We start from the raw sequence: 56,790 nt of genomic DNA, 5'->3' as shown, positions 1-56,790 counted from the left end.
GCTGGTCGTTGACGAGGTCGTGGTTCGCGGCGCGGAGCTCTGTTCGTCCGCAGAGGCCAAGGACAGACCGCGGGAGCCGCCTGCCTGGGCGGAGGCAGAAGCCGCGAGCATGGCGGCAACCAGAATGATCTTGCGCATGTGAAGTCTCCCCGTGTTCGCGACGGGGGATGTAAGGGCGTCTTGCCTGAGATTATGTGATCGCGATCACCCAGCCGAACGAGGCTAATGCGCTGACCAAGGGCCGCGCTTCAGGAACCAGATGAATGCCGTCTCGGAAAGTCGAGGTGGTGGTGCCGCAAGAGGGATTCGAACCCCCGACCCCGTCATTACGAATGACGTGCTCTACCGACTGAGCTATTGCGGCGACCCTGCCGGGACCTGGGCGATGCCGGCCCCGATACGCGCGCTCCTGATATCGGGCATGGCCCGAATTGGCAAGGACAAGCCGGGTCTGAAATGCGCTTCACGCGCCCCAGCGGGACCAGAATCCGCGCCAGCCGCCGGCCTGGGCCTTTGCGTGGGCCTTGGGCGTGCCGATTTGTTCCGTAAATTCATCGCTTGGGCCGTCGTCATCGATTCCCGGATCATCCGGCGCACGGACGATCGGGATGACGGCCTGGACCGGCGCCGATGCCGGCTTGCCGAGATCGGCCCGGGTCCGGAACACCGGCGTTGCAGCCGGCGGCGATGATTCGGCGGGCGCCGGAGCCGGATTCGCCGGCTCGGCGGGTGTCACGGCCGGCTCGTCGGCCTTCGGAGGTTGCTCCCCAGTGTCCTTGGCCACTTCCTTGGCAGCTTCCTTCGCGGCGTCCTTGGCCTGAGGGGGTAGATTGTCCTGGGCAGCCGGCGCTGACACCGGGGCCGTTACCGGCGGTTCCACCGGAGCCTCGCTGGGAGCGGCGGCCACCCGCTTCGGCGGCGGAGCGGCCAGCATGGCCTCCTCGAAGGCCGAGGATTCGAGCGTGGGGCCCCTGTCCGAGGGCAGGCTCGCGACCGGTGTCTGCCACTGGAACGCATCGAGGCGGCCGGTGACCGGGGAGACCGGACGCCAGCTGTCGCTGACATAGCCGTCCGCGGTCCAGGCGGGATCGAGGCGGGCGCGCACCGCGCGCAGGGTCCAGGCGCGGGCGCGGCCGCCGTCGCCATGCTCGGTGCGCTCGATCTCGGCCATCAGCAGCGCGACGCGCTGGGTCGGATCCTTGAGATAAGGCGCGAGCACCTCGCGCGCGCGGGCAAATTCCGAGGCGTCGATCGCAGCGCGTGCGATCGCGAGCTGCCCTTCGACATGACCGGTCCTGTCGACGGGCGTCTTGGCGGCGAGAGTCTCCACCCGCTGCAAGCGGTGCCATGCGGTATCGCCGAGCTTCACATGCGCATAGGCGTCCGCGAGATCGGGATGCGGATTGGCGAGCCAGGCGGCCTCCACCAGCTTCATGGCGCGGCGCACCTGATGCGCCTCGCTCTCGAATTTTGCCGCGAGCACCGCCGCCGGCACCAGGGTCGGTGCGAGCTTGACCGCCTCCATCGCGCTCTCGCGCGCGACGTCGCGGTCCATCGTTTGCAATTCCAGTGCGCGCGCGGTGAGCAGGACGCCGCGCTGCCGGCGATAGGTCTGCCTGTCGATCTGCCCCGCGCGCAGATTCGAGTCGAGGATCGCGAGTGCGCCGCTCCAGTCGCCGCGCGCGCAACGGAAGCCGAGCACCGCATGCGAAGCCCAGGTCGAGGACGGCGACAGTTTGATCGCTTCCTCCGCGATCATCACCGCGCCGACCGCATCGTCGGCGCGCTGCGCCTCGATGAACAGGCCGCGCAGGCCGAGCAGCCGCGTGTCCTCGCGCTCGGCCATGACGCGGAAGACGCGCTGCGCCTCGTCGCGATTGCCTTCGAGCTGGGCCGACTGCGCGTGCAGCAGCAGCGCGAGCGGATCGTTCGGCGCGTGCCGCCGCGCCGCGTCGGCGTGACGGCGGGCCAGCGCGGAATCGCCATGACCGATCGCGAGCAGGCCGTGGGTGATGGCGTGGCGGCCACGGGCCTGGCGCTTTTCGTGGCGACGGCGGCGCAGACGCCCCGGTGTGCGCCAGATCGTGGTCAGGATGCTCCAGACCAGGACGACGGCCACGGCAAACAGGCCTAGCAAGAGAACGAACCTGGGAAGCGTCGTCGAGATGCGGAAACCAGCCGCGGTCAGCACGAGATCGCCGGGCTGATCGGCAACCCAGGCCGCGCCGGCCGCCGCCAGTGCGATCAGGACAAGAAAGAGGACGATGCGAAGCATGGCGATCCCTATACGCGCCGATTGTTGCGCGAACTTTTACTGAAGAGGCTTGTCAGGACCAGACTTGGCAGGATCCGATTTGGCGAGATCCGCCATGGCATCGTCGGCGAATTTGCGGGACGCGGCGAGCGCGGCGTCGCGGGCATCGGCTTTGTCGAGCCAGGCCTGCGCCGGAGCACGATCGGCCTCAGGCAGAGCCTTGAGCTCGCGCCGCGCTTCCGCGAAATCGTTGCGAAGCGCAGCCGACGTCATCCGCGCAACGATGGCGCCACGATCGTTGCCGACCCCGTCGGTACGCTCGATGCGGACGAGTTTTGACGCGCCGGCCTGGAGACGCTCGATAATGCCGGCGTCGCTCGCCGGAGCTTCCGCCGGCGGCGACAGCTTCGGCACGATGTTGAGGAGCTCGCGGCTCAATGCGACCGACGTCGGGATGCCGGACGAGGCAAACGCGTCGAGCGGCTTCAGCATGTCGGGCTTGGCGGCCAGCGACCGGGCCGCGGCCAATTGCGATTGATAGGGATCGCCGTGGCGAACGGCGACGTCGAGCAGGGCCGCCGCCACCACGTTGCGCAGCGGCTTGTCGTCCGACGTCATGGCGGCGGCGATCTTCTCGCTTTGCTGCGCGAGTTCGGCGCGCTCCGTCTTGCCGGCGCGCTCGAGCTGGGCGATGCGGTCGATGACGGCGGCAAGATCAGGCGCTGCAGAAGGGGAGGCAACCTTCACGTCGTTCAGCGCGTTCGCAGTCTTGTCGGACTGCGCACGCAGATTGGCCATGTCGCTGCGCAGGCTGCTCGCGGATTTCTCCAGTGCGTCGATCCGCGCCGCCGCTGCCGGATCGGCTGCGGGCTTGCCGGCCTTGGCTTCGACCGCAGCAACGCGTGCGCTCAGCGCATCGATCGTCGCACGGGTGACCTCAGGCGCGGCAGGCGGCGCCTGCACCGCGGGCCAGCCCAGCATCCAGCCGACCGCGATCACGACCGCAGCCGCGACAGCGCCGGAAAACGGTGCGATGACCCAGGGGGAAATCGGCGCCGACACGGGTGCGGCCGCGACGGAAACCTGCTCCTTTGCAGGCTCGGACTGAGGCTCGGCCTTGACCTCCTCGGATCCGGGCTCTTCGAACCTGGCCTGCTCCTGCGCGACATGCTCGGACGCCTCGGGCTCGCCCGCGACCTGCTGCGGCTGGGTCGAGACTTCCGTCGCATCAAGATCGATGGTGGGCGGGGTGCGCTTGGTACGACCCGTCTCGGGCGCCAATCCAGCGTCTTCAGGCTTGTCGTCGGCCATCGTGACGGTTCCTCACACTTCCAATACCCGGGTGAACTAGATTGCGTCGGATTCGGCCTGACCTCTTACGCCAAACGGGTGCGCAACGCACGCTCCAAGGTGTCGAACAGGGCACTTTCGTCCGGCGTTGCGGCCACCAGAACCCGGGACGCGCCGGCGTCGCGCAGCACGCTCGCAACCGTGTCGGACAGGCAGCAATGCGGTATGGCCAGCGCCGAGATTTCGACGCCTTCGTCCCGCGCCGCATCCAGAAACGCGCGTGCGCTGCGCCGGGAGTAGTGCAGCACCGCCTCGACCCCGTGCGCGGCAAAGCCCTCGCAAACCCCGCGCGGCAGGTGCTTGACCGGCGCCATGCGATACGTGGCCCGCGTGACGACGCGGAAGCCCTCCGCGCCGAGTTCGCCGCCGAGGTCGCGCGACAGATCGGCGCCGGCGAGATAGAGCAGCACGCTCTTCTTCTTCAGCACCTTGTCGCGCGCGCTTTGCATCACCTTGTCGCGCAAGGAAGCAGCGTCGCCGCCGGCGACGATCACCTCGGCGAAACCGGCCTCGCGCGCCGCAGCAGCCGTATGCTCGCCGACCGCGAACAAAGGCAGCTTCAGGAGCCCGAGCTCCGGCAATTGCGGCGCGACGGCGCGGATCGCGTTGGCCGACGTGACGAGAATGGCGCCATAGGGACCTTCACTCTCGTCATGGACGGCGACCGGCTCGAACTTGAGCACCGGCGCGAGCAGCACCGCATGTCCGCGCGCGCGCAAGCCCGCCGCCGTCGCCTCATTGTCGGGATGCGGCCGTGTGACAAGAATGGACATCGCTGGCGTTCCCGAACCACGTGGCGGTGGCGCATTGACCAGGACGGTTGCGCGCGACGATTGCGCAAGCCGACCCTGGAATGCTACCGGACGTACCAGAACGCTGCTTTGCGGATGAGCGCAAGGGCGCAAATTGGATAACAATTCGCCAATGCTGGTGCTGGGCATAGAAACCACCTGCGACGAGACCGCCGCGGCCGTGATCGAGCGCGCGGCCGACGGCAGCGGCAGGATCCTGTCCAACATCGTGCGGTCGCAGATCGAGGAACATGCCCGCTTCGGCGGCGTGGTGCCGGAGATCGCCGCGCGCGCGCATGTCGATCTGCTCGACGGCATCATCGACCGCGCCATGCGCGAGGCCGGCATCGGCTTTGCCCAGCTCAGCGGCGTCGCAGCCGCCGCGGGTCCGGGCCTGATCGGCGGCGTCATCGTCGGGCTGACCACCGCGAAGGCGATCGCGATGGTGCACGACACGCCGCTGGTCGCGGTGAACCATCTCGAAGCGCATGCGCTGACGCCGCGCCTCACCGACGGAATCGAATTTCCCTATTGCCTGTTCCTCGCCTCCGGCGGCCACACCCAGATCGTCGCGGTCACCGGCGTCGGCCAATATGTGCGGCTCGGCACCACGGTCGACGACGCGATCGGCGAGGCCTTCGACAAAGTCGCGAAGATGCTGGGACTGCCCTATCCGGGCGGACCGCAGGTCGAGCGCGCAGCGGCAGGCGGCGATGCCACCCGCTTTGCGTTTCCGCGGCCGATGCAGGGACGCCCCGATGCCAATTTCTCGCTGTCGGGATTGAAGACGGCGGTGCGCACCGAAGCGAGCCGGCTGGCTGAGCTCACGCCGCAGGACGTCAGCGATCTCTGCGCGAGCTTTCAGGCCGCCGTGCTCGACTCGACCGCCGACCGGCTGAGCGTCGGCTTGAAACTTTTCCGCGAGCAGTTCGGCGCGCCGCGCGCGCTCGTGGCCGCCGGCGGTGTCGCCGCCAATCAAGCGATCCGCGGCGCTCTGCATGACGTTGCAAGGCGGGCCGGGACGCAACTGATCATGCCGCCGCCTGCGCTCTGCACCGACAACGGCGCGATGATCGCATGGGCCGGCGCCGAGCGCCTTGCGCTCGGCCTGACCGACACGATGGAGGCGCAGCCGCGCGCACGGTGGCTGCTCGACGCCAACGCGACGGCGCCCGCAGGCTACGGCAACACGCGGGCGGGATACTGAATGAGCAGACGTTGCCACGCGCTCCCCTTCACCTCGCCCCGCTTGCGGGGAGAGGTCGAATTCGATCGCAGATCGAATTCGGGTGAGGGGGACTCTCCGCGAGTCTCTCTGTCACCGTCCCCGCTGGGGCTCCCCCTCACCCCGACCCTCTCCCCGCAAGCGGGGCGAGGGGGTGGAGGGATCGAGCGATGACCGCGCTGCAATCCGTCGCGGTGATCGGCGCGGGCGCCTGGGGTACGGCGCTGGCGACGGTGGCAGCGCGAGCCGGGCGGAGCGTCACGCTCTGGGCTCGCAATGCGGAGCATGCCGCGCGGATTGCGTCGAGCCGCGACAATCCGCGGCTGCCCGGCGTGCAGCTTGCTCCGGAGATTGTCGTCACGGGCGAGCTGGCGCTGGCCGCGCGCGCCGACATGCTGCTGATAGCAACGCCTGCGCAGCATCTGCGTGGCGCCGTCAACATGCTGGCGTCACATCTGGCAAGGCCGGTACCGATCGTCGCTTGCGCCAAGGGCATCGAGCACGGCACCCATAAGTTCATGACCGACGTGATCGCGGAGGCGGCGCCGCACGCGCAGCCGGCGATCCTGTCGGGCCCGAGCTTTGCCGACGACGTCGCGCGCGGCCTGCCGACGGCGGTGACCCTGGCGGCAAGCGATGAGGCGCTGTCGCGCGCGCTCGTGCAGGCGCTGGGCTCGCCGACGTTCAGGCCCTATCACTCCACCGACATCCGCGGCGTCGAGATCGGCGGCGCCGCCAAGAACGTGCTGGCGATTGCGGTCGGCATTGCGGTCGGGCGCAAGCTCGGCGCCTCGGCCCAGGCTGCACTCACGACCCGCGGCTTTGCCGAGCTGACGCGCCTTGGCCGCGCGCTCGGCGCGCGCAGCGAGACGCTCACCGGCCTGTCCGGCCTCGGCGACTTGATCCTGACCTGCGCGAGCCCGCAATCGCGCAACTTCGCGCACGGACTTGCGCTCGGGCGCGGTGAGCAGCCTCCCGCCGGCAAGCTCGCCGAGGGCGAGTTCACGGCACCTGTGCTGATCGAACTCGCAGCTTCGCAAAACATCGAGTTGCCGGTATCGGAAGCGGTCGCGGCGATCCTGAGCGGCCGAAGCACGATCGATGCCGCGATCTCGGGGCTGATGACGCGCCCCTTCAAGGCAGAGGAATGACGTCTTCTCGTCATGCCCGCGCTTGTCGCGGGCATCCACGTCTTGATATTGAACTGGCGACAAAGACGTGGATGGCCGGGACAAGCCCGGCCATGACGAATGGATAGGGCGCGTTGTCATGAACTACTGGCTCGTGAAATCCGAACCGTCGGTGTGGTCCTGGGACCAGCAGGTCGCGAAGGGCGCCAAGGGCGAGGCCTGGACCGGTGTGCGCAATTTCACCGCGCGCCAGAACCTCGTGAACATGAAGAAGGGCGACAAGGCGTTCTTCTATCATTCCAACGAGGGCAAGGAGATCGTCGGGATCGCGGAGATCATCAAGGAAGCCTATCCCGACCCGACCGACAAGACCGGCAAGTTCGTCTGCGTCGACATCAAGGCCGACAAGCCGTTGAAGACGCCGGTGACGATGGCCGCGGTCAAGGCCGAGAAGAAGCTCGAAGGCATGGCGCTGGTGAAGTATTCGCGCCTGTCGGTGCAGCCGGTGACGGCGGAAGAGTGGAAGCTCGTCTGCAAGATGGGCGGGATTTAGTTGGTGCCGTAGTCCGGATGCGCGCAGCGACATCCGGGATCACTTGACCCGCATGTCGCTGCGCTCATGCGGGCTACGAGGGTTGGGTGTTCCTCACACCGCGACGGTCGCCACCACCTGCGCCAGCAGCTGCTCGCGCCTCGCCTGCGAACGCTGGCCCTTCATGGTCGCGGCGAAGCGCTCGAGGATGCCCTCCTCGAACGCGGTGACGATGGTATCGTGGACATAGCTCTTGCGGCAGATCGCCGGCGTGTTGGAGAGCTTGTCCGCAGCGGCGCGGATTGCGTCCAGCACCTGCTTCTTGCGGCCGCGCTGGCTCGTCGCCGGCGTGATCCGCGACAGCGATTCCACGACGACGGCGGACGCCATCAGCGTGCGAAAATCCTTCAGCGAGATCTTGATTCCGGCGATCTCGCGCAGAAACGCATTGACCTGGGTGGTGTTGACCGCGCGCACGATGCCGTAGGCATCGCGATACTGGAACATGCGCTTGCCGGGGACGCCCTGCAGGATGCCGATGGCGCGCACCAGCTTGGCCGCGTCGCACTCCTTCCGCACCGCCTTGCCGCCCTTCGCCTTGAAGGTCAGCACGAAGCAGTCGTCTTCGAGCATGACGTTGGACTTCAGCAGCGTGGTGGCGCCGCGGGTGCCGTTGAGGCGGGCATAGGACTCGTTGCCGGGGCGGATCGCGGTGCGCGCGATCAGCTCGATCACGGCCGAGAGCGCGAACTCGCGCGTCGGCTCGTCGCCCGACAGGAACGCCGAGACCTTGCGCCGGATTTTTGGCAGTGCGCCGACGAGCTTCTCAAGGCGGTGCGCCTTGCGGTGCTCGCGGACCTTCTCCCAATCGGCGTGATAGCGATATTGCAGCCGGCCCGCGGCATCGCGGCCCACGGCCTGGAGGTGCGAGTTGGGATCGGCGGAGTAGCGCACCTCGCGATAGGCCGGCGGCACCGCCATGGCGTGCAGCCGGCGGATGGTGCGGGCGTCGCGGATATGCGCACCGTTGGGACGGACGAAGGAGTAGCTCTTGCCGCGCTTGACGCGCCGGATGGTCAGCTCGTTCTGGTCGCCGAGCCGCAAGCCGTGCTCCCTGGCGAGCGCCTCGACCGTCGCCGGCACAGTATCGAAGGTCTTTTTCGGGCTGGCGCGCCTGAAAGTGGCCGGTTTGGGCCATTGTCCGAGGGCTTTGGCCAGGGCAACGGCCGCAGGATCGGCTGAAGCGGGCCGCATCGTCCCGGGATTCTGCTGATCCATCATAGTGTTACGCCTTAGCCCTGCCTGTTATCGGTCAATGCCGCTGTTCTGATTTTTGTTCCGAGGGGTCTCTTTGGACCCGGGTTGGCCATTTAGGGTGTTCCGAACCGTATTGCGAGTCCCGAATCAGTGAGGAAAGGTCTTTAAATACCTCTACCGGGTGCATGGGCCTCTGCGCGGGCCGGTTCCGGGGGGATTTGGGTAAAGGCCCGAAGGCCGCCCCGGGCCTGTTTCAGATCTGCGACAGTCGCGGCGGGTCGCCTTGATCCTTCGCATGGCCGGTGGCCCGCCGAAGGTCCAGCTTGTGCTCCTTGTCGGGTCCGGTTAGCCCGACGCATAATCAGTCAATGATCAAGTCGGCTCGCCGTCGCTGGCGTTCGGCCTGCCGCATGTGGAGGGAAGCATGTCCGAGAAGATCTACGACGTCCCCGCGGAGTGGGCGAAGCGCGCCTGGGTCGACCAGGCCAAGTACAAGGAGATGTACGCCCGCTCGATCTCGGACCCGAACGGCTTCTGGGCAGAGCAGGCCAAGCGCATCGACTGGATGAAGGCGCCGACGAAAATCGAGAACGTCTCGTTCGCGCCCGGCAACATCTCGATCAAATGGTTCGAGGACGGCGTCCTCAACGTCACCCACAATTGCATCGACCGGCATCTTCACACGCGCGCCAGCCAGACCGCGATCATCTGGGAAGGCGACGATCCCTCGCAGTCAAAGCACATCACCTATCAGGAGCTGCACGACGAGGTCTGCCGGATGGCCAACATCCTGCGCACCCGCAACGTCGGGAAGGGCGACCGCGTCACCATCTACCTGCCGATGATTCCCGAAGCCGCCTATGCGATGCTCGCCTGCGCACGCATCGGCGCGATCCACTCGGTCGTGTTCGCGGGCTTCTCGCCCGACAGCCTCGCCCAGCGCATCAACGATTGCCAGTCCAAGGTCATCATCACCGCGGACGAAGGCCTGCGCGGCGGCAAGAAGGTGCCGCTGAAGGCCAATGTCGACGCGGCGCTCGCCAAAGCGGACGGCGTCGACTGGGTCGTCGTGGTCAAGCGCACCGGCGGCAAGGTCGACATGAACCCGACCCGAGACCTCTGGTACCACGAGGCGGCGGCGATGGTGACCACGGAATGCCCGGTCGAGCACATGCATGCCGAGGATCCGCTGTTCATCCTCTACACCTCAGGTTCGACCGGCCAGCCCAAGGGCGTGCTGCACACCTCCGCCGGCTATCTCGTGTACGCCGCGATGACGCATCAATACGTCTTCGACTATCACGATGGCGACATCTACTGGTGCACCGCCGACGTCGGCTGGGTTACCGGCCACAGCTACATCCTCTACGGGCCGCTGGCGAACGGGGCGACCACGCTGATGTTCGAAGGTGTGCCCAATTACCCCGATAATTCCAGGTTCTGGAACGTCATCGACAAGCACAAGGTCAACATCTTCTACACCGCGCCGACCGCGATCCGCGCGCTTATGCAATCGGGCGACGAGCCCGTGAAGAAGACCTCGCGCGCGAGCCTGCGCCTGCTCGGCTCGGTCGGCGAGCCGATCAATCCGGAAGCGTGGGAGTGGTATCACCGCGTCGTCGGCGACGACCGCTGTCCGATCGTCGACACCTGGTGGCAGACCGAGACCGGCGGCATCCTGATCACGCCGCTGCCGGGCGCGACCAAGCTCAAGCCGGGCTCGGCGACGCAGCCGTTCTTCGGCGTGGTGCCCGAGATCGTCGACGCCGATGGTAAGGTGCTGGAAGGCGAGACCACCGGCAATCTCTGCCTGACGCGGTCCTGGCCCGGCCAGATGCGCACGGTCTACGGCGATCACGCCCGCTTCGAGCAGACCTATTTCTCGACCTACAAAGGCAAGTACTTCACCGGCGACGGCTGCCGCCGCGACGCCGACGGCTATTACTGGATTACCGGCCGCGTCGACGACGTCATCAACGTCTCCGGCCATCGCATGGGCACCGCGGAGGTCGAGAGCGCGCTGGTCGCGCACGAGAAGGTTTCGGAGGCGGCGGTGGTCGGCTTCCCGCACGACATCAAGGGCCAGGGCATCTACGCCTATGTCACCCTGATGGCCGGCGTCCAGCCGACCGAGGATCTGCGCAAGGAGCTCGTCACCTGGGTGCGCAAGGAGATCGGCCCGATCGCTTCGCCCGACCAGATCCAGTTCGCGCCGGGCCTGCCCAAGACCCGCTCCGGCAAGATCATGCGCCGCATCCTGCGCAAGATCGCCGAGGACGAGCCCGGCAGCCTGGGCGACACCTCGACCCTGGCCGATCCCGCTGTCGTCGACGACCTCGTCAAGAACCGGCAGAATCGGAAGTCGGCGTAAGGACGCTCTCGTGCCCCGGACGCAGCGCAGCGCTTCTTCGGCGATGTGCAGCAGAGCCGGGGCCCATCGTTCCGCGCGAATAAAGAGCTGGGTCCCGGCTCTGCGTCGCGGCGCTACGCGCCGCGCCTTGTCCGGGACACGAGTGCGCGTGTCGCGCTCCTTGCAACCAATGGCCGTTCACATCCTCACGCTCTTGTCAGCGCGCGCACCCGGACGACCAGCGTCTTTCCCGGAAGGTGTTGTTTTCAGATCATTTACTTTGTTTCGAACATTTCCTTTGTTCGCGCTGCCGGCAGGCCCTCGGCGGCCGCGCGCGGAAACCATCCGGTTAACAGGCGCGGTTAAGAATGAGCGCTAACGAGGGCTTGGCGCGGCGACGATTGCCGGGTTCTGCGTAATTTTTGGACAATCCATTTGGGGCAAGGGGAAGCATCGATGTCGATGAGGATTGCGGCGGCGCTGGCTGCCACCATCGGGGTTGGGCTCTTGATATCGACCGCGGCACAAGCGCGGCCGGAGCTGGTCGGCACGCACCTCGCCGACTATTCGCCGGGCACCATCGTGGTCAGGACCAGCGAGCGGCGGCTCTATCTCATCCTCGATAACGGCCACGCCGTGCGCTATCCGGTCGGCGTCGGCAAGGCCGGCAAGCAATGGGCCGGCACGACGAAGATCGAGGGCAAGTATCTCAACCCGGCATGGGCGCCGCCCGCCGAGGTGAAGCGCGACAAGCCTAATATCCCCGACGTCATTCCCGGCGGCTCGCCACGCAACCCGATGGGCGTCGCGGCGATGACGCTGGCTGGCGGCGAATACGCCATCCACGGCACCAACGTGCCGGGCTCGATCGGCGGCTTCGTCTCCTATGGCTGCATCCGCATGCTCAACGACGACATCACCGATCTCTACGGCCGCGTCTCCGTCGGCACGACGGTGGTGGTGACGCGCTGATCGCCTGAATCAATCGAGATCAAAGCTGCGTGTTGCGACGCGGCTTTCTTGTTACCACAAGCGCCAGCCCCGCGCGCACCAGCCGTCGCGATGGCCGCCATTGTAGCTGCGCACAAAGCCTCCGGCGAGCATTGCCGCCGCAACGCTCGCAGTCTTCCGGGTGGCGACGTCGGCGAGAACGCGGCCGTATTTGTCGGGGCCGAGATTGGTGATCGTCACGCCCCCCTGACCGAGCAGGTCGCGCAACGCGCGGGCAGCAGCTTCGGCCTTGTTCAGCTCCTCCTGGCAGGACGCCTTCAGTTCGGGCGCATCGATGCCGCGCAGCCGGACACGTGCGACGAGATCGCCGCCGTTGTGCTGGTGCACGCGCGCCAGAAACGTGTCGCCGTCGACGGTGCGAATGACCTCGACCGGTTGACGAGCGCCCGCCGCGCCGGACTGCTGCAGGATGATTTCGGCATCGCGCGATTGTTCGTCATCCACACGCGGGATGGGCCAGATCGTTCCCTGGCGGAAGCCGAGCACGACGGCCGTCACAACGCCGACCACGAACATCCACGGCAACAGTCCGGAGAAGCGACGGCCGAACGGCGAGCCGCTGTATGAAGGCCGGTATGGACGGCTGGGATCGAAACGCGACATCCATGCACGCTAGGGCTGAGTCGGCTGAACCGGCAAGGTGGCTTAGAAGGAGCGCGCGTAAAGCGGCGCCTCAAAAGTCCGAGGCGATGCCGTTGCGCTCCCAATCGCCGTAGCGGGTCGGCTCCGGCCCCTTTGGCCCCTGCAACTCCTTCGGCGCAGCTTCATCACGCGCGGCCGCCGCAGCCTGCCGGCGCGCCTCGGCTTCGGCCAACGCCCGCTGGGCGGCCGGCGACAGCGGCTTGCGATCGGGAAGGGAGGGTTGGTCACTCATCTCGGCGGGTTCCTAACGCAGGATCACGGGAAGTGCGAGGTCCAATAACGCATTGCTGAAATGGTCATTGCGGGCTGCAATCGCGAGGGTCCATTCTTACATTTGGCATATTCGCGTGCCAGAGACCCGTCTCTCGAGGCATGCGCCATTGCGGCGGAACTGCCGCTCGCTCAGAACCTTGCTTCCGCATGCCATCTCAACGTTTCGTCCCTCCATCCGAAGTGCCCGGTCTTGCGGCACGGCGGATTGCCGCCGACATCGTCGACGGCGTGCTGCACAAGCACCGCACGCTCGACGACCAGCTCGACGGCAGCGGCGCCCATCCCGGACTGAAGACGCTGGCCGACCGCGACCGCGCGCTGATGCGCCGCCTCGTCGCCACGGTGCTGCGCCGGCTCGGCACGCTGGGCCATGTACTGTCCCGCCTGCTCGACAAGGGCATTCCCTCCGACGCGCCCCGCGCGCAGAGCGCGCTCCTGATCGGCGCGGCGCAGATCCTCTGGATGGACGTGCCGGATCACGCCGCGGTCGATCTCTCCGTTCGCCTCGTGCAATCCGACCGCCGCGCCGCGCGCTATGCTGGCCTCGTCAATGCCGTGCTGCGCCGCTGCGCGCGCGAGGGCAAGGGGCTGATCGAGGAGGTCGCGACACAATCGCTGGATCTGCCGCCATGGCTGTTTGCACGCTGGAGCGCGCATTATGGCGAGGCGACCGCACGCGACATGGCGCTGGCGCTCGGCCACGAGCCCTCGCTCGATCTGACGGTGAAGTCCGATCCCGCGCAATGGGCGAGCCGCCTGCATGGCGAGACACTACCGACGGGAACGGTGCGGATGCTGCTGCACGGTTCGGTGACCATGCTGCCCGGCTTCGCCGAAGGACAATGGTGGGTGCAGGACGCCGCTGCCGCGCTGCCCGCCCGGCTGTTCGGCGACGTCAAGGGCAAGTCCATTGCCGATCTCTGCGCCGCCCCCGGTGGCAAGACCGCGCAGCTGGCGCTATCAGGCGCGCGTGTCACGGCCATCGACCGCTCGCCCGCGCGAGTGGCGCGGTTGCGCGAAAACCTGGCGCGACTGTCGCTCCAGGCGGAGACTGTCGTTGCTGACGCCGTGGAATGGGCCGGCCCGGCCGAGGCCTTCGACGGTATTCTGATCGACGCGCCCTGTACCTCGACCGGCACGATCCGCCGCCATCCCGACGTGGCATGGCTGCGGCAGGAATCCGACATCGCCGCGCTGGCGGCGCTGCAGCAGCGGCTGTTGCGAAAATCGGTGTCGCTGCTCAAGCCCGGCGGGACGCTGGTCTATTGCACCTGTTCGCTGGAACCCGAGGAAGGCGAACAGGCCGTGGCGGCGCTGCTCGCCGCCGAGCCTGCCCTTCGCCGTGTTCCGATCGACGCGTCGGAGGTCGCAGGCCTCGACGAAATCCTCAGCCGGGACGGCGACCTTCGCACCTTGCCCTGCCATCTGCCGAACGCCGATCCCAAGCTCGGCGGCCTCGACGGATTTTTCGCGGCCCGGCTCGTTAAATCCTGATTTTGCACTGGATTTTGCCATCACGACGCTGATTCGCGCCGTTCAAGGTGGTGTCAGCCGTCTGATTTTGGGATTAATAAGGATTCGTCGTTAATCCTCTCCCCCTTCAAGGCAAGGCGTGTCGGTCGCTCAACGCAGACATATCTCGACGCTGGTCATGAACCGCTTCGCGCGGAACATGCTCGCGCGCGCGAGCGGCGGTTCCGTTGCGCTGTCGCGGGTCTGGCCCGGCCGCACCGACCGGCTGATCATCGCACCGCACGACCTGCGCACCGCCGATGCGACCCGCGCCGCGGAAATCTATGCCGGCCGCTTCGTCTTCGCCGGCAAGATCGTCAATTGCCACGGCCGCTCGATCTTCGATCTCGAGCCGCCGTCGGAGGATTGGGAAGTTGCGCTGCTCGGCTTCGGCTGGTTGCGTCATTTGCGTGCCGCCGACACCGCGCTGACGCGGGCGAATGCGCGCGCGCTCATCGAGGACTGGATCGCCAACCCCGCCAACAAGCGCCGCCCGGTCGCCCGCCGTGCCGACGTTCTGGCGCGGCGCGTGATCTCGCTGCTGTCGCAGGCGCCGCTGGTGCTGGGCGAGACGGACAACAAGTTCTATCGCCGTTATCTGCGCGCCCTGGCCCGCGAGATCCGTTTCCTGCGCTACGCCATGGTCGACATTCCGGACGGGGTGCCGAAGCTCCAGGTGCTGATCGCGCTGTGCTACGCGGCCCTGTGTCTCGCCAACCAGGCGCGTCACATCCGCAGCGCCTCGAAGAAACTGTCGGACGAACTGCAGCGGCAGATCCTGCCCGACGGTGGACACATCTCCCGCAACCCGGGCGCGCTGATCGAACTCCTGATCGATCTGCTGCCATTGCGGCAGACCTTTGCGGCGCGCAACATCGCGCCGCCGCCGGCGCTGCTCAACGCGATCGATCGCATGATGCCGATGCTGCGCTTCTTCCGGCACGGCGACGGCAATTTCGCCCTGTTCAACGGCATGAGCGCGACCTCTTCGGACCTGCTCGCCACGCTGCTCGCCTATGACGACACCCACGGCGTGCCGATGGCGAACATGCCGCATACCGGCTACCAGCGCCTCGATGCCGGCCAGACCACTGTGATCATCGACACCGGCCCGCCGCCGCCGGCCGGCGTCAGCCACGACGCCCATGCCGGCTGCCTGTCGTTCGAACTGTCGTCCGGCATCAGCCGCATCGTCACCAATTGCGGCATGCCGACCACGGGCCGCGACAATTGGCGGCCGTTCGCACGCAGCACGGCCGCGCATTCGACGCTGACCTATCACGAGACCTCGTCATGCCAGTTCGTCGAGATGTCGGCGATGAAGCGGCTCCTGCACGGCGCGCCCATCACCAGCGGTCCCGTCGAGGTCGAGAGCTATCGCGAGATCGTGCAGAACGGCACGCTGCTCACGACATCGCATGACGGCTACCTCGCCAAGTTCGGGGCAATCCACCGTCGCGTGCTGATGATCGCCAATGACGGCGCACGCATCGACGGCGAGGACACGCTCTCGCCGCCGCAGGGCCGACGCTTCAAGGGCGCGGACGCCGATTTCGCGCTGCGCTTCCATCTGCATCCGGCGGTGAAGGCGAGCCGGCTCTCGGATGCCCGCGGCGTGATGCTGGTGCTGCCGAACCGCGACGTCTGGACCTTCGAGGCGCTCGACGACAAGGTCGACCTCGAGGACAGCGTGTTCCTGGCCGGCAATGACGGCCCGCGCCGCACCGCGCAGATCGTGATCCGTCAGGACGCGCGGCAGGCGCCCTCGATCCGCTGGAGCTTTGTCCGCTCCACCGCCTCGCCGGCCGTCACCAATGCCCGCCGCAACGCTCGCCGCGAGCCGGAACTTCCGCTGTAGTCGCGCGAATTCAACGCATCTCGTCGTTGTGAAAACGGGCAAAAGCTGCTAACGAACACGCGCTCGCGCGACTGGCGACCTTGGATGGAGCACCATCGGGAAGCGCGGGACACATCCGCCGCGCGCCTGGGCATAGACACTCCCTGAACAGAGGATCTTGCTCATGACTGACCATCCCCGCCGCGTCACCCGCGCTCTGCTTTCCGTTTCCGACAAGACCGGCCTGATCGAATTCGCAAAGGCGCTTGCCGCGCACGATGTCGAGCTGGTCTCGACCGGCGGCACCGCCAAGGCCATTGCCGCCGCCGGCCTCGAGGTGAAGGACGTCTCCGAGCTGACCGGCTTCCCCGAGATGATGGACGGCCGCGTCAAGACGCTGCATCCGAAGGTGCATGGCGGCCTGCTCGCGATCCGCGACAACAAAGAGCATGCGGAGGCGATGAAGGCGCATGGCATCGCGCCGATCGATCTTCTCGTCGTCAATCTCTATCCGTTCGAAGCGACCGTCGACAAAGGCGCGGGCTTCGAAGACTGCATCGAGAACATCGACATCGGCGGCCCCGCGATGATCCGCGCCGCCGCCAAGAACCATGACGACGTCGCCGTCGTGGTCGAGGCGCAGGACTATCAGGCCGTGCTCGACGAGCTCGCCGCCAACAACGGCGCGACCACGCTGAAGCTGCGCCGGCGGCTTGCCGCGAAGGCCTATGCCCGCACTGCGGCGTATGATGCCGCGATCTCGAACTGGTTCAACCGTCAGCTCGAGATCGACGCGCCCGACTTCCGCGCTTTCGGCGGCCGGCTGATCCAGTCGCTGCGCTACGGCGAGAACCCGCATCAGACCGCGGCGTTCTACGCGACGCCGGACAAGCGTCCGGGCGTCTCCACGGCACGGCAGCTCCAGGGCAAGGAACTCTCCTACAACAACATCAACGACACCGATGCGGCCTATGAATGCATCGGCGAGTTCGACGCCGGGCGCACCGCGGCCTGCGTTATCGTCAAGCACGCCAATCCCTGCGGCGTCGCGGAAGGCTCCAGCCTCGTCGACGCTTATCGCAAGGCGCTGGCCTGCGATTCCACCTCGGCGTTCGGCGGCATCATTGCGATGAACCGTCCGCTCGATGCCGACACCGCCCGCGAGATCACCAAGATCTTCACCGAGGTCATCATCGCGCCCGACGCCAGCGAGGAGGCGATCGCCATCATCGGCGGCAAGAAGAACCTCCGCCTGTTGCTCGCCGGCAGCCTGCCCGATCCGCGCGCGCCGGGCCTGACCGCCAAGACGGTGGCCGGCGGCCTCCTCGTGCAGAGCCGCGACAATGCCGTGGTCGACGACATGACCTTCAAGGTCGTGACCAGAAGGGCGCCAACCGATGCCGAGATGCGCGATCTCAAGTTCGCGTTCCGCGTGGCCAAGCACGTCAAGTCCAACACCATCATCTACGCCAGGGATCTCGCCACCGTCGGCATCGGCGCGGGCCAGATGAGCCGGGTGGATTCAGCCCGCATTGCCGCGCGCAAGGCGCAGGATGCCGCAGCTGAGCTGAAGCTCGCCGAGCCGCTCACCAAGGGCTCGGTGGTGGCATCGGATGCGTTCTTCCCGTTCGCCGACGGCATGCTCGCCTGCATCGAGGCCGGCGCCACCGCCGTGGTGCAGCCCGGCGGCTCGATGCGCGACGACGAGGTGATCAAGGCCGCCGACGAGCACGGCATCGCCATGGTGTTCACGGGAACACGGCACTTCAGGCACTAGTCTATCCATACGTCATCCCGGACAAGCGTAGCTCTGAACAGCGCGTAGCGCTGTCCAGAGCAGAGCGCGGATCCGGGATCCATAACCACAGGATGTCATTTGGCGAAGACTCGGAGTTGCCGGCTCGCGCGGCGGCTCCTCCCTGGGGTTATGGGTCCCTGCTTTCGCAGGGACGACAGCTGAACTAGTTCTCCCGCACCCGCACCAACAGCCCCAGTCCCGCAACGAAGAACACCACCAGCACGGCCATGCCGGCCTTCTGGCTTGCGGTCACCGCGGTGATCATGCCGATCAAGAGCGGGCCGATGAAGGATGTCACCTTCCCGGTCAATGCGAACAGGCCGAAATACTGCGCGATGCGATCCTTCGGTGCGAGGCGGATCAGCAATGTCCGGGAGGCGGCCTGGAGCGGGCCGCCGGCTGCACCGATCAGGCAGCCCAGCACGAGATAGGCGCGCTCCGCCGCGCTCCAGAACAGGGGAGCGCCTGCTTGCGGCGGAGCGACCTTGACGAACAGGACACTGTCCTTGTCGACCAGAAGGATCGCGGCCACCGACAGCAGCAGGACCAGCAGACTGCCGGCGATGACGCGCTTCGGCCCGAGACGATCGTCGAGCTTGCCGCCGAGCCATGCGCCGAACGCGCCGGCGATCGCGAGCATGATGCCGAAGGTGCCGATCTGAATCGTGTGCCAGCCGAACGTACCGGCGGCATAGATGCCGCCAAACGCGAACAGCGACACCAGACCATCGGTGTAGATCATGTTGGCGAGCAGGAATGCCGCGAGCGACTTCTGTTTGGGCAGGCCGTTGATCGATCGCTTCAGCTCGGACAGTCCTTCGCGCAGCGCCTCGCGCAACGGGCGCTTCGCCGGATAATCCGGCGTGAACAGGAACATCGGCATCACGAAGATGATGAACCATAGCCCGGTCAACGGCCCGGCAGCGCGGTCGCCCTGATGGGTCGCGGGATCGAGCCCGAACAATGGCGTGAAGCCGAGTAACGTGCGACCGGTCTCGGGATTGGCGGCGAGGAAACCGAGCACGATGATCAGGCTGACGATACCGCCGACGTAGCCGGTAGCCCAGCCGGTGCCGGAGAGCCGGCCAATGCGCTCCGGCGGCACCAGGGTCGGCATCATCGCATTGTTGAACAGGGTGGCGAACTCCGCACCGACGCTGGCGAGCGCAACCGCGGTGAGCAGCAACGGAATGATGGCATAATCGCCGGGCTTGCCGATCCACAGCGTGCAGGATGCCACCACCAGCACCGCGCCGAATCCTGCAATCCATGGTTTCCTGCGGCCAGCCGCGTCGGCGATGGCCCCCAGCACCGGTGACAGCAGCGCGATTGCAAGGCCCGCGGCGGCCATCGCAAAACCCCACAGCGACTGGCCGGTGGCAGGATTTGGCGCAACGCTGGTGGCGAAATAGGGGGCGAACACGAAGGTCGTGATCAGCGTGAAATAAGGCTGCGCGGCCCAATCGAAGAAAATCCAGCCGACGACGGCGGCGCGCGGCGGATAGGTCCGCTGCGCGGCGGCCATCCGCACATCGGGGGCAATCGTCGTCATCCCGCGGTCCTCATCACGAACAGTTTTGTCCCTCTTGGAGCAAACCGTATAGCATTGCGGCGAGGTGTGTGAACTGGCCCGAGGCCGCGGCGGAAGTTTTGATGATGTCATCATATTCGACACGGCGGGCATTCTTCGCCTTCGTAGCCACCCTGGCGTTCAGTCTCGCGCCTGCGACCGCGCAGGATGCGCGGCGGGGCTATATGCCGCCCGCGCGCGACACGGTGCGCGCCGTCGTCGCCGAGCACGGCATGGTGGTGGCGCAGGAGAGGTTGTCTGCGCAGGTCGGCGCCGACATCCTGCGACGCGGCGGCAATGCGGTCGACGCTGCGGTCGCGACCGGCTTTGCGATGGCCGTCACCTATCCACGCGCCGGCAATGTCGGCGGCGGCGGCTTCATGGCGATCCATTCCGCCGATCGCAACGAAGACATCACGATCGACTATCGTGAGACCGCGCCGGCTGCGACGACGCCACAGATATTCCTCGGCGCTGACGGCAAGCCCGACACGACGAAGTCACGGGATTCCGCGCTCGGCGTCGGCGTTCCCGGCACGGTCGCGGGCCTCGCGCTGGCATTGGACAAATACGGCTCCGGCCGGTTCACGCTGGCGCAACTGCTCGGGCCCGCCATCGCGCTCGCACGCGATGGCTTCATCGTCGGCGACGACATCGCCGATACGCTGCCGAGCTGGCACCCGCGGCTGGCACGCTGGCCTTCCTCGGCCAGAATCTTCTCGCGGCTTGACGGCACGCCGCTTGGCGAAGGCGACCGGCTGGTGCAGGGCGATCTCGCCGAAACGCTGTCGGCCGTCGCCGCACGGGGGCCGCGCGGCTTCTACGAGGGGGAGGTCGCCGAGAAACTCGCCAGGGCCGTGACCGATGCCGGCGGGATCATGACGCCGGCCGACCTCAAGGCCTATCAGCCGGTCATCCGCGCGCCGGTGCGCGGCACCTATCGCGGCTACGACATCGTGTCGATGCCGCTGCCTTCGTCCGGCGGGGTGGTACTGCTGGAAACGCTCAATATCCTCGAAGGCTTTCAGCTTGCCGATTTGAAGCAGGGATCACCGGCATCGCTGCATCTGCTGATCGAGGCCATGAAGCGCGCCTATGCCGATCGCGCGCGCTATCTCGGCGATCCCGCCTTCGTCAACGCACCGATCGAGACGCTGATCGCGAAGGACTACGCCGCCAGGCTGCGCGCGGGCATTTCTGCCGAACGCGCCACGCCGTCGAAGGAGCTCGTGTCCGCTTCTGCCGCACCGCGTGAGGGCAGCAATACGACGCATTTTTCCGTCGTCGACAGTCGCGGCAACGCCGTCAGCAACACTTATACGCTGAACTTCAGCTATGGCGTCGGCCTCGTCGCCGACGGCACCGGCGTGCTGCTCAACAACGAGCTCGACGATTTCACCGCGGCGGTCGGCGCTTCCAATGCCTATGGCCTCGTCGGCTTCGAGGCAAACCTGCCAGGCCCCGGCAAACGGCCGCTCTCGTCGATGTCACCGACCATCGTGCTGAAGGACGGCAAGCCGGTGCTGGTGACGGGCTCGCCCGGCGGCAGCCGCATCATCTCGACCGTGCTCCAGGTGATCGTGAACGTGCTCGACTACAAGATGGATGTTGCGGCCGCGGTCGCAACGCCGCGGCTGCATCACCAATGGCTACCGGATGAGGTGCGCGTCGAGCGCGGCTTTCCCGACGACGTGCTGCTCGCACTGAAGGCCAAGGGCCACCTCGTCGTCGAGCCGATGGGGCAGACATCGGCAAATTCGATTCTCGTGACGCCGAACGGATTGCTTGGCGCGGCCGATCTGCGAACGCGCGGTGCGGAAGCGGCGGGGCAGTAGCCCGCTCTCTGCATGGCACGGCAGCGCGCATCGGCTTGCGCAGGCCGGCGTGCGTGTTACCACCGCCCGGCCAAAGCTAATTGCCAGGGAAACGCACATGACCACTGCCGATCCGAGCCAGCGCATCGAACGCGCCGCGATCGAGGACACCAGCCTGCTCGCCTTCTATCGCGACATGAACACGCCCGAGCGGCGGACGTTCTGGGCTTGCGCTGCGGGCTGGGCGCTCGACGGCATGGACTTCATGATCTACCCGCTGGTGATCGGCACCATCATCACCCTGTGGAAGGTCGATGCGGCCTCGGCCGGCCTTGCCGGCACGGTGACGCTGCTCGCCTCCGCCATCGGCGGCTGGCTCGGCGGCTATCTCTCCGATCATATCGGGCGTGTCAGGACGCTCCAGATCACCATCATCTGGTTCTCGTTCTTCTCTCTGGTCTGCGCCGTCGTGCAGAATTTCGATCAGCTCCTGATCGCACGTGCCGTGCTCGGTCTCGGCTTCGGCGGCGAATGGGCGGCGGGCGCCGTGCTGATGGGCGAGGCGATCCGGCCTCAATATCGAGGGCGCGCGGTGGGCTCGGTCCAGTCGGGCTGGGCGGTCGGCTGGGGCCTCGCGGTGCTGTCGCAGGCGATCCTGTTCTCGGCCCTGCCCCCGGAGACGGCCTGGCGCTGGATGTTCGTGATCGGTGCGTTGCCGGCACTTCTGGTGTTCTACATCCGCCGCTCCGTCACCGAGCCGCAGATCGCAGCCGAGGCCCGCGCCAGGCGGGCGGAAACGGGCAGTCATCCGAAACTCTGGGAGATCTTCACCTTTCCGATCGTGAAGACCACGGTGCTTGCGTCGCTGATGGCGACGGGCTGCCAGGGCGGCTACTACGCCGTCACCTTCTGGGTGCCGCAATTCCTGACCAAGGAGCGGCACCTGTCGATCGTCGGATCGACCGGCTATCTCGCGACGCTGATCATCGGCTCCTTCATCGGCTATCTCGTGGGCGCGTGGCTCGCCGACCGGATCGGGCGGCGCAATCTGTTCCTGATCTTCTCGCTCGGAGCCATGGCGGTGGTGCTTCTCTACACACAGCTGCCGCTGACCAACGAGATCCTCTGGATACTCGGTTTCCCGCTCGGCTTCTTCGCCTCGGGCTATTTTTCCGGGATCGGTGCGTTCCTGACCGAACTCTATCCGACGCGGCTGCGCGGCTCGGGCCAGGGCTTCTGCTACAATTTCGGCCGCGGCATCGGTGCACTGTTTCCATTCCTGGTCGGCGCGCTGTCGGCGACGACGTCGCTCGGCAATGCGATCGCGATCTTCGCGGTGGCGGCTTACGCGGTGTTCTTCATCGCCGCCTTCGCGCTGCCGGAGACACGCGGGCGCGTGCTGTACGCGGATTAGTAGCCACTGTCATCCCGGGGCGATGCGCAAGCATCGAGCCCGGGATCTCGCGCCACAATCTCGAGATTCCGCGTTCGCCCTTCGGGCGCCCCGGAATGACGGTGAAGAAACTACCGCCCGACCTGATACGGCCCGCCCTTTTCCAGCGCGCGCGCATAGGCCGGCCGGGCGTGGATGCGCTCCAGGAACGCCATCGCCCTGGGATGGCCCTGCTCGAGCCCGCCGCGCGCCTGGGCCGCTTCCAGCGGAAAGCTCATCTGGATGTCGGCCGCGGTGAACTCGCTGCCGGCGAACCATTCGCTCTTGCCAAGCTCGCCTTCCCAATAGTCCATGTGCTGCTTGAGCTGCGGATTGACCAGCGCGGTCAGCGCCTGGTTGCAGACCTTGCGCACCAGCGGGCGCAGCAGTGCCGGCGCACGCTTGGGCATCAGCGTGAACAGCAGCTTGAGCAGCAGCGGCTGCATTGCGGAGCCTTCCGCATAATGCAGCCAATAGGTGTAGCGCAGCCGCTCCGGCGTGCTCGGCGGCGGGATCAGCCGGCCGTCGCCATAGGTCGCGATGAGGTATTCGATGATGGCACCCGACTCGGCGATGGTGTTGCCGTTGTCGGTGATCACGGGCGACTTGCCGAGGGGATGGATGGCGCGCAGCTCCTTTGGCGCGCGCATGTCCGGCTGACGCTGATAGCGTACGATCTCGTAAGGAACACCCAACTCCTCGAGCAGCCACAGCACGCGCTGCGAGCGGGAATTGTTGAGGTGGTGAACGGTCAGCATCGCGGAGTCCTCAGAGCTGGGCGTGGTCGGTCGGCCGAGCGTTCGTGCCAGCCCGGGAACACGTTGTCGAGGCGCCGGTGCGGATATTTTCACCCGGGTATATTGACGCGATTAATTTACCCGGGTATTAAGCTGCCAACACGATCAATATGGCAATGATTCCAATGCAAGGGACTTACACAGCGTTCGTCGGCCAGCGCCGGCTGGCCTCCGGCACGGCCGGCGAGGTCGCGCTCGCCGTCAAGCGGGCCACCCAGCCGCTGGACCAGCCGATCATCATCTTCGACGACGGGACGGGCCGGTCGATCGACTTCGACCTGCGCGGCGAGGATCGCGAGGTGCTGGCGCGGCTGGACAAGCTGGCACCGCCGCCGGCCGAGGCGGCCGAGACACCCGCAGAGCCGCGCGGCCGCGGCCGGCCGAAACTCGGCGTGGTCGCGCGCGAAGTGACGTTGCTGCCGCGGCACTGGGAGTGGCTCGGCGCGCAGCCGGGCGGCGCCTCGGTCGCGCTGCGCAAGCTCGTCGATGACGCCAGGCGCGCCAGCGGCGCCAAGGACCGCGAGCGCCAGGCGCGCGATGCGGCCTACCACTTCATGTCGACCATGGCCGGCGATCTGCCGCAGTTCGAGGAGGCCTCGCGCGCGCTGTTCGCGGACGACCGGCGGCGCTTCACCGGACTGATCGCCGACTGGCCGACTGATATCCGCGACCACATCGTCAAGCTCGCCTACAGCGACCGCGCTTAAACCGCGCGGCGCTCTTCTCACAACCCCATCGACGGCCGGGCCGCGCATTGCGCGGCAACGGCTTCGCACGCCCTGATGAAAGGCCGATCCATGTCCGATCCAAAACCGCTCTGGACCACATTCCTCCGCTTCCTCGCACCCTTGATGCTGAGCAACGCGCTGCAATCGCTGTTCGGCACCGTCAGCAACGTCTATCTCGGCCAGATGATCGGCGTCGATGCGCTCGCCGCGGTCTCGGTGTTCTTCCCGGTGATGTTCTTCCTGTTCGCCTTCGTCATGGGGCTGAGCACCGGCGCCACCGTGTTGATCGGCCAGGCCTTCGGCGCGGGCGAGCACGGCCGGATCAAGATCATCGCGGGCACGACACTCGCAGTCGGCCTGCTGCTGTCGATTTCGGTTGCATTGGTTGGCGGGCTCTTCAGCCGTCAATTGATGATGGCGCTCGCCACGCCCGCGGACATTCTCGATGAGGCCAGCGCCTATGCGAGAATCATGCTGCTGACGATGCCGCTCGGCTTCGTCTTCCTGCTGATGACCGCAATGATCCGCGGCGTCGGCGACGCGCTGACGCCGCTGCTGGCGCTGGCGCTGTCGACTGCGACCGGCCTGATCCTGACACCATTGCTGATCCGCGGCGCGCCCGGATTGCCGGCGGCGGGCATCACCAGCCCGGCGTGGGCATCTGCGATCGCCAATGCGACGACGCTGATCGTGCTGGCGGCCTATCTGCTGCGGAAGAAGCACGCCCTCGCGCCGGACGCTGCGCTGCTGGGTCACCTGCGGCTGAACGGCGCCGTGCTCGGAAAGGTGCTCGGCATCGGACTGCCGAGCGCGATCGGCATGGTGGTGATGGCGATCGCCGAGCTGGTGCTGCTCGGCCTCGTCAACGGCTACGGGTCCGACGCCACGGCCGCGTACGGCGCGGTCAACCAGGTGATGGGCTACACGCAGTTCACGGCGATGTCGATTTCGATCGCGGTCTCGATCCTCGGCGCCCAGGCCGTCGGCGGCGGCGACAGGACGCGGCTCGACGGCATCGTCCGTACCGGCCTCATGTTCAACCTCGTCCTGACCGGCGGGCTGGTGGCGCTGATCTATCTCGCGCCGCGCGCGGTGCTCGGCATCTTCATCACCGATGGCGCCGTGCTCGATCTGGCGAAAGGGCTGCTGTACATCGCCTTGTGGAGCTCGGTGCCGTTCGGGCTCGCCACGGTGTTTTCAGGCGCGATGCGTGCGGCCGGTGTCGCGTTCACACCGATGCTGCTGTCGATCTTCGCGATTGTCGCGATCGAGCTGCCGGCCGCGGTGATCCTGAGCCGCGCGATCGGCCTTGCGGGTGTCTGGGCGGTCTATCCGATCGTGTTCTGCGCCATGTTCATTTTGCAGATGGGCTATTACCTCCTGGTGTGGCGCAAGCAGGCGATCCAGCGGCTGATCTGACGGCCTTAAGTATTATGACCGTCATTAAACGGTGGACCTGTGGCGCGGCCTGCGCCACAATGACGAAAAGCGACGTCAGGGAGAATGATTTTGACCCGCACCGCCCCGCAATTCCTGTTCGACTTCGGCAGCCCCAACGCCTATCTCAGCCATCTGGCGATTCCGGCGATCGAGCAGCGGATCGGCGTCAAGTTCGAATATGTGCCGATCCTGCTCGGCGGCATCTTCAAGTCGACCAACAACAAGTCGCCGGCGGAGACCCTGGCCGGCATCAAGAACAAGCGCGAATTCCAAGCGATCGAGACCGAGCGCTTCATCAAGCGCTTCCATGTCCAGCCCTATGTCTGGAATCCGCATTTCCCCGTCAACACGCTGAACCTGATGCGCGCGGCAATCGCGGCGCAGCTCGAGGGCGTGTTCGAGAAATATGTCGAGGCCGCCTTCCACCACATGTGGCGCGAGCCGAAGAAGATGGACGATCCTGAAATCGCGGCGAAGGCGCTGGCGTCCTCCGGCCTCGATGCGCAACGGCTGTTCGCCCGCGCTGGGGAACCCGAGGTCAAGGGCAAGCTGATCAAGAACACCGAGGAGGCGGTCGCCCGCGGCGCCTTCGGTTCGCCGACCTTCTTCGTCGGCAACGAGATGTTCTTCGGCAAGGAACAGCTGCGCGAAGTCGAGGAGATGGTGCTGGGGAAGGGCGAGTAGTGAATGGCGAATGGTGAGTAGTGGAAACGTGACTCGCATTCCAGCGCTTGCTATCCTATTCGCTACTCCCTATTCGCCACTCGCGCCTTTCCTTAAGAACAACAATAGCGGAGCATCTCTATGCGTATCCTCGTGGTCGGCGCCGGCGCCATTGGCGGCTATTTCGGTGGCAGGCTGTTGCAGGCCGGCCGCGACGTCACCTTCCTGGTCCGGCCACGACGCGCCGGCGAGCTCGCAAGCGCCGGCCTCGTCATCAAGAGCCCGAATGGCGACGTGACCTTGAAAAATCCACCGACCGTGCAGGCGGACGCGCTCAAGGACAAGTTCGACGTCGTGCTCCTGAGCTGCAAGGCGTTCGACCTCGACGACGCCATCAAGTCGTTTGCCGCGGCGGTCGGACCGAACACTGCGATCATTCCGATGCTCAACGGCATGAAGCATCTCGACACGCTGGATGCCAGGTTCGGCAAGGAGCGGGTGCTCGGCGGCCTCTGCGCCATCGCCGCGACCTTGAACGAGAAGCGCGAGGTGGTGCAGCTCCAGCCGATGCAGTCGATCAATTACGGCGAGCGCGACGGCAAGATGTCGGACCGGGTGAAGGCGATCGACGAAGCCTTCAAGAGCGGCATCACTGGCGCCACTGCCAGCCAGAACATCATGCAGGACATGTGGGAGAAGTGGGTGTTCCTCTCCTCGCTCGCGGCATCCACCAGCCTGATGCGCGCCTCGGTCGGTGACATCCTGGCGGCTCCGGGCGGCCGGGATTTCCTGCTCGGCATGCTGGACGAGACCAGTGCGATCGCCGCCGCATCAGGCTATCCGCCGGGCGGACCGTTCTTCGAGCGGGTGAAGGGCAACCTCACCGCCGAAGGCTCGCCGATGACGGCCTCGATGTTCCGCGACATCAAGGCGGGCCTGCCGGTCGAGGCCGACCACGTGATCGGCGATCTCATCGCGCGCGCCGATGCCGGCAAGGTGCCGGTACCGAAGCTGCGCATCGCTTACACGCATCTGAAGGCGTATGAGAAGCAGCGGGTGGGGTAGGGCGTAACCACACATTCCGCTGTCGTCCCGGGGCGCGCGGAGCGCGAACCCGGGATCCATAACCACAGGCGGCAGTGCGAGGCGATGCTCCCACTCCGAGTCATCGCAAAACAACGTCCTGTGGGTATGGGTCCCTGATCTGCGCTTCGCTTGTCCGGGACGACAGTGGAGTTAGCCGAAACAGCTCCGCGCTATTTCAAATTCGCCAGATAATGCGAGACGGCGGTGATTTCCTCGTCGCTCATGTGATAGGCGACGTCCGCCATCGCGGCGACGCCGCCGCCGACGCGCTGGCCGGCCTTGTAGTCGTGCAGCGCCTTGACGAGATATTCCTCGCGTTGCCCCGCGAGCCGCGCGACCGCCTTGGTGCCGGCATAGCTGTCCGTGTGGCATGAAGCGCAGCGGCGGCCGGCGGCAACCTGCGCGCCCTTCTTCGACAGGTCCGGATCTCCGTCCTCGGCTCCCTTCGGTGGCGCGAGCTGTGAAAAATAGGCGCCGAGATTGCGGATGTCCTCGTTGGTGATCTCCTCGACGATCGGCTGCATCTGCTCGTTCTTGCGCGAGCCGGCACGGAAGAACACCAGCTGCCATTGCAGGAATTGATCGGGTTGGCCGGCGAGCGAGGGGATGTTCTCGGTCTGCGAGATGCCGTTCTCACCGTGACAGCCGGCACAGACCTGCGCCTTGGCCTTGCCGGCGGCGACGTCGGCGGCACGCGTGGCCGGCGCAACCAGAAGCGTTGCTGCCAGAACTCCAAACCAAACTGCTCGCATGGATGATTTCTCCGACTGTCATTGCCGGGCCTTCCCGACAATCCATCCTATTCTTGAAAGGCTTCTCGCTTGATGGATGGCCGGATCAAGTCCGGCATGACGAACGCGTTCCGCTGTGTGCTTGCTGTGTCAAACAAAAGGCTGCGGCGCCTTTCGGCCGCCGCAGCCTCGCGTCGTGCGCGCGCTACTTCTTGCTGTAGCTGATGCGGTAGATCGCGCCGGCCCAATCGTCGGCGACGAGGATCGACCCGTCCTTGGCGAGGATGATGTCGTTGGGACGGCCGAGATAGCCCTGATCGCCCTCAAGCCAGCCGGAGGCGAAGATCTCACGCTTCGGGTTCTTGCCGTCGGGCCCGACGATCACGCGCACGATGCGTGCGCCCTGGTACTTGTGCCTGTTCCAGGAGCCGTGCTCGGCGATCAGGATGTTGTTCTTGTACTCGGCGGGGAACTGGTCGCCGGTATAGAACTTCATGCCGAGCGGCGCGACATGGGCGCCGAGATTCAGCACGGGCGGCGTGAACTCCGAGCATTTGTGGCCCATCGCGAACTTGTCGTCGGGCAGATTGCCCTGGTGGCAATAGGGATAGCCGAAATGCTCGCCGATCCGGTTGATCATGTTCAGCTTGTCCGAGGGCAGATCGTCGCTGATCCAATCGCGGGCGTTCTCGGTGAACCAGAGCTTGCCGGTGCGCGGGTCGACGTCGCCGCCGACCGAATTGCGAACGCCGAGCGCCCAGATTTCCGCGTTGCCGGTCTTCGGATCGACGCGCCGGATCTGCGACACGCTGGTCGGCGGAATGCCGATGTTGAAGGGCGGTCCGAACGGCAGGAAGAACCAGCCTTCCTTGTCGACCGCGATGTACTTCCAGCCATGGGCGGCATAGGACGGCATGTCGTCATAGACGACCTTGCCCTGGCCGAGATTGTCGAGATTGGCTTCGGCGTTGTCGTAGCGGATCAGCTTGTCGACGGCGATGACGTAGAGCGCGCCGTCCCGGAAGGCGAGGCCGGTGGGCATGTTCAGGCCCTTGAGGACGGTCTTGACCTCCTTCTTGCCGTTGTTGTCCTTGATGGCGTAGACGTTGCCGAGGCCGAACGAGCCGACGAACAGCGTGCCCTTGTCACCCCAGGCCATCTGCCGCGCCGCCAGCACGCCCGAGGCGTAGACCTCGATCTTGAAGCCCTGCGGCAGCTTGATCTTCTTGACGATGTTGGCGAGCTCGGCATCGGAGGCGCCGGTCGGCGGGCCCGAGGGCGGCGCGAGGCCCTTCTGCGCCTCGGTCTCGTCGCCGAGGAACCAGTCGTCCGGCGGATGGGTCCAGAACTCCTTGGTGCCGGATTCGTATTTCTTCAGCGGCTTGCTCTTGTCCTGCTGTTGCGCATGGCCAGCGCCGGTCCCCGCGAGAAGGGCAACCGCTGCAAGCGCCAGAACGGACTGAAAGACGGATCGATGGAATTTCATCGCGTCACTCCCCTAAGGCAGCCGTCAGGGCTGCGCATTATTTTGGTTTTGCCAGTCGAGAGACGAAGTCTTGGGTCCGTCAGAACGACAGACGCAAAAAGGTTAGCACATCTGCGAACGGTGAGAAGCGCGCCGCCTGCACCGCCTTCGCGCTTCGAAAAAATTGAGACGGAATGTCAATGAAGCGGCGAACGCTGCACGACGGCGCTCTCGCTGCAGCGCGGAATCGTAGGGGCGCGCGGATCGTTTTGCCGACGGCACGAGGGGTGCTCGTGCAAAATCGCGAAAACAACCCCATGCACAGTAGAACGGCTCAGACTGGCACTCTCCCGGCAACACCGGCCAGACATCTGAATCGTCGAGCAAAATAGCGCTTACGAGGCGACGGGGTAAGGGCCGTCGTCGAACACCGTGTCATGATAGCCCTTCGACCCGATCTCGCGTGCCAGCGTGCTGCGAAAATCGCGGTCGCCTTGCAGGCTGCGCAGCACATGCGCGAAGTCGAATTCGGGCCGCCAGCCCAGCTCGCGCCGCGCGCGGTCGTTGACATAGACGCGGTCGATCGCGGGGAAGAGCCGCCAGCCGCGCGCCGCATAGAGCTGCGCGCATTCCGGATAGAGCTCGCGCACGACACCGGCCGCATCGCACGCGAGCGCGGCGAGATGACGCTGCTCGAACGGGCTGGTGGCCGAGACGATGTAGCGGGCGAAGCCGATTCTGGCCGCGCGTTCGACGGCGAGCAGATGCGCGCTCACGGCGTCGGCGATATCCAACCGGCGATAGAGCAACTCGTTGGCCTGCGCGTTGTCGAGCGCGTAGGCCGACCGCACCGAGGGATCGTCGTCGTCCTCGGGGAAGAAGCGCGAGGTCCGCAAGACCACGACGGGCAAACCGCGCTCGCGAAAGAACAGCTCGCAGAGGCTCTCGGCCATCCGCTTGGTGGTGCCGTAGATGTTCTTCGGCACCGACGGCAGCTCCTCGGTGACCCACACCGCGGCCCGCCCCGCCTCGGGGCGCAGCTGCGAGCCGAATGCGCTGGTGGTGCTGGTGAAGACGAAACTCCTCACGCCCCCCGCCGCGGCCGCCTCGAGCAGATTGAGCGTGCCGGTGACGTTGGTGTCGACGAAATCCTGCTTGGAGTGGGTCGCCACATGCGGCTTGTGCAGCGTCGCGGTATGGATGACGGCGGTGACGCCGTCCATCTGGCGCCGCACGAACGCGGAATCGACGATCGAGCCGACGGCGTCGGTGAAGGGCGATGGCTTCAGATCGAGCCCGCGCACGGGCGACCCGCGCCCATGGAGTGTCCGAAGAATAGCCTCGCCCAGGTGGCCCGCGCTGCCAGTGATCAGAATTGTCATGTTAGTCCCAAAAATACAGCCGTCAGCGGCGCGGAAACCACGGCCCGACCCGGTTCGGCTGGATGCTCTGGGAAAAATTGGAGCGGGCGAAGGGGCTCGAACCCTCGACCCCGACCTTGGCAAGGTCGTGCTCTACCACTGAGCTACACCCGCATCCTGTGTCGGTCGCGTGACGCGCCGGCAACGGGGTGTCGTATGCCAAAAGCGGGAGGGGAATGCAACAGCTACCGGCGGCCTCAATTCGCAATTGAGGGCCCCATATGGAGCCCGAAGCTGCCAAATCGACCGGAAAGGCCCCGGAACCGGCGAATCGCAGGGCCTGGATTGAAATTCGGCCCATTCGGCCCAATTTAGGTGCCGACAACGAGCATATGATGTGGCGGCGTGCTAAAGAGCCGTCATTCCAGACATGACGAGGGAATCCCGTGACGATCATCGACCAGGGTAATGGAGCGGCGGGCCCGGCTGCGGCCGACCTGATCAAGGACACCACCACCCAGACCTTCGTGAAGGACGTGATCGAGGAATCGAAGCGCCAGCCGGTGCTGATCGATTTCTGGGCGGAGTGGTGCGGCCCCTGCAAGCAGCTCACCCCCGTGCTGGAAAAGGCTGTGAAGGCGGCCAAGGGCAAGGTCAAGCTGGTCAAGATGAACATCGACCAGCATCCGGCGATCCCGGGCCAGATGGGCATCCAGTCGATCCCGGCCGTGATCGCCTTCGTCAACGGCCAGCCGGCGGACGGCTTCATGGGCGCGGTACCGGAGAGCCAGGTCAATGCCTTCATCGAGCGGCTGACGAAGGGCGTCACCGCGCCGGGCGAGGTCAACGTCGCCGAGATCGTGCAGGAAGCCGACGCGGTGCTCGCCGAGGGCGACACGGCGGCGGCGGCGCAGATCTATGCCGAGGCGCTCCAGCATGATTCGACCAATATCGCGGCGCTAGCCGGCCTTGCGAAGTGCTACGCCGTCTCCGGCGCGATGGAGCAGGCCAAGCAGACGCTGGCCATGGTGCCGGAATCCAAGCGCAACGACCCGGCCGTGAAGGCCGTGCAGACCGCGATCGATCTCGCCGAGCAGGCGAAATCGCTTGGACCGGTTGCCGAGCTGGAACAGAAGGTCGCCGCAAACCCGCTCGATCATCAGGCCCGATTCGACCTCGCCACCGCGCTCAACGCGCAAGGCAACCGCGCCGCGGCGACCGAGCAGCTGCTCGAGATCATCAAGCGCGACCGCAAGTGGAACGACGACGGCGCCCGCAAGCAGCTGGTGCAGTTCTTCGAGGCCTGGGGCGGCACGGATGATGCAACCGTCGAGGGACGCAAGCGTTTGTCGACGATCCTGTTTTCATAAGGGCGCGCTGGCGACGCCAGGGAGACCGGGCAGATGCCGATCAACATCGAATATCGCGGGCCCGCCGACCTCCCGGAGATCATTCCGGTGTTTCCGCTGCCGGGCGCGCTGCTGCTGCCCCGCGGCCAGATGCCGCTCAACATCTTCGAGCCGCGCTACCTCGCGATGGTCGACGATTCCTTCCGCGACGGGCATCGCCTGATCGGCATGATCCAGCCCGACGTGGCGCATTCGCCGAAGAATTCCGACAAGCCGGCGCTGTTCCGCGTCGGCTGCGTCGGCCGTATCACCCAGCTCGCCGAATCCGGCGACGGCCGCTACATCCTCGAGCTCACCGGCGTGGCGCGCTTCAAGATTGTCGAGGAGCTCGAAGTGCTGACCGCCTACCGGCAGTGCAAGGTGGACTTCTTCGCCTTCGTCGACGACTTCACCGCGCGCATGGGCGAGGAGGAGGTCGATCGCGAGGCGCTGCTGGCCGTGCTGGCCGACTTCCTGAAGGCCAACAATCTCAAGGTCGACTGGGAAGGCGTCGAGAGCGCGCCCAACGAGGCGCTCGTCAACGCGCTGGCGATGATGTCGCCCTACGGCCCGGCGGAGAAGCAGGCAATGCTGGAGGCGCCGGACCTGAAGACCCGCGCCGAGATCCTGATCGCCGTCACCGAGATGGACCTCGCCAAGAAGCGCACCAGCGGCGATCCGCCGCTGCAGTGAGACTGTAGGCACTACAAGCTCCGTCATGCCCGGGCTTGACCCGGGCATCCACGTCTTTGCCACACAGAAGAACGTGGATGGCCGGGACAAGCCCGGCCATGACGAGGAGGGAATGTGGCCTTCAAAATTCTTATGAATGATGCCGGATGCGCTTGCGCCCGGTGAACATCGCGCGGACCAAGTTCTCGCGCTGGAGAATCCCCATCGCCAGCACGCCCACTACGTGCAGCACGACCAGAACGATGACCGCGTCCGATGAATAATGGTGGGTGTCTTCGACCCACCACACGCCGAAGAAGGTGACGGTGACCGACATCGCGCCGGTGATCGTCGAGACGGCGAGCGAGGCCAGCAGCGCGACCAGCATCAAGCTGCCGGCGGGATTGAGCCCGATATAGCGGCCGGTCATGCCGCGCCGCAGATTCCACAGATAGTTCGGCGCGGCACGCAGCCTGACACCGAGCATCCGGAAGCGCGAATAGCGGCTTCCCATGAAGCCCCAGAGCAGGCGGAAGGCGAGCAGGCCGATGACGGCATAGCCGACGATGCGGTGAACGCCGTCATACGCGGTCGGCGTGAACCACGCGATCACAACCGAGATCGCGAGAACCCAGTGCCAGAGGCGCAGCGGGAGGTCCCAGACCGCGACCGTCCGCGCGACGGGTCGATTCGCGGGTGTCCTGTCGGACACCCCGCGCTCTTCCGGCACTTGTTTCATCAAGCCCAATTCGCTTCGGGGCTCACGCGCAATCTACTTGGCGATCGTGTGCTTCAGGCTGAGATCTTCGGGGCTGTAGAACAGCTCGTACAGCTTGCCTTCCTTGACGCCGTAGACCTCGTAGCACGAGCCCTCGACCTTGGAGCGGCGCACCTCGTAGCCCGCCGCCTTGGCCTTGGCTTCGGCTTCGCTGGCCGGCTTCCACGACGCCTTGGCGAGCTTGGTGCAATCCTTGAAGCCGTCGGCCATGGCCGCCGATCCCATGCCAATCCCGATCGTCAGTGCAATGGCTACAACACGAATGACCTTCACGAACGTCTCCTCCTCTCGTGTGCGCACCGCAGAGACGCGGGGCGCACCGAAGGAAGCAGAGGAGGCAATGAAGTCAATCGGGTACGGGCCTGGTTCGCTTTAGATAAGTTCTAACGTGGCCCATCGCTGCGGCCTTACGCCTAACAGGCCGGATGCGCAGCGCAAAAGCATGATCCGGAAAAGTGCGCAGCGGTTTTCCGAAAAGATCATGCTTAGGACAACAACCTGAAGCGCGATGACGATTCATCCTCATCGTATCGCGCTTTAGTAGCCGGCGACCGCGAGCGCGACCACTGCACCCATGCCGACCCAGCCGAAATGGCGGCCGCGCATCGCGAAGGCGTTGGCGAGGGCCGCAAAGCCGAACACGATGGCGAGCGTGGCGACGATCCAGTGCCGCGCGAGGCTCGACTCCAGCCGGGGCGCAACCAGCAGCAGCACGCCGCCGCCGACCCATGCCACCGTGCCGGCCTGCCAGACCAGTCGGATCAGCGTGCGCAGGCGCGCCGGCTCGATGCTGGCGCGGGCGAAGACCTTGGTCTCGCCGAGCACGCCGTGGATGAGCGCCAGCACGATCGCGGCGAGGCCGGAACATTGCAGGAGGAGGTCGCGCATGGGGCATGCTCCATCCGTACAGTACTGTATGGATATATGCACCTGCTTGCCGGAAGCTGTCAATACATTAGTGTATGGCCGCCATCTGGAGCCCGGCATGACCGAACAACTTTCCGCCGACGCCTGGATCAAAGAGGGCCTGAAGGTGCTCGCCAAAAGCGGCTTCACGGCGCTGAAAGCCGATCCGCTGGCCAAGGCCATGGGCGTCTCGCGCGGCAGCTTCTATTGGCATTTCACCGACCTGGCCGCGTTCCACGCCGCCGTGCTGAAGCGCTGGCGCGAGATCGCGGCCGAGCAGATCATCGCCGACGTCGAAGCCGCCAGCGACGAACCGCTCAAGATGCTGCTGCGGAGATCGTTTGGCGCGCGGCTCGACCTCGAGCGCGCGGTGCGCAACTGGGCGGCGTTCGATGCGGCGGCGCAAGGGGCGGTGCGCGCAATCGACCGCCGCAGGCTCGACTACATCGAAGAGCTGCTGGGCAAGCGTGGGCTCACCCCGGCGACGGCGGAGGCGCGCGCGCAGATCCTGTACTGGACGTTTCTCGGCTTCGCCCTGTCAGGCCCGCCGGTGCCGGCCGCGCGGCTTCAGGCCCTGCTCGACGAGCTCCTGGCGATGGTCTCGGCTTAGGCCCGTGATGGGCGGGCGCGGATCTCTGTGCTAAAGTCTACCGACTGCCGGAGAATCCCATGAACGCACCCACCGAACGTGCCGAAGCCAGCGTCGATCCCAAATTGCTGGAGATTCTGGTCTGCCCGCTGACCAAGGGCCCCCTCGAGTTCGATGCCGCAAAGCAGGAACTGATCTCGCGCAGCGCCAAGCTCGCCTATCCCATTCGCGACGGCATTCCGATCATGCTGCCGGAAGAGGCGCGCAAGATCGATTGAGCTTGTAGTCCGGGCGGTTCTTCATCGTTTGGAACGGTGAGCGCGCCACACTCCCGGTGTCATCCCCGCGAACGCGGGGATCCATAACCACAGGAAGTGGTTGTAGGTCGAAGTGGCAACTCCGAATCTTCGCTAAATTCTTGCTGCGGCGTATGGGTCCCGGATCTGCGCGCGCTTAGGGCGCGCTTGTCCGGGACGACAGCCGAGTATGCGGTAAGATCACGCTTCTACAACGCCTCGCCCTTCAACAGCCGCGGCACTTCGCCGGTAAGCCCCGCGGCCTGGCGGATGAAGAGGTTCTTGAGCGGCGGGGCGCGGTCGACGAGGCCGAGGCCGATGTCGCGCACCGTGCGCAGCAGCGTCGACTGGTTGGAGAACAGGAAGTTCAGCGAGTTGGTGGCAACTCCCATCGCCATGGTGTCGAAGCGGCGCCAGCGCTGATAGCGCTCGAGCACGTCGGCGCCGCCGATATCCATGCCGAGCCGTGCGGCATCGACGACCACTTCCGCCAGCGCGGCGACATCCTTCAGGCCCATGTTGAGACCCTGGCCCGCGATCGGGTGGATGACGTGGGCGGCATCGCCCACCAGCGCGAGACGCTCGGCGATGAAGGACCGCGCAACGAAATAAGACAACGGAAACGCGCGCGGCTTGTCGAGTGCCTTCACCTCGCCGAGATGCAGGCCGAAGCGCTGCTCGAGCTCGCTGTGAAATTCCTCGTCACCGAGCGCGATGATGCGCGCGGCCTCAGCGCGGCGCTCGGTCCACACCAGCGACGAGCGCTTGCCCGACAGCGGCAGGATCGCGAAGGGTCCTGCGGGCAGGAAATGCTCTTCGGCGCGACCCTCGTGATCGCGCTCATGGCCGACGGTGACGACGATGCCGGACTGGTCGTACTCCCAGCCATGGGTGGCGATGCCGGCGCGCTCGCGCAGCTTCGACCTCGCGCCATCGGCGGCGACCAGCAGGCTCGCCGCGATGACGCTGCCATCGCCGAGCGTCACGTCGATGCCGTCGGAACGCGCGTCATAGGACGCCACGGTGGTCGCACGCAGATCGATGCCCTCGGCCTCCGCACGCACCACCAGCGCATCGATCAGGCCGCGGTTCTCGACCATGTGCGCGAAGGGCTCACCCGGCGCGACGTCGCCGGCGAAGTTGAGGAACACCGGGCGGGTGGCGTCCTCCAGCTTCGAATCCGTGACGACCATGTCGAGGATGGGCTGCGCCTCGCTCCTGACGGCGTCCCAGGCGCCGATCGTCTCGAACAGGCGGCGGCAGGCGGCCACGATCGCGGTGGCGCGGGGGTCGCGGCTCGGCCGCGTCCCGAGCGCGGGATCGGCGACGATGACGGGGATCTCGGGCCCGAGCCCCTGGCGCAGCGCCAGGGCCAGCGCAAGCCCTGCAAACGCGCCGCCACCGATGACAATGCTACCCTGTACCGACATACCAAGTTTCCCGGTCAATTCCCGGTCTTGCTAGCAGACTTGAGCTGGGCGAAACAGTGCGGTGAGACGAGGGCGGCCAGCCCCATTGTGTCATTCCGGGGCGCGACGAAGTCGCGAGCCCGGAATCCATAACCACGAGCGGGGGTTATGGATTCCGGGCCTGCGCCGTTCCGGCGCATCCCGGAATGACGACTTCAGAGAGTTGTGTTCATGTCCAAAGGCCTGATCGATCTGATCGCGATCCTCGACCTCGAGCAGCTCGAGGTGAACCTGTTCCGTGGCAACAGCCCGAAGACAAGCTGGCAGCGGGTGTTCGGCGGCCAGGTGATCGGGCAGGCGATGGTTGCCGCGTGCCGCACCGTCGAGGGCCGGCTGCCGCATTCGCTGCATTGCTATTTCATCCTGCCGGGCGATCCGCAGATCCCGATCATCTACCAGGTCGAACGCCTGCGCGACGGAAAGAGCTATTCGACCCGCCGCGTCACCGCGATCCAGCACGGCAACGCCATCTTCTCGATCATGGTGTCGTTCCACGCCGAGGAGGAGAGCGCGTTCGACCATCAGGACAAGATGCCCGACGTGCCGCCACCGGAGAAGCTCACGGCGGAGGAGGTCGCGAAGCAGCCGATGTTCAAGGAGATGCCGGAGTTCATCCGCCGCTACTATGAATCCGACCGGCCGATCGAGCTGCGCCCGGTCGAGCTCGGCCGCTATTTCGGCCAGAAGATCGACGACGGCCGCATTCACGTCTGGATCAGGACCGCGGCGAAGCTGGCCGACGATCCGGCGCTGCATATGTGCGCGCTCGCCTACGCCTCGGATTTCTCGCTGCTCGATGCGATCATGGCGCGCTACGGCCGCACGCTGTTCGACAAGCGCATGATGCCGGCGAGCCTCGACCACGCGATGTGGTTTCACCGCCCCTTCCGCGCCGATGAATGGCTGCTCTACGCGCAGGATTCGCCGAGCGCACAGGGCGGCCGCGGCCTGACCCGCGGCTCGATCTTCAAGCCCGACGGCACGCTGGTCGCCTCCGTCGCGCAGGAAGGCTCCGTGCGCGAGCGGAAGGCATAGCGCCACGATCGCGATGGATCGCGCCGGTGGCTGTCCGGGGTCATCCTCCGAACGAGCCGCGCGGAACGAGCTCGGTCTGCGACGCGAACCAGTTCATGATCCAGCGATAGACCCACGGAATCGGGATGATCAGGCTGCACAGGATCGCAGCGACGATGCCGCGCCAGAGGATGTCGAGACCACTCCCCTTGAACACGACCTCGCGCCGCGTGCCCTCGACGCTGCGGCAGAACCAGCGCATCTGGGCCGCGGCGACCCAGGCCCAGCCGATGATGGTGAGGATGGAGATCGCAAACAGCAGATTCCAGCCGATATAGGCCCAGATCGTGCCGCTGAAGCTCAGGCCGAGCGGCTGCCCGTTGGAGGCGAGGTTCGCGACCATCCATTTGATCAGGAGCCAGTAGAGAACGATCTGCGCGACGAACAGCAGGTTGCTCAGGATCTCGCTGCCGATGAAGCCGAGGGCGATCGCCAGAACGATGAAGCCGAAATACCAGGGCAGCAGCGTCATGGCGTCGCCGATGAAGCTTAGATTGGGCCGGCCCGGGACCTTCACGCAGGACACGATCCATTTCGTGTACCAGACGAACACCCACGGCGCGGGGATGACGAAGATCATTCCGATCAGCAGGACGATGCTGCGCCAGGTGAATTCCAGGATGCCGAAATCGATCGCCAGAGAGCCACTGCTGCCCGTGCCGGCATAGCCGCCGGAACCCATCATCGGCGGACCGCCGGCCGGCATCATCGGCGGGGCGCCGCCGCCGATCAGGCCCGGGACCTCGGCAGCCTTCTGCCAGCCCGCCATGCCCTCGGTCCATACCAGCGTATCCGGGCGGACGATGCCCTGGGCGATGAGATCGCGGAATTGGCCCTCCGGAAAAGGCCCCTGCTGCTTGCCTTCGGATGCGTAGAACCAACTCGCCATGAAGCGTCCCCAAAACTCTTTTGTACCGCCCGACCGCCGCGGGTTCACCGCATCCATGCCAAAAATGCATTGTGAATGATGAACAGTTGCCCTGTACAGAGGCGGCCGCTCCCATGACCGCCCTTGGCCAAACGTTTTTCCGCTTCAGTCTGCAACTTTTTTATGCCATTTGCCCGGAAAGATGCCAGATTGACGCTGCGCCGAGGACATACGGCGTAGCGCATCCCGGGGGAATAGGCCTGACCATGAAACTCGTCGTCGCGATCATCAAACCCTTCAAGCTCGATGAGGTCCGGCAGGCCCTGACCGCGATCGGCGTCCACGGCATGACCGTCACCGAGGTCAAGGGTTACGGCCGGCAGAAGGGCCACACCGAGATCTATCGCGGCGCCGAATATGTCGTGAACTTCCTGCCCAAGCTGCGCATCGAGATCGCGGTCCCTTCCGACGTTGCCGACAAGGCGGTCAGCGTGATCACCGCGACCGCGCGCACCGGGCAGATCGGCGACGGCAAGATCTTCGTCACGCCGATCGACCATGCGCTGCGCATCCGCACCGGCGAAACCGACAGCGACGCGCTCTAGGTTTCGGCTTGACTCGTTTTCTTGACGCGAGCCGGTATCCACTTCGCTCGAAAACGCTCTGATATATCTTCGATCGCACCGGGCAACGACGCCACAGCGTGCGACGCCAATTGATGCCGGGGGAAACGACATGGCGGGATTGTTGCGCCGCGCAGCGTACATGGCTGCGCCGATCGGGCTCGTGTCCGTGGTGGCCGTGCCGGCGCACGCCGCGCCCTCCGGGATCAACAGCGCCGACACGGCCTGGATGATCGTCGCCACCGCGCTGGTGCTGATGATGACGATCCCGGGGCTCGCGCTGTTCTATTCCGGCATGGTGCGCAAGAAGAACGTGCTCGCCACCATGGCGCAGAGCCTGGCCGCGGTGACGCTGGTCTCCATTCTCTGGGTGGCGTTCGGCTATTCGCTCTGCTTCGTCGGCGACGGGCCGTGGATCGGCACGCTCGACCGCTGGTTTCTCGCCGGCATGACCATGGACAGCGTCAACCCGGCGGCGAAGACCATCCCGGAATCGCTGTTCATGCTGTATCAGATGACGTTTGCGATCATCACGGTCGCCCTGGTCGCGGGCTCGGTCGCCGACCGCATGCGGTTCTCCGCCTATCTGCTGTTCTCCGTCGCCTGGTTCATCTTCGTCTACATCCCGCTGGCGCATTGGGTGTGGGGCGGCGGCTTCCTTGCCAGCATGGGCGTGCTGGATTTCGCCGGCGGCCTCGTGGTGCACCTGTCGGCCGGCACCGGGGGCCTCGTTGCGGCCAAGGTGATGGGGCGACGTCACGGCTACGGCACCGAGAATCTCTCGCCGTTCGATCTGTCGCTCGCGGTGATGGGCACCGGCCTGCTGTGGGTCGGCTGGTTCGGCTTCAATGGCGGCTCGGCGCTTTCGGCGAATTCACGCGCGGTGATGGCGATCATTGCAACCCATCTTGCCGCCTGCGCCGGCGCGCTGACATGGGCTGCGATCGAATGGTCGACACGGCGCAAGCCCTCCGTGCTCGGCATGATCTCCGGCGCGGTGGCCGGCCTCGGCACCATCACGCCGGCCTCGGGCTTCGTCGCGCCCTGGCACGGCATCGTCATCGGTATCGCCGCCGGGGTGGTCTGCTACTGGGCCTGTACCTGGCTGAAGCACCGCTTCAACTATGACGATTCGCTCGACGTGTTCGGCGTCCATGGCGTCGGCGGGCTGACCGGCACCTTGCTCGGCGGCGTGTTCGCGACCAGCGCCATCGGCGGCACCGCGGGCCTGCTGGAGGGCCATCCTCAGCAGATCCTGATTCAGTTCTACGGGGTCGCCGTCACCTTCGTCTGGTCGGGGGGCGTGAGCTTCATCCTGCTCAAGCTGGTCGGCCTGTTCGTGCCCTTGCGCGTATCCCGTGAGCAGGAGCTTGAGGGGCTGGATATTTCGCAGCACGGTGAAGCCCTGCAATAGGTGGACTTCACTACGAAATTACCTCCTTGCTGCCCGACGTGTGAGCAACATTGTGTCGGCAGTCTGTCCTGCCCTGGATTTGAGCAGGCATGACCACGTTTTAAGCGCGACGTAATAGCGCACTGCAGCACAATAGCCGTCGAACGCGAAAACACCCGCTTTCATAATCCGTTAGGCAACACGCCCGATCTGGCACGGCATTTGATTCTAGGGGTCCGGCTGTGCCCGCGTAGTGAATTTTCTCCCTCGTGGCGAACCAGTCGAGAAACGCCCGGCCACGTCCGGACCGGGCCCAAGCGGGGATAGGACCCATGAAAATTGTTATGGCGATTATTAAGCCATTCAAGCTGGAAGAAGTCCGTGACGCCCTGACCGCCATCGGCGTTCACGGTCTCACGGTGACGGAAGTCAAGGGGTATGGCCGCCAGAAGGGTCATACGGAAATCTATCGCGGCGCCGAATATGCCGTGAGCTTCCTGCCCAAGATCAAGATCGAGGTCGCTGTCGCCTCCGACCAGGTCGACAAGACCATCGACGCCATCACGTCCGCGGCGAAAACCGGACAGATCGGCGACGGCAAGATCTTCGTCATCAACCTCGACCATGCGGTGCGCATCCGCACCGGCGAGGCCGATGCCGCGGCCCTTTGATTTCGCGCTCAACCTTATCCAAGCAGGAGTAAATAATATGACGTTCAAGCGTCCCTATGGCGCGGGACTGGCGGCTCTCGCAGTCGGCCTGTTCGCTGCGACCGCAGCCTACGCCGAGCCAACGGTCAACAAGGGAGACAACGCCTGGATGATGACATCGACAGTGCTGGTGCTGTTGATGACGATCCCCGGCCTCGCGCTGTTCTACGGCGGTCTCGTCCGTTCCAAGAACATGCTCTCCGTCCTGATGCAGGTGTTCTACACCGTCTGCGTCGTCGTCGTGATCTACGCCGTGTACGGCTACAGCCTCTCCTTCACCGGCGGCTCCGACTTCATCGGCGGCTTCTCCAAGGCCTTCATGATGGGCGTCACCACCGAGACGCAGGCTGCGACCTTCTCCGTCGACGCCAACATCACGGAGCTCATCTATGTCTGCTTCCAGATGACCTTCGCGGCGATCACGCCCGCCCTCATCGTCGGCGCCTTCGCCGAGCGCATGAAGTTCGCGGCGATCGCGCTGTTCGTCCCGCTCTGGGTGACGCTGATCTACTTCCCGATCGCGCACATGGTCTGGTACTGGCAGGGTCCGGACCTGATCCAGGACGCGGCCAAGGCTCTCGCGGCGGCGGGTGACGCGGCGGCGAAGACCGCGGCGCAGGCCAAGCTCGACGAGCTCAATGCCGACGCCGGCTGGATCTTCAAGATGGGCGCGATCGACTTCGCGGGCGGCACCGTGGTGCACATCAACGCCGGCATCGCAGGTCTCGTCGGCGCTCTCCTGATCGGCAAGCGTGTCGGCTACGGCAAGGAGCTGATGGCTCCGCACTCGCTGACCATGTCGATGATCGGCGCCTCGCTGCTCTGGGTCGGCTGGTTCGGCTTCAACGCCGGCTCCAACCTGGAAGCCAGCGGCGGCGCTGCGCTCGCCATGACCAACTCCTTCGTCGCCACCGCAGCCGCCGCGCTGTCGTGGATGTTCGCGGAGTGGATCATCAAGGGCCATCCCTCGGTGCTCGGCGTGATCTCGGGCGCTGTCGCGGGCCTCGTGGCCGTCACCCCTGCAGCCGGCTTCTCCGGCATCATGGGCGCGATCGTCCTCGGCCTCATCGCCGGCGTGGTCTGCCTGTTCTTCTGCACCGTGGTGAAGAACGCGCTCGGCTACGATGACTCCCTCGACGTGTTCGGCGTGCACTGCATCGGCGGCATCGTCGGCGCCATCGGCACCGGCATCCTGGTCAACCCCGCGCTCGGCGGCGCCGGCATCGTCGACTACACGGCGATCCCGCCGAAGGTCGCCGATTACGAGTTCGCCACGCAGATGATCGCCCAGATCAAGGCCGTCTGCACCACGCTGGTGTGGTCGGGCGTCGGTTCGGCGATCCTCTACAAGGTCGTCGACGTGATCGTCGGCCTCCGCGCCAATGTCGAGAGCGAGCGTGAAGGCCTCGACATCACCGAGCACACCGAGCGCGCCTACAACATGTAAGTCTCCTCCCGGACGGGATCTCCCCGGAGACCCCGTCCACAACTCCGGTTCGGGCACATACCCGGCAATGCCCTGACCGTTGAGGGGCTCCAGCGCAAGCTGGAGCCCCTTTCTTTTTGGCCGGTTCCGCTTGCAGGTCAGGGCATGAAGCGCCCCACATACATTGTGATCCGGCCTCGATATTCCCGCTCTGGACGCAGGCGGCGGCCGATGGTTAATCGCGTCTTAACCTCGCCCTATCTATGGTGAACTGAACCGCTTCCCGCCGGTGCCTTCGCGCGACCGGCTGTTCCAAGAGTGCTGGCGCCCCGAATGGCTATGACCGCTTCATCCCGTGCGCCGCTGTCCGGTGGAAGCCCCGACAGCGACCGCTCGCCCTTCATCCGGCTGAACGAACTGCTGGCGTCGCATCAGCCGGGTAAGCCCTTGATCACGCTTGCAGTCGGCGAGCCCCAGCATCCCGTACCCGACTTCGTCGGCCCGGTCCTGGCGAGGCACATCGCCGATTTCGGCCGCTACCCGCTCGGCAAGGGCATCGAGCCGTTCCGCAAAGCCGCCGGCGCCTGGCTGTCGTCGCGGTTCAAGCTGCCGCGGCCGCTTGATCCCGAGAGCGAGATTCTCGTCCTCAATGGCAGCCGCGAAGGGCTGTTCTTTGCGGCGATCACCGCGGCGCGCTATGTCGGGCCGCGTCCCGGCAAGCCTGTGATTCTGATGCCGAACCCGTTTTATCCGGTTTATGGCGCCGGCACCCGCGCCGCGGCCTGCGAGCCGGTCTACCTGCCGACCACGGTCGAGAACGGCTTCCTGCCCGATCTCGATGCCATCGACGAGGCCACACTGGCGCGCACGGTGGCGTTCTATCTGGCTTCGCCGGCCAATCCACAAGGCTCGGTCGCCTCGCCCGATTATTTCAAACGCTTGAAGCAACTCGCCGACCGCTACGGCTTCGTGATCCTCAGCGACGAGTGCTATTCCGAGATCTACACCCGGCAGGCTCCTGGCAGCGTCCTGGAATGCGCCGGCCCCGACTTCACCCGCGTGGTCGCGTTCCAGTCGCTGTCGAAGCGATCCAACCTGCCGGGCATGCGCGTCGGCTTCGCCGCCGGCGACAAGAGGTTCATCGGCATGTTCCTGGAGCTGCGCAACGTTGCCGCGCCCCAGGTGCCGGTGCCGCTCCAGCACGTCGCGACCGTCGCCTATGGCGACGAAGCGCATGTCGAGGAGAACCGCAGGCTCTATCGCATCAAGTTCGATCTCGCCGACCAGATCATCGGCAATCGCTACGGCTATCGCCGGCCCGATGCCGGCTTCTGCGTCTGGCTCGACACGTCCGCCCTCGGCGACGACGTGTCGGTGACGCTGAGACTTTTCAAGGAAGCAGGTGTGCGCGTGGTGCCCGGCAGTTATCTGGCCCGGCTCCAGCCCGACGGCTTCAATCCCGGTGCCGGCTACATTCGCCTCGCACTGGTGCAGGATGGAGAGACCACGGCGCAGGCGCTGCACCGCCTGGTCGAGACTCTGGGTTAGGCGGGGCCCATGAGCATGTCGGCAATCGAACGTGTCATTCCGCTGGTGGGCCATCTGCCGCCATCGATCCGCGAGGGTCTGGCGCGGCGCATGCGCGAGCTCACCGGCCTCGGCCTGATCGCGCTGGCGGGCGTCGCCTCGGCCGCGCTGATGACGTGGTCGGTGCAGGATCCCAGCCTCAGCCACGCCACCTCGCGGCCGATCCGCAACGTTCTCGGCTATGCCGGCGCGATCGGTGCGGACCTCGCGATGCAGATCCTCGGGCTCGGCGCGATCATGCTGGTCCTGACGGTTGCGGTCTGGGGCTGGCGCATGATGACCCATCGCCCGTTCGACCGCGAAACATTGCGGCTCGGCTGCTGGATTCTCTGCACGGTGATCGCGGCGGGCTTCGTCAGCTGCTGGCCGCATGGCGGCGCATGGCCGCTGCCGACCGGCCTCGGCGGCGTGGTCGGCGACGCGCTGGTGCGTGCGCCGGCGGTGATCTTCGGACCGGCCGGCACGATCTACCGCATCGTGCTGGGCACGATCCTGTTCGCCGCGATGACCGTGACCTTCCTGATCGCCTGCGGCCTTGGCGCCCGCGAGCAGGATGACGAGCTTGCGGAAATCGAGGATGACGACAAGCCGCTCGACGAAGACGAGGAGAGCGATCGCGGCTCGGTGTCGCTGGGCTGGCTGTTCCACGCGCTGATGAGCAGCAAGGCGCGGCTGATCTGGCTGCTTGGCGCCGCCTACCGCTCGCTGGTCTCGAGCGGACCGAAGACCAAGGCCGCTGCATTCAGCCGCCAGGAGCCGAATCTGGGCGGCGGCCGCGCCGCGCCCCCGATCTCGCCGCAGTCCGAAGACGCGGACTACGAGGACGAGCACGAGGAAGAGGAAGACGAGGAGGAGGAAGAGGAACAGCCCGCCGCGCGCGCGCCGCGCAAGAAGGCTGCACCGAAGGCCGCGGCCAGGAAGTCCTCCGACAAGTTCGACCTTCCCTCCGTCTCGATGCTGGCCGCCCCGAAAGCCGGCGACCGCCAGCCGCTCAGCAAGGCCGAGCTGGAGACCAATTCCCGTTCACTCGAAGGCGTGCTGCAGGATTTCGGCGTGCGCGGCGAGATCGTGAAGGCCAATCCGGGTCCGGTCGTGACGCTCTACGAATTGGAGCCGGCACCCGGCATCAAGTCCTCGCGCGTGATCGGGCTTGCCGACGACATCGCCCGCTCGATGAGCGCGCTGTCCGCGCGTGTCGCGGTCGTGCCCGGCCGCAACGCCATCGGCATCGAATTGCCGAACGCGCATCGCGAGAAGGTCTATTTGCGCGAATTGCTGGTGGCGAAGGAGGCGACCGACACGGTGGCGAAGCTGCCGCTGTGCCTCGGCAAGACCATCGGCGGCGACCCCGTCATCATCGATCTCGCCCGTACGCCGCACATGCTGATCGCCGGTACCACCGGCTCGGGCAAATCGGTCGCGATCAACACCATGATCCTCAGCCTGGTCTACCGGCTGCGCCCGGACCAGTGCCGGCTGATCATGGTCGACCCGAAGATGCTCGAGCTCTCCGTCTATGACGGCATTCCCCATCTGCTCACGCCCGTCGTGACCGATCCGAAGAAGGCGGTGGTCGCGTTGAAATGGGCCGTGCGCGAGATGGAAGAGCGCTACAAGAACATGGCCAAGCTCGGCGTGCGCAACATCGACGGCTACAACACGCGCCTGCTCGAATTGAAGGCCAAGGGCGAGGAGCCGACGCGCACGGTGCATACCGGCTTCGACAAGGAAACCGGAAAGGCGATCTACGAGGAAGAGAAGCTCTCGCTCGACCCGCTGCCCTACATCGTCATCATCGTCGACGAAATGGCCGACCTGATGATGGTCGCCGGCAAGGACATCGAAGGCGCGGTGCAGCGTCTCGCGCAGATGGCGCGCGCCGCCGGCCTGCACGTGATCCTGGCCACGCAGCGCCCGTCGGTCGACGTCATCACCGGCACCATCAAGGCGAACTTTCCGACCCGCATCGCCTTTCAGGTCACCTCCAAGATCGACAGCCGCACCATCCTCGGCGAGATGGGCGCCGAGCAGCTGCTCGGCCAGGGCGACATGCTCTACATGGCCGGCGGCGGCCGCATCAGCCGCGTGCACGGACCTTTCGCTTCCGACGAGGAAGTCGAGAAGGTGGTGCGTCACCTCAAGACGCAGGGTCAGCCGGAATATCTCGAAGCCGTTACCGCCGAAGAGCCGGCCGAGGACGAGGACGGCGCCGTGTTCGACGCGACCGGCATGGGCGGGGATGGCGGCGGCGATCTATTCCAGCAGGCGGTTGCCATCGTCAAACGCGATCGCAAGGCCTCGACCAGCTATATCCAGCGCCGCCTGCAAATCGGCTATAATCGCGCCGCATCACTGATGGAGCGCATGGAACTGGAGGGCATCGTCGGCCCCGCCAACCACGCCGGCAAGCGCGAGATCCTGGTCGAGGAAGAAGACAGCCATATGTGAGGCGAAGGGCTCTGAACATCATCTCACGCAAAATCGATATCCGCTTTTGCCAGAAATCACGCTAAAAGGGCGCCCAGCCATACAGGACGACGTATTGATCAGACATCCGGACATTCGATTCGCCGCCACCATCGCCGCGCGAAGTGCGCGCGTGGCCGGCGTGCTTCTCGTCACCGCCGCGATGGTGACTGCGACGTCGTTCGCGGAGACCGTGCCCGTGCCGAAGCCTGCACCGAAGGGCCGCAGCGACGGCGGGCAGGCCGGTGGGCCCGCTGTGACCGGCGCGACGCAGGCGCCACCGAATCCGGTCATCCCGGATCCGCGGCGCAACGTGCCGACCAGCATCTTCCAGACCTTCGATGCCAACCAGAAAGCGCAGGCGGCCAAAGTCAGCGCCTATCTGTCGTCGCTTCAGACATTGGTTGGTAATTTCGTCCAGGTCGGCCCCGACGGCAGTAAGACACAGGGCGATTTCTACATCCAGAAGCCCGGCAAGGTGCGCTTCGAATATGACGCGCCGAGCCCGATCGACATCGTCGCCGACGGATCCTCGCTGGTGGTGCGCGACCGCAAGCTCGCGACCCAGGACATCTATCCGCTGTCGCAGACGCCGCTGCGCTTCCTGCTGTCCGACCGCATCGACCTGATGAAGGACACCAATGTCATTGGCGTCTCGGCCGACGACGTCTTCGTCAGCGTCACCATCGAGGAGAAGCAGGCGCTGGTCGGCACCAGCCGGCTGCTCCTGATGTTCGGCGCCAAGGACGGACAGCTCAAGCAGTGGACCGTCACCGACCCGCAGGGCTACGACACCACCATCGCGGTCTACAATCTGGATTCGAGCAAGAAGCTCGACCCCAACATGTTCAAGATCGATTTCACCAATTACGGCCCGTCACCGGGTTGAGATTGCATGGCCGCTCCAATCACCTCATGCCCGGGCTCGTCCCGGGCATCCGCGTTTCTGGGTCCGACAAAAAGACGTGGATGGCCGGGACAAGCCCGGCCATGACGGATGGAGTTTGTTAGATCGTCACCATGCGTCTTTCCCTGACAACCTGGAACATCAATTCGGTGCGGCTGCGCATCGACCTGGTCGCGAAATTCCTGAAGAGCGCGCGGCCGGAGGTGCTGTGCCTGCAGGAGACCAAGTGCATCGACGACGCCTTTCCGCTGAAGCGCTTCAAGCGGCTCGGCTACGAGCACGTCGCGCTGAACGGGCAGAAGGGCTATCACGGCGTCGCCATCGTCTCGAAGATTCCCTTCGAGTCCAAGGACATCCGCACCTTCTGCGACAAGGTGGATTCGCGCCACATCTCGGTGTCGTTCGGCGCGAAGGCGGGCATCGCAAAGCCTTTGGTGCTGCATAATTTCTACGTGCCCGCCGGCGGCGACATTCCCGATCCGGCGCTGAACGAGAAGTTCGACCACAAGCTTCGCTTCCTCGACGAGATGAAGGCGTGCGAGCCGCTGCATCCGCGCGGCGATGACCGCCACATCCTGGTCGGCGACCTCAACGTCGCCCCGCACGAGAACGACGTGTGGTCGCACAGGCAGCTTCTGAAAGTCGTCTCGCACACACCCGTCGAAACCGAGAAGCTGAAGGCGGCAATTGCCGCCGGCGAATGGATCGACGTCGCGCGCGAGCGCATCCCGATGTCGGAGAAGGTCTATACGTGGTGGAGCTATCGTTCCGCCGACTGGACCGTCGGCGATCGTGGCCGCCGGCTCGATCACATCTGGGTCTCGCGTGCGCTGAAGGACGCGGTCAGCGATTTCAAGATCCTGCGCGATGCGCGGAGCTGGGAGCGGCCGTCGGACCACGTGCCCGTCACGGTGACGCTGGAGGTCTAAAGCCCCCGTCCGTTCTCCGGGACGCGCGGAGCGGTTAAGACGTCAGCTTCGCGCCGGCCATCAGGATATCGCTGGCGATCTGGCTGGAGCGCACCGCGAATTCGTCGCGCAGGCGAACGGCGGCGGCGGGGTCGCTCTCCAGCACGCGCTGGAACAGGCTGCGTGCGACTCGGATGACGGAGGAATGCTCCAGCGCGATCGCACGCGATGGCCGCTTCATCGGCACCACCAGCGCGAGCTCGCCGATCAGCGCGCCCGGACCGGCGATCATTTCGGCGCCGGCGCCGTCTTCGACCCTGAAGGCGCCGCGCTGGACCACGAAGCCGGCATCGGCGGCGTCGCCGAGATCGAACAGGACGTCACCGCGGACGAAGTCACGTTGCTCGGAACCGATCGCCAGCATGCGCAACGAGGCGTCTCCCAACAGGCGCAGTGTCGGGACACGCTCGAGAAGCGCTACGTCGTCGTCGATTGACATTCCGGTCCGTGGCTCGAGGAACGCGCCAATTTACGACGAATCGCGCGTTTCCGGAACGTATCACGGCACCAGCTTGTAGCCACCGGCTTCGGTGACCAGGATCTCGGGGTTGGCGGCGTCCTTCTCGATCTTCTGGCGAAGCCGATAGATGTGGGTTTCCAGCGTGTGGGTGGTGACGCCGGAATTGTAGCCCCAGACCTCCTGGAGCAGGGTCTCGCGCGACACCGGCATCTGGCCGGCCCGGTAGAGGAAGCGCAGAATCGCGGTTTCCTTCTCGGTGAGGCGGACCTTGCGGGCGTTGGCCGCGGTCAGCATCTTCGAGCCGGGACGGAAGGAGTAGGGGCCGACCGAGAACACCGCGTCCTCGCTGGCTTCGTGCTGCCGGAGCTGGGCTCGGATGCGAGCCAGCAGTACGGCGAAGCGGAAGGGCTTTGCGACATAGTCGTTGGCGCCGGATTCCAGCCCAAGGATCGTGTCGGAATCGGTGTCGTGCCCGGTCAGCATGATGATCGGGGCCTTGAAACCGCCCTTGCGCAAGGAGCGGACTACCTCGCGGCCGTCGGTGTCGGGCAGGCCGACATCCATCAGGACCAGATCGGGGGAGTTGGCCTTGGCGGCGCTCGCGCCCTTGGCGCCGGTGTCGACCGCGGAGGCTTCGAATTCTTCGTGTAGCGATAATTGCTCCACCAACGTGTCGCGCAGATCGGTGTCGTCATCCACGATCAGGATCTTGCGGGCATTGGGCATGGGAGGTCATCCTTTTAGGGTCCGGCTCGGCGCGCATCCATGCCGCACCCAGCCGCGAGGGAAGTTTAGGGTCGCCGTTTTATTGTTGTTCGTGTTGAAGTAGTGGGCTGTTACCGATTCACAAGCCGCAAGCACTCTAGCCCAGAATAGCAGGGCGATTTGATGAATGTCCTGTAATGAATTCGACATTGCACGTTCACATGAAAAATACAGCAGCTTCAGTTGGTTACGCCAGGAATCGAAGAGCCGGGCCGCTGTCTGCGATCCGCGTTAAGGCTGCGGCCGGAAATCCGCGCCGGGGCTGGCTGTCGGCCGGAACGCTGACCATCCCGGTTGCGCTGGGGCGGGGCGGCATTCTCGCCAACAAGCGCGAGGGCGATGGCGGCACCCCCAGGGGCAGCTTCCGTCCCAGGCGGCTGTGGTGGCGGGGCGACCGGCACAGCCGCCCGCAGACGTTCTTGCCGGCCCGGATGATCACCGGCGCAGACGCCTGGTGCGAGGATCCACGGGACCGCCATTACAATCAGGGCATCCGGCTGGGCGAGGGGCAGGGCGGTGACCGGCTCAAGCGGGCCGACCACCTCTATGACTTCATCATCGAGATCGACCACAACACCAGACCGCGCATCGCCGGCCGCGGCAGTGCGGTGTTCCTGCACCTCGCCCGCGACAATTTCGGCCCGACTGCGGGCTGCGTCTCCATGACGAAGTCTGCGATGCTGCAATTGCTGCGGCGCTTGGGCCCGCGAACACGAATCATCATCGGGTGAGGGCGCATGCTCGACAAGGATCAGATCGCCGCCGCTTCGGCGCTTCCGGTTCAACACTGGCGCGACGGCACCAACGCCGCCGTCATTGCGAGCGCCACGTTTCGCGCTCGTGCCCCGGACGCAGCGCAGCGCTTCTTCAGCGGTGCGCTGCGGAGCCGGGGCCCATCTCGCCGCACTGTGCCGTGTCGCCCTGGGTCCCGGCTCTGCGCTGCAACGCTTTAAGCGTTGCAGCTTGTCCGGGACACGAGCGTAAGCGTCGGTCGTGCGCCTTGCGCCGTCAATAGCGGTTGCCAGGCACGCTCTCCGCTAACGGCTCTTACCGGTGCCCGAAGATCGCAGACCCCACGCGCACATGGGTGGCGCCCAGCATGATCGCGGTCGCGAAATCGGCGCTCATGCCCATCGATAGGTTCTTCAATCCGTTGCGCGCGGCGATCTTGGCGGTGAGGGCAAAATGCGCCGCCGGCGGTTCGTCGACCGGCGGGATGCACATCAGTCCGGAGATCGTGAGCCCATAGGTGTCGCGGCAGCTCGCGAGGAAGGCATCGGCCTCGCCGGGCGCGACGCCGGCCTTCTGCGGTTCCTCGCCGGTATTGATCTGGACGAAGAGCTGCGGGTGCTTGTTCTGGGATTCGATTTCCTTGGCTAATGCCTGGCAAATGCTCGGGCGATCGACCGAATGGATTGCGTCGAACAGCGCGACCGCCTCTTTCGCCTTGTTGGATTGCAGCGGCCCGATCAGGTGCAGCGCGATATCGGGGTAAACAGACGTTAAGGCCGGCCACTTGCTTTTGGCCTCCTGCACCCGATTCTCGCCGAATACCCGCTGTCCGGCGGCGATGACGGGGATAATTGCATCGGCGGCGAAAGTCTTGGATACCGCGATCAGCGTCACGGAGGCGCGGTCGCGCCGTGCGTCCTTGCAGGCGCGGGCAATTTCGGCTTCGACCGCGGCGAGCGCGTTTGGTGAATGGCCGGTTACCGGCGCGGCGATGGCTTCTGTCATGACGTCTCTTGGCCGGGATCGTAGCCCGAGTTAAGTCCAATTTTACCGAGTTCAAGAAACAGTTTTTGAACCCTTCGCTTTACCTTGGCCCATGGGGTGGGTAACGAAGATGGCAAGCGTCAGTCTCAACCGCAAACGCGCGAAACTCAAGCAGGTTCTGGGAATCCGGGCGCGGCTTGCGTTGCTTGCGGTCATTCTCGTGGCGCCGTTAATGCTCGAGCGCATCCGCTCGCTCGAAGACACGCGTGCGCGGCAGATCGCGCAGGCTGCGGCCGAGTTCACCACGGTGGCAAGGCACAGTGCCGATGCGCAGCGCGAGGTGATCTCGTCGGTCGAGACCATCCTGAAATCGGAAGCCTTCATCCGCGCCTCCGTCGGCGGCATCAGCAAGAGCTGCGACGTGCTGCGCGCAAGCCTGCCGTCGAGCCTTCCCTGGATCCGCACGCTTTTGATCGCCGGCCAGGACGGGCGCATCCAATGCGCCACCAACAACATGTATGTCGGGCTCGATCTCAGTGACCGGCCCTACTTCCAGCAGGCACAGCAAACCGGCCGCTTCGTTCTCAGCGACTTCATCCTGTCGCGGCCGGTGCTCTCGCCGACCGTGATGGCGGTTTATCCGGTCTCGGCCTTCAGCGGGGTGCCCGATGCCGTCGTGCTCGCCACCGTCAATCTCGACTGGATGTCGAAGGTCATGAGCAATCTGGGCGGCCGCGCCGGCATCACCGCGGTGCTGGTCGACAGCGCCGGCACCGTGCTGGCGGCGCCCGCCGATCAGCACAGCACGGTCGGCCGTCCCCTCGACAACATGCCGCTGATGTCCGCGATCGCGGACAAGGCACTGCGGTCCGACCAGGACGAGGGTTCACTGTCGTTCCTCGCAGCCGACGGCTCCCGCCGCGCGGTCAGCTATATCCGCATCGCCGGCACCAATGCCCGCCTGATCGCCAGCATCGATGAAGACAAGGTGTCAGCAGCGGTCAACCGCGACATCCGCACCGCCTATCTGCAGCTCGCTTTCGTCGTCGTGTTCGTCCTGCTCGGCGCGCTGATTGCCGCCGAGAAACTCGTCATCAAGCCGATCGAGATGCTGGCCGACATGGCCAAGCGTCTCGGTGAGGGCGACCTGTCGGCCCGCGCGGCACGCAATCGGCTGCCGGCCGAGTTCGTTCCGCTGGCCCGCGCCTTCAACGCGATGGCTGCGCAGCTGAGCCAGCGCGAGCGCGAGCTGGTAGCGAGCAACGACCGGCTGACGGTGATGGCCTCGATCGACATGCTGTCGGGGCTCGCCAACCGCCGCGGTTTCCAGAGCCGGCTCGATTTCGAATGGATGCGCGCACAGCAATATGGCAGCGACCTGGCGCTCCTGATGATCGACGTCGACCATTTCAAGCTGTTCAACGACACTTACGGCCATCTCGAAGGCGATTCCTGCCTGACTCGGCTCGGCGAATCGCTGTCCGGCATCGCCGCCGACACGATGGGCTTTGCGGCCCGCTATGGCGGCGAGGAATTCTGCCTCTTGCTGCCGAATACCGACGTGATGAGCGCCGCCGAAATCGGCGAACAGGTGCGGGCGGCCGTGCTGAGACTCTGCCTGCCGCACATCACCTCGAACCACATGATCGTCACGGTCTCGATCGGGGTTGCCGCGACAAAGCCGAACGAGTCTTTGCGTCCCGGCGACCTGATCGAAGCCGCCGACGCCGCGCTCTATGCCGCCAAGCACCGCGGCCGCAACAATGTCGTCGAGCACGGCGTGCAGGCGATCGAGACCGGCGCGGCTGACATGATGATGGTGGCCAGCGCCTAGCCCGCGGCCCCGGCCCGCTCGAGATCGATCTCCGTCACCACACGATTACGACCCCCGCTCTTGGCGAGATAGAGCGCGCGGTCGCAACGCTCGATCAGATCGGTGATCGCCTCGCCGGTCCGGTACTGCGCCACGCCGATCGACACGCTGATGCCGGGCAGGGTCTCGCCGGTCGAGCGGCGCGTGATCGTGGCTTCGGCGATCGCGCGCCTGATGCGTTCGGCGATCTCGGCGCAAGCGGCCAGATCGGCATCCGGCAGCACCGCCATCAGCTCCTCGCCGCCATAGCGGGCCGGCAGATCCTGCTCGCGAACTTTTTCGCGCAGCACCTTCGCCATCAGGCGCAGCACCTGGTCGCCGACGCCATGGCCGAAATTGTCGTTGAACGCCTTGAAGTAGTCGATATCGAGCATCAGCACGCTGAGCGGCTCGCCCCATTCCGCGGTCGTCTGCGCCTTGCGCAGGAATTCGTCGAGAGCCCGCCGGTTCGCCAGCCCCGTCAACATGTCGGTCCGGGCGCGCTGCTCGGACCGCGATAGCGAATCGCGGATCACGTCGAGCTCGCGGGTCTTTTCCGCAAAGCCTGCCTCCAGCCGCGTCGCCCTTGTGGCGGCCCGCGCCAGCTCGTTCATGAGCTGGGCCACCAGCAGCTTTGGATCGACGCCGGCCCTGCCTTGGTCGGCCACCTCGCTGATGACCTGCATCTGCGAATGATTGTCGGCGATTGCGGTCGCCAGAAATTCCTTCGCGGCTCCCATGAGCGCCTGCAGCCGCTCGGAGGTGTCGACCGCGACGGCGCTCGCCTGGGGCGCGACGTAGGTCTCGAACAGGTCCTGATTGGTTCGCGCATCGAAGGGACGATTGTGGTCGATCAGCAGATCGATCGCGTTGCGCAGATCGTCATGACTGCCTGCGAAATACTGGAACCAGACCGCGAAATTGGCCGGAGTCGGCGCAATGCGCTGATCGGCCATGCTCCGCATCGCCCGTCCGGCGATGGACGCGGCATAGTCGTAATCGGGATCGTCGAAGCTGGAATCCATCGCGGTCATGCGGCCTTGTCAGGCCGCAAATTGGCATCGACCCCTTAATCACACCCCAACGCGGGCCCTCGTAGTTATGCGGAGACGCGGCCGAAGTTCCAGAACGCGGCAACCCATTGACCCCCTGAGGTCTTCTATGGCCTAGTCCGCCGTCTTGAGACGGCCGAACCCACGAAAACCCAACGATTCCATGACCTCCGAACGCTATAACGCCCGCGACGCCGAACCGCGCTGGCAACGCCTCTGGGACGAGCAGGCGATCTTCGTCTCCAGGAACGACGATCCGCGGCCGAAATATTACGTGCTCGAGATGTTCCCCTACCCTTCCGGGCGCATCCATATCGGCCATGTCCGGAATTACACACTGGGTGACGTGCTGGCCCGCTTCATGCGCGCCAAGGGCTTCAACGTGCTGCATCCGATGGGCTGGGATGCCTTCGGCCTGCCGGCCGAGAACGCCGCGATCGAGCGCAAGGTCGCCCCGAAGGCCTGGACCTACGACAACATCGCCGCGATGAAGAAGCAGCTCCGCTCGATCGGGCTATCGCTGGACTGGAGCCGCGAGATCGCAACCTGCGATCCCAGCTATTACAAGCACCAGCAGAAGATGTTTCTGGACTTCCTGCGCGCAGGGCTTGCCGAGCGCGAGAAGCGCAAGGTGAACTGGGACCCCGTCGACATGACCGTGCTCGCCAACGAGCAGGTCATCGACGGCCGCGGCTGGCGTTCGGGCGCGGTCGTCGAGCAGCGCGAGATGAATCAGTGGGTCTTCAAGATCACGAAGTACTCGCAGGAGCTCTTGAGCGCGCTGGACGGGCTGGACCGCTGGCCCGACAAGGTGCGGCTGATGCAGCGCAACTGGATCGGCCGCTCGGAGGGCCTGCTGGTCCGCTTCGCGCTGGATCCGGCGACGACGCCGGCCGGCGAGAGCGAGCTGAAGATCTTCACGACGCGCCCCGACACGCTGTTCGGCGCGAAATTCATGGCGATCTCGGCAGATCATCCGCTGGCGCAGGCGGCAGCTGCGAAGAACCCTGGGCTTGCGGAGTTCATCGCGGAAATCAAAAAGATCGGCACCGCGCAGGAGATCATCGACACCGCTGAAAAGCAGGGTTTCGACACCGGAATCCGCGCGGTGCACCCGTTCGACCCCAGCTGGAAGCTGCCGGTCTATGTCGCGAACTTCGTGCTGATGGAATACGGCACCGGCGCCATCTTCGGCTGCCCGGCGCACGACCAGCGCGATCTCGACTTCGTCAACAAGTACAATCTCGGCAACACGCCCGTCGTGTGCCCGGAAGGCCAGGATCCCAAGACCTTCGTGATCACCGACACCGCCTATGACGGTGACGGCCGCATGATCAATTCGCGCTTCCTCGACGGCATGACCATCGAGCAGGCCAAGGAAGAGGTGGCGAAGCGTCTCGAGACCGAGCTGCGCGGCAACGCGCCGATCGGCGAGCGTCAGGTGAATTTCCGCCTGCGCGACTGGGGCATTTCGCGCCAGCGCTATTGGGGCTGCCCGATCCCCGTCATTCACTGTCCGAAATGCGATGTGGTGCCGGTGCCGGATGCGGACCTGCCGGTGAAACTGCCGGACGACGCCACCTTCGACAAGCCGGGCAACGCGCTGGATCATCATCCGACCTGGAAGCACGTCACCTGCCCGCAATGCGGCGGCAAGGCCCAGCGCGAAACAGACACCATGGACACGTTCGTGGATTCGTCCTGGTACTTTGCGCGCTTCACCGATCCCTGGAACGAGAACGCGCCGACGACGCCTGCGGTTGCCAACCGGATGCT

At 65.6% G+C, this 56,790-nt stretch carries 51 protein-coding genes, 2 tRNA genes and 1 riboswitch (2 of these 54 running past the window's edge); of the genes, 30 read left to right on the top strand and 23 right to left on the bottom strand.

Annotation, left to right across the window (positions count from 1 at the left end; genetic code table 11):
• The 5 genes from EDE08_RS20635 to EDE08_RS20615 all read right to left on the bottom strand — a co-directional run.
• A protein-coding gene (locus tag EDE08_RS20635; RefSeq protein WP_131870653.1) for a hypothetical protein crosses the window boundary here: on the bottom strand, nt 1-138 show its 5' portion. It extends 255 nt beyond the left edge of the window; the window shows 138 of its 393 coding nt (coding positions 1-138); the start codon lies at nt 136-138; the stop codon falls past the left edge of the window.
• A 150-nt stretch (nt 139-288) separates the two neighbouring features.
• A tRNA-Thr gene (locus EDE08_RS20630) sits at nt 289-364 on the bottom strand.
• Between the two features lie 99 nt (nt 365-463).
• Entirely contained in the window at nt 464-2,275 is a 1,812-nt protein-coding gene (locus EDE08_RS20625; protein ID WP_131870652.1) for a heme biosynthesis protein HemY, read from the bottom strand.
• A gap of 36 nt (nt 2,276-2,311) precedes the next feature.
• The gene (locus EDE08_RS20620; RefSeq protein WP_131870651.1) at nt 2,312-3,565 is read right to left on the bottom strand and encodes a COG4223 family protein; all 1,254 of its coding nucleotides are present in this window, start codon (nt 3,563-3,565) and stop codon (nt 2,312-2,314) included.
• A 65-nt stretch (nt 3,566-3,630) separates the two neighbouring features.
• A complete protein-coding gene (locus tag EDE08_RS20615; RefSeq protein WP_131870650.1) occupies nt 3,631-4,377 on the bottom strand; it encodes a uroporphyrinogen-III synthase in 747 nt (248 codons plus the stop codon).
• Nucleotides 4,378-4,528: 151 nt separating this feature from the next.
• Here EDE08_RS20615 and tsaD point away from each other — a divergent pair, with 151 nt between their 5' ends.
• The 3 genes from tsaD (at nt 4,529) to EDE08_RS20600 (ending at nt 7,303) form a co-directional block, all read left to right on the top strand.
• Nucleotides 4,529-5,602 carry a tRNA (adenosine(37)-N6)-threonylcarbamoyltransferase complex transferase subunit TsaD gene (tsaD, locus tag EDE08_RS20610; RefSeq protein WP_131870649.1) on the top strand — a complete coding sequence of 358 codons (1,074 nt, stop codon included), beginning with the start codon at nt 4,529-4,531 and terminating at the stop codon, nt 5,600-5,602.
• A 188-nt stretch (nt 5,603-5,790) separates the two neighbouring features.
• Nucleotides 5,791-6,771 carry an NAD(P)H-dependent glycerol-3-phosphate dehydrogenase gene (locus EDE08_RS20605; protein ID WP_131870648.1) on the top strand — a complete coding sequence of 327 codons (981 nt, stop codon included), beginning with the start codon at nt 5,791-5,793 and terminating at the stop codon, nt 6,769-6,771.
• 118 nt (nt 6,772-6,889) lie between these two features.
• Nucleotides 6,890-7,303 carry an EVE domain-containing protein gene (locus EDE08_RS20600; protein WP_131870647.1) on the top strand — a complete coding sequence of 138 codons (414 nt, stop codon included), beginning with the start codon at nt 6,890-6,892 and terminating at the stop codon, nt 7,301-7,303.
• Nucleotides 7,304-7,396: 93 nt separating this feature from the next.
• On the opposite strand, the gene EDE08_RS20595 is transcribed toward EDE08_RS20600, so the two are convergent.
• Complete coding sequence (locus tag EDE08_RS20595; protein ID WP_131870646.1) at nt 7,397-8,563, bottom strand: DNA topoisomerase IB; 1,167 nt, start codon at nt 8,561-8,563, stop codon at nt 7,397-7,399.
• 400 nt (nt 8,564-8,963) lie between these two features.
• On the opposite strand from EDE08_RS20595, the gene acs reads away from it, so the two are divergent.
• Both acs and EDE08_RS20585 read left to right on the top strand, forming a co-directional pair.
• Nucleotides 8,964-10,910 (top strand): acetate--CoA ligase, encoded by a 1,947-nt coding sequence (gene acs / locus EDE08_RS20590; protein WP_165936060.1) that lies wholly within the window; start codon nt 8,964-8,966, stop codon nt 10,908-10,910.
• Between the two features lie 435 nt (nt 10,911-11,345).
• A complete protein-coding gene (locus tag EDE08_RS20585) occupies nt 11,346-11,861 on the top strand; it encodes a L,D-transpeptidase (protein WP_131870644.1) in 516 nt (171 codons plus the stop codon).
• 51 nt (nt 11,862-11,912) lie between these two features.
• Here EDE08_RS20585 and EDE08_RS20580 read toward each other — a convergent pair whose 3' ends face one another.
• Both EDE08_RS20580 and EDE08_RS20575 read right to left on the bottom strand, forming a co-directional pair.
• Nucleotides 11,913-12,503: a thermonuclease family protein gene (locus EDE08_RS20580; RefSeq protein WP_131870643.1), complete on the bottom strand. Its 591-nt coding sequence runs from the start codon at nt 12,501-12,503 to the stop codon at nt 11,913-11,915.
• Nucleotides 12,504-12,573: 70 nt separating this feature from the next.
• Entirely contained in the window at nt 12,574-12,774 is a 201-nt protein-coding gene (locus tag EDE08_RS20575) for a DUF1674 domain-containing protein (protein WP_131870642.1), read from the bottom strand.
• A 188-nt stretch (nt 12,775-12,962) separates the two neighbouring features.
• On the opposite strand from EDE08_RS20575, the gene EDE08_RS20570 reads away from it, so the two are divergent.
• From EDE08_RS20570 to purH, 3 genes are all read left to right on the top strand, one after another.
• Entirely contained in the window at nt 12,963-14,309 is a 1,347-nt protein-coding gene (locus EDE08_RS20570; RefSeq protein ID WP_131870641.1) for an RsmB/NOP family class I SAM-dependent RNA methyltransferase, read from the top strand.
• Between the two features lie 157 nt (nt 14,310-14,466).
• A complete protein-coding gene (locus tag EDE08_RS20565) occupies nt 14,467-16,185 on the top strand; it encodes a heparinase II/III family protein (RefSeq protein WP_165936059.1) in 1,719 nt (572 codons plus the stop codon).
• Nucleotides 16,186-16,242: 57 nt separating this feature from the next.
• Nucleotides 16,243-16,324: riboswitch (ZMP/ZTP riboswitch) on the top strand.
• 24 nt (nt 16,325-16,348) lie between these two features.
• The gene (purH, locus tag EDE08_RS20560) at nt 16,349-17,941 is read left to right on the top strand and encodes a bifunctional phosphoribosylaminoimidazolecarboxamide formyltransferase/IMP cyclohydrolase (RefSeq protein ID WP_131870639.1); all 1,593 of its coding nucleotides are present in this window, start codon (nt 16,349-16,351) and stop codon (nt 17,939-17,941) included.
• 184 nt (nt 17,942-18,125) lie between these two features.
• Here the strand turns inward: purH and EDE08_RS20555 are convergent, their stop codons facing one another.
• Complete coding sequence (locus EDE08_RS20555) at nt 18,126-19,514, bottom strand: MFS transporter (protein ID WP_131870638.1); 1,389 nt, start codon at nt 19,512-19,514, stop codon at nt 18,126-18,128.
• A gap of 101 nt (nt 19,515-19,615) precedes the next feature.
• Here EDE08_RS20555 and ggt point away from each other — a divergent pair, with 101 nt between their 5' ends.
• Together ggt and EDE08_RS20545 are read left to right on the top strand one after the other, a co-directional pair.
• A complete protein-coding gene (ggt, locus tag EDE08_RS20550) occupies nt 19,616-21,367 on the top strand; it encodes a gamma-glutamyltransferase (protein WP_131870637.1) in 1,752 nt (583 codons plus the stop codon).
• Nucleotides 21,368-21,464: 97 nt separating this feature from the next.
• On the top strand, nt 21,465-22,760 hold the full coding sequence (locus tag EDE08_RS20545) for an MFS transporter (protein WP_131870636.1): 1,296 nt from the start codon (nt 21,465-21,467) through the stop codon (nt 22,758-22,760).
• A gap of 110 nt (nt 22,761-22,870) precedes the next feature.
• Here EDE08_RS20545 and EDE08_RS20540 read toward each other — a convergent pair whose 3' ends face one another.
• Nucleotides 22,871-23,536 (bottom strand): glutathione S-transferase family protein, encoded by a 666-nt coding sequence (locus EDE08_RS20540; protein ID WP_131870635.1) that lies wholly within the window; start codon nt 23,534-23,536, stop codon nt 22,871-22,873.
• Nucleotides 23,537-23,700: 164 nt separating this feature from the next.
• Between EDE08_RS20540 and EDE08_RS20535 the strand changes: the two genes are divergently transcribed.
• From EDE08_RS20535 to panE, 4 genes are all read left to right on the top strand, one after another.
• Nucleotides 23,701-24,282, top strand: coding sequence for a DUF2239 family protein (locus EDE08_RS20535; RefSeq protein ID WP_165936058.1), 582 nt, complete (start codon nt 23,701-23,703; stop codon nt 24,280-24,282).
• Between the two features lie 90 nt (nt 24,283-24,372).
• Nucleotides 24,373-25,722, top strand: a complete 1,350-nt coding sequence (locus EDE08_RS20530) for an MATE family efflux transporter (RefSeq protein ID WP_207913043.1) — start codon at nt 24,373-24,375, stop codon at nt 25,720-25,722.
• A 90-nt stretch (nt 25,723-25,812) separates the two neighbouring features.
• Nucleotides 25,813-26,427, top strand: a complete 615-nt coding sequence (locus tag EDE08_RS20525) for a 2-hydroxychromene-2-carboxylate isomerase (protein WP_207913041.1) — start codon at nt 25,813-25,815, stop codon at nt 26,425-26,427.
• A gap of 120 nt (nt 26,428-26,547) precedes the next feature.
• A complete protein-coding gene (gene panE / locus EDE08_RS20520) occupies nt 26,548-27,471 on the top strand; it encodes a 2-dehydropantoate 2-reductase (protein WP_131870631.1) in 924 nt (307 codons plus the stop codon).
• 191 nt (nt 27,472-27,662) lie between these two features.
• Here panE and EDE08_RS20515 read toward each other — a convergent pair whose 3' ends face one another.
• The 4 genes from EDE08_RS20515 to EDE08_RS20495 all read right to left on the bottom strand — a co-directional run bounded on the left by EDE08_RS20515 (nt 27,663) and on the right by EDE08_RS20495 (nt 31,223).
• Nucleotides 27,663-28,244, bottom strand: coding sequence for a c-type cytochrome (locus EDE08_RS20515; protein ID WP_131870630.1), 582 nt, complete (start codon nt 28,242-28,244; stop codon nt 27,663-27,665).
• Between the two features lie 184 nt (nt 28,245-28,428).
• Nucleotides 28,429-29,709: a PQQ-dependent sugar dehydrogenase gene (locus EDE08_RS20510; RefSeq protein ID WP_131870629.1), complete on the bottom strand. Its 1,281-nt coding sequence runs from the start codon at nt 29,707-29,709 to the stop codon at nt 28,429-28,431.
• Nucleotides 29,710-30,083: 374 nt separating this feature from the next.
• Entirely contained in the window at nt 30,084-31,070 is a 987-nt protein-coding gene (locus tag EDE08_RS20500) for an NAD-dependent epimerase/dehydratase family protein (protein ID WP_131870628.1), read from the bottom strand.
• Between the two features lie 78 nt (nt 31,071-31,148).
• Nucleotides 31,149-31,223, bottom strand: a tRNA-Gly gene (locus tag EDE08_RS20495).
• Between the two features lie 272 nt (nt 31,224-31,495).
• Between EDE08_RS20495 and trxA the strand changes: the two genes are divergently transcribed.
• Together trxA and EDE08_RS20485 are read left to right on the top strand one after the other, a co-directional pair.
• Nucleotides 31,496-32,419: a thioredoxin gene (gene trxA, locus EDE08_RS20490; protein WP_131870627.1), complete on the top strand. Its 924-nt coding sequence runs from the start codon at nt 31,496-31,498 to the stop codon at nt 32,417-32,419.
• 33 nt (nt 32,420-32,452) lie between these two features.
• Nucleotides 32,453-33,130: an LON peptidase substrate-binding domain-containing protein gene (locus EDE08_RS20485; RefSeq protein WP_131870626.1), complete on the top strand. Its 678-nt coding sequence runs from the start codon at nt 32,453-32,455 to the stop codon at nt 33,128-33,130.
• Nucleotides 33,131-33,260: 130 nt separating this feature from the next.
• Here EDE08_RS20485 and EDE08_RS20480 read toward each other — a convergent pair whose 3' ends face one another.
• From EDE08_RS20480 to EDE08_RS20470, 3 genes are all read right to left on the bottom strand, one after another.
• The gene (locus EDE08_RS20480) at nt 33,261-33,848 is read right to left on the bottom strand and encodes a cytochrome b/b6 domain-containing protein (RefSeq protein WP_165936057.1); all 588 of its coding nucleotides are present in this window, start codon (nt 33,846-33,848) and stop codon (nt 33,261-33,263) included.
• Nucleotides 33,849-33,881: 33 nt separating this feature from the next.
• Nucleotides 33,882-34,160, bottom strand: coding sequence for a PepSY domain-containing protein (locus EDE08_RS20475; RefSeq protein ID WP_028177004.1), 279 nt, complete (start codon nt 34,158-34,160; stop codon nt 33,882-33,884).
• 264 nt (nt 34,161-34,424) lie between these two features.
• Complete coding sequence (locus EDE08_RS20470) at nt 34,425-34,775, bottom strand: hypothetical protein (RefSeq protein WP_028177003.1); 351 nt, start codon at nt 34,773-34,775, stop codon at nt 34,425-34,427.
• Nucleotides 34,776-34,872: 97 nt separating this feature from the next.
• Between EDE08_RS20470 and EDE08_RS20465 the strand changes: the two genes are divergently transcribed.
• Together EDE08_RS20465 and EDE08_RS20460 are read left to right on the top strand one after the other, a co-directional pair.
• Nucleotides 34,873-35,403 (top strand): TetR/AcrR family transcriptional regulator, encoded by a 531-nt coding sequence (locus tag EDE08_RS20465; protein ID WP_131870624.1) that lies wholly within the window; start codon nt 34,873-34,875, stop codon nt 35,401-35,403.
• A gap of 59 nt (nt 35,404-35,462) precedes the next feature.
• On the top strand, nt 35,463-35,660 hold the full coding sequence (locus tag EDE08_RS20460; RefSeq protein ID WP_028177001.1) for a Trm112 family protein: 198 nt from the start codon (nt 35,463-35,465) through the stop codon (nt 35,658-35,660).
• Nucleotides 35,661-35,887: 227 nt separating this feature from the next.
• On the opposite strand, the gene EDE08_RS20455 is transcribed toward EDE08_RS20460, so the two are convergent.
• On the bottom strand, nt 35,888-37,108 hold the full coding sequence (locus EDE08_RS20455; protein ID WP_131870623.1) for a ubiquinone biosynthesis hydroxylase: 1,221 nt from the start codon (nt 37,106-37,108) through the stop codon (nt 35,888-35,890).
• 210 nt (nt 37,109-37,318) lie between these two features.
• Here EDE08_RS20455 and tesB point away from each other — a divergent pair, with 210 nt between their 5' ends.
• Complete coding sequence (gene tesB, locus EDE08_RS20450) at nt 37,319-38,182, top strand: acyl-CoA thioesterase II (protein ID WP_131870622.1); 864 nt, start codon at nt 37,319-37,321, stop codon at nt 38,180-38,182.
• Between the two features lie 40 nt (nt 38,183-38,222).
• Here tesB and EDE08_RS20445 read toward each other — a convergent pair whose 3' ends face one another.
• A complete protein-coding gene (locus EDE08_RS20445) occupies nt 38,223-39,110 on the bottom strand; it encodes a DUF4339 domain-containing protein (protein ID WP_131870621.1) in 888 nt (295 codons plus the stop codon).
• A gap of 245 nt (nt 39,111-39,355) precedes the next feature.
• Here EDE08_RS20445 and EDE08_RS20440 point away from each other — a divergent pair, with 245 nt between their 5' ends.
• The 8 genes from EDE08_RS20440 (at nt 39,356) to EDE08_RS20405 (ending at nt 49,130) form a co-directional block, all read left to right on the top strand.
• The gene (locus EDE08_RS20440) at nt 39,356-39,694 is read left to right on the top strand and encodes a P-II family nitrogen regulator (protein ID WP_124161982.1); all 339 of its coding nucleotides are present in this window, start codon (nt 39,356-39,358) and stop codon (nt 39,692-39,694) included.
• Between the two features lie 130 nt (nt 39,695-39,824).
• Nucleotides 39,825-41,126, top strand: a complete 1,302-nt coding sequence (locus EDE08_RS20435) for an ammonium transporter (RefSeq protein ID WP_131870620.1) — start codon at nt 39,825-39,827, stop codon at nt 41,124-41,126.
• 311 nt (nt 41,127-41,437) lie between these two features.
• Nucleotides 41,438-41,776 (top strand): P-II family nitrogen regulator, encoded by a 339-nt coding sequence (locus EDE08_RS20430; RefSeq protein ID WP_008142813.1) that lies wholly within the window; start codon nt 41,438-41,440, stop codon nt 41,774-41,776.
• 37 nt (nt 41,777-41,813) lie between these two features.
• Entirely contained in the window at nt 41,814-43,262 is a 1,449-nt protein-coding gene (locus EDE08_RS20425) for an ammonium transporter (RefSeq protein ID WP_131870619.1), read from the top strand.
• A gap of 312 nt (nt 43,263-43,574) precedes the next feature.
• Complete coding sequence (locus tag EDE08_RS20420; protein ID WP_131870618.1) at nt 43,575-44,789, top strand: aminotransferase class I/II-fold pyridoxal phosphate-dependent enzyme; 1,215 nt, start codon at nt 43,575-43,577, stop codon at nt 44,787-44,789.
• 9 nt (nt 44,790-44,798) lie between these two features.
• Nucleotides 44,799-47,276, top strand: coding sequence for a DNA translocase FtsK (locus tag EDE08_RS20415; protein ID WP_131870617.1), 2,478 nt, complete (start codon nt 44,799-44,801; stop codon nt 47,274-47,276).
• A 151-nt stretch (nt 47,277-47,427) separates the two neighbouring features.
• The gene (locus EDE08_RS20410) at nt 47,428-48,183 is read left to right on the top strand and encodes an outer membrane lipoprotein carrier protein LolA (protein WP_131870691.1); all 756 of its coding nucleotides are present in this window, start codon (nt 47,428-47,430) and stop codon (nt 48,181-48,183) included.
• 131 nt (nt 48,184-48,314) lie between these two features.
• Entirely contained in the window at nt 48,315-49,130 is an 816-nt protein-coding gene (locus EDE08_RS20405) for an exodeoxyribonuclease III (protein WP_131870616.1), read from the top strand.
• Nucleotides 49,131-49,164: 34 nt separating this feature from the next.
• On the opposite strand, the gene EDE08_RS20400 is transcribed toward EDE08_RS20405, so the two are convergent.
• On the bottom strand, nt 49,165-49,608 hold the full coding sequence (locus EDE08_RS20400; RefSeq protein WP_028181423.1) for a Crp/Fnr family transcriptional regulator: 444 nt from the start codon (nt 49,606-49,608) through the stop codon (nt 49,165-49,167).
• 60 nt (nt 49,609-49,668) lie between these two features.
• Nucleotides 49,669-50,355, bottom strand: coding sequence for a response regulator transcription factor (locus EDE08_RS20395; protein ID WP_024338712.1), 687 nt, complete (start codon nt 50,353-50,355; stop codon nt 49,669-49,671).
• 200 nt (nt 50,356-50,555) lie between these two features.
• On the opposite strand from EDE08_RS20395, the gene EDE08_RS20390 reads away from it, so the two are divergent.
• Nucleotides 50,556-51,125 carry a L,D-transpeptidase family protein gene (locus EDE08_RS20390; RefSeq protein WP_165936056.1) on the top strand — a complete coding sequence of 190 codons (570 nt, stop codon included), beginning with the start codon at nt 50,556-50,558 and terminating at the stop codon, nt 51,123-51,125.
• A gap of 316 nt (nt 51,126-51,441) precedes the next feature.
• Here EDE08_RS20390 and EDE08_RS20385 read toward each other — a convergent pair whose 3' ends face one another.
• Complete coding sequence (locus EDE08_RS20385) at nt 51,442-52,131, bottom strand: YggS family pyridoxal phosphate-dependent enzyme (protein ID WP_131870614.1); 690 nt, start codon at nt 52,129-52,131, stop codon at nt 51,442-51,444.
• A gap of 109 nt (nt 52,132-52,240) precedes the next feature.
• On the opposite strand from EDE08_RS20385, the gene EDE08_RS20380 reads away from it, so the two are divergent.
• Nucleotides 52,241-53,944: a diguanylate cyclase domain-containing protein gene (locus EDE08_RS20380; protein WP_165936055.1), complete on the top strand. Its 1,704-nt coding sequence runs from the start codon at nt 52,241-52,243 to the stop codon at nt 53,942-53,944.
• Here EDE08_RS20380 and EDE08_RS20375 read toward each other — a convergent pair.
• Entirely contained in the window at nt 53,941-54,987 is a 1,047-nt protein-coding gene (locus EDE08_RS20375; RefSeq protein ID WP_207913051.1) for a GGDEF domain-containing protein, read from the bottom strand. The genes EDE08_RS20380 and EDE08_RS20375 overlap by 4 nt on opposite strands.
• Before the next feature lie 190 nt (nt 54,988-55,177).
• Between EDE08_RS20375 and leuS the strand changes: the two genes are divergently transcribed.
• Nucleotides 55,178-56,790: the 5' portion of a leucine--tRNA ligase gene (leuS, locus tag EDE08_RS20370; protein ID WP_131870612.1), read on the top strand. The gene runs 1,024 nt beyond the window's last position; only the first 1,613 of its 2,637 coding nucleotides appear in the window; its start codon is at nt 55,178-55,180; its stop codon lies off the right edge, out of view.

Source organism: Bradyrhizobium sp. R2.2-H (assembly GCF_004346455.1).
Classification (GTDB): domain Bacteria; phylum Pseudomonadota; class Alphaproteobacteria; order Rhizobiales; family Xanthobacteraceae; genus Bradyrhizobium; species Bradyrhizobium diversitatis.
Note: the sequence above shows the minus strand (reverse complement) of the source record. Positions and strands in the feature narration are given on the sequence as shown.

Bases quoted from the DNA above. Each gene is read 5' to 3' on its own strand.
- acs (WP_165936060.1), top strand. From the start codon at position 8,964: ATGTCCGAGAAGATCTACGACGTCCCCGCGGAGTGGGCGAAGCGCGCC.
- EDE08_RS20430 (WP_008142813.1), top strand. From the start codon at position 41,438: ATGAAAATTGTTATGGCGATTATTAAGCCATTCAAGCTGGAAGAAGTC.
- EDE08_RS20415 (WP_131870617.1), top strand. From the start codon at position 44,799: ATGAGCATGTCGGCAATCGAACGTGTCATTCCGCTGGTGGGCCATCTG.
- EDE08_RS20480 (WP_165936057.1), bottom strand. From the start codon at position 33,848: ATGAAACAAGTGCCGGAAGAGCGCGGGGTGTCCGACAGGACACCCGCG.
- EDE08_RS20625 (WP_131870652.1), bottom strand. From the start codon at position 2,275: ATGCTTCGCATCGTCCTCTTTCTTGTCCTGATCGCACTGGCGGCGGCC.
- EDE08_RS20445 (WP_131870621.1), bottom strand. From the start codon at position 39,110: ATGGCGAGTTGGTTCTACGCATCCGAAGGCAAGCAGCAGGGGCCTTTT.
- EDE08_RS20420 (WP_131870618.1), top strand. From the start codon at position 43,575: ATGGCTATGACCGCTTCATCCCGTGCGCCGCTGTCCGGTGGAAGCCCC.
- EDE08_RS20585 (WP_131870644.1), top strand. From the start codon at position 11,346: ATGTCGATGAGGATTGCGGCGGCGCTGGCTGCCACCATCGGGGTTGGG.
- EDE08_RS20570 (WP_131870641.1), top strand. From the start codon at position 12,963: ATGCCATCTCAACGTTTCGTCCCTCCATCCGAAGTGCCCGGTCTTGCG.
- purH (WP_131870639.1), top strand. From the start codon at position 16,349: ATGACTGACCATCCCCGCCGCGTCACCCGCGCTCTGCTTTCCGTTTCC.
- EDE08_RS20425 (WP_131870619.1), top strand. From the start codon at position 41,814: ATGACGTTCAAGCGTCCCTATGGCGCGGGACTGGCGGCTCTCGCAGTC.
- tsaD (WP_131870649.1), top strand. From the start codon at position 4,529: ATGCTGGTGCTGGGCATAGAAACCACCTGCGACGAGACCGCCGCGGCC.
- EDE08_RS20530 (WP_207913043.1), top strand. From the start codon at position 24,373: ATGTCCGATCCAAAACCGCTCTGGACCACATTCCTCCGCTTCCTCGCA.
- EDE08_RS20460 (WP_028177001.1), top strand. From the start codon at position 35,463: ATGAACGCACCCACCGAACGTGCCGAAGCCAGCGTCGATCCCAAATTG.
- EDE08_RS20400 (WP_028181423.1), bottom strand. From the start codon at position 49,608: ATGTCAATCGACGACGACGTAGCGCTTCTCGAGCGTGTCCCGACACTG.
- tesB (WP_131870622.1), top strand. From the start codon at position 37,319: ATGTCCAAAGGCCTGATCGATCTGATCGCGATCCTCGACCTCGAGCAG.
- EDE08_RS20470 (WP_028177003.1), bottom strand. From the start codon at position 34,775: ATGCGCGACCTCCTCCTGCAATGTTCCGGCCTCGCCGCGATCGTGCTG.
- EDE08_RS20375 (WP_207913051.1), bottom strand. From the start codon at position 54,987: ATGGATTCCAGCTTCGACGATCCCGATTACGACTATGCCGCGTCCATC.
- EDE08_RS20565 (WP_165936059.1), top strand. From the start codon at position 14,467: ATGAACCGCTTCGCGCGGAACATGCTCGCGCGCGCGAGCGGCGGTTCC.
- EDE08_RS20535 (WP_165936058.1), top strand. From the start codon at position 23,701: ATGCAAGGGACTTACACAGCGTTCGTCGGCCAGCGCCGGCTGGCCTCC.
- EDE08_RS20510 (WP_131870629.1), bottom strand. From the start codon at position 29,709: ATGAAATTCCATCGATCCGTCTTTCAGTCCGTTCTGGCGCTTGCAGCG.
- EDE08_RS20575 (WP_131870642.1), bottom strand. From the start codon at position 12,774: ATGAGTGACCAACCCTCCCTTCCCGATCGCAAGCCGCTGTCGCCGGCC.
- EDE08_RS20620 (WP_131870651.1), bottom strand. From the start codon at position 3,565: ATGGCCGACGACAAGCCTGAAGACGCTGGATTGGCGCCCGAGACGGGT.
- EDE08_RS20440 (WP_124161982.1), top strand. From the start codon at position 39,356: ATGAAACTCGTCGTCGCGATCATCAAACCCTTCAAGCTCGATGAGGTC.
- EDE08_RS20465 (WP_131870624.1), top strand. From the start codon at position 34,873: ATGACCGAACAACTTTCCGCCGACGCCTGGATCAAAGAGGGCCTGAAG.
- EDE08_RS20435 (WP_131870620.1), top strand. From the start codon at position 39,825: ATGGCGGGATTGTTGCGCCGCGCAGCGTACATGGCTGCGCCGATCGGG.
- EDE08_RS20595 (WP_131870646.1), bottom strand. From the start codon at position 8,563: ATGATGGATCAGCAGAATCCCGGGACGATGCGGCCCGCTTCAGCCGAT.
- EDE08_RS20485 (WP_131870626.1), top strand. From the start codon at position 32,453: ATGCCGATCAACATCGAATATCGCGGGCCCGCCGACCTCCCGGAGATC.
- EDE08_RS20600 (WP_131870647.1), top strand. From the start codon at position 6,890: ATGAACTACTGGCTCGTGAAATCCGAACCGTCGGTGTGGTCCTGGGAC.
- EDE08_RS20380 (WP_165936055.1), top strand. From the start codon at position 52,241: ATGGCAAGCGTCAGTCTCAACCGCAAACGCGCGAAACTCAAGCAGGTT.
- EDE08_RS20455 (WP_131870623.1), bottom strand. From the start codon at position 37,108: ATGTCGGTACAGGGTAGCATTGTCATCGGTGGCGGCGCGTTTGCAGGG.
- EDE08_RS20540 (WP_131870635.1), bottom strand. From the start codon at position 23,536: ATGCTGACCGTTCACCACCTCAACAATTCCCGCTCGCAGCGCGTGCTG.
- ggt (WP_131870637.1), top strand. From the start codon at position 19,616: ATGATGTCATCATATTCGACACGGCGGGCATTCTTCGCCTTCGTAGCC.
- EDE08_RS20615 (WP_131870650.1), bottom strand. From the start codon at position 4,377: ATGTCCATTCTTGTCACACGGCCGCATCCCGACAATGAGGCGACGGCG.
- EDE08_RS20605 (WP_131870648.1), top strand. From the start codon at position 5,791: ATGACCGCGCTGCAATCCGTCGCGGTGATCGGCGCGGGCGCCTGGGGT.
- panE (WP_131870631.1), top strand. From the start codon at position 26,548: ATGCGTATCCTCGTGGTCGGCGCCGGCGCCATTGGCGGCTATTTCGGT.
- EDE08_RS20390 (WP_165936056.1), top strand. From the start codon at position 50,556: ATGAAAAATACAGCAGCTTCAGTTGGTTACGCCAGGAATCGAAGAGCC.
- EDE08_RS20395 (WP_024338712.1), bottom strand. From the start codon at position 50,355: ATGCCCAATGCCCGCAAGATCCTGATCGTGGATGACGACACCGATCTG.
- EDE08_RS20555 (WP_131870638.1), bottom strand. From the start codon at position 19,514: ATGACGACGATTGCCCCCGATGTGCGGATGGCCGCCGCGCAGCGGACC.
- EDE08_RS20515 (WP_131870630.1), bottom strand. From the start codon at position 28,244: ATGCGAGCAGTTTGGTTTGGAGTTCTGGCAGCAACGCTTCTGGTTGCG.
- EDE08_RS20500 (WP_131870628.1), bottom strand. From the start codon at position 31,070: ATGACAATTCTGATCACTGGCAGCGCGGGCCACCTGGGCGAGGCTATT.
- EDE08_RS20580 (WP_131870643.1), bottom strand. From the start codon at position 12,503: ATGTCGCGTTTCGATCCCAGCCGTCCATACCGGCCTTCATACAGCGGC.
- EDE08_RS20385 (WP_131870614.1), bottom strand. From the start codon at position 52,131: ATGACAGAAGCCATCGCCGCGCCGGTAACCGGCCATTCACCAAACGCG.
- EDE08_RS20545 (WP_131870636.1), top strand. From the start codon at position 21,465: ATGACCACTGCCGATCCGAGCCAGCGCATCGAACGCGCCGCGATCGAG.
- EDE08_RS20405 (WP_131870616.1), top strand. From the start codon at position 48,315: ATGCGTCTTTCCCTGACAACCTGGAACATCAATTCGGTGCGGCTGCGC.